Genomic DNA, 56,849 nt, shown 5'->3' on the forward strand with positions numbered 1-56,849 from the left:
CCGTCCCATCCTTGCCATATCGTTCGCTCCTATCAGTGCAACTGTTGATCATGTTGCATTGACGGGTTGAACTCACCCCTTCCTGTCGTGCGATCTGCATCGCGATGCGAACGACCCGACACTGTTCACCCTGTACGAGCGCTGGGCCGAGCCCGACGTGGCCACGTTCCTCGCGCGCCAGGACAGGCCCTACCGTCGCGACTACGAGGCCCGCTTGCCCGAGTTGCTGCAGGGTCCGCGGGAACCGCAGGTGCTGGTGCCGCTGGCTCGCTGGCCATCGACCGCCCGGAGTGAAAGCGCGTAGCCGGTGGGACAGGACATCGCATCGGCGCGGATGCGATGCGTGTAAGCCGCGGGGCGGAACCAGGCTCACCGTCCCATGGTCCCTCGGTCACCGTGATGGTGAAGACGTGCCCACGCCGTGACGGACCGTAGCGTGCGCCGTGCGCGAGAATGCCTGGGCATCATCGACCGGCATGCGCGTGGCGCACGCTACAGGTGGTAGTCGGTGAAGGCGAAGCGCCCGTCGCGCAGTTCGGTATCGCCCTGGGCCAGGAGGAGCGGCGCGTCGAACATCGGACCGGCCGAGACGCAGGTGTGGAATTCGCCGTTCTCCCCGCAGGGATCGGTGCCGGTCGGCAGCGCGTCAAGCAATGCACGGTCGAAGGCATGGCCGGCGAAGCGTGCATCCAGTTGCTGCGTGTCCACGCAGCACAGGTCGGCGCGCATACCGCCGTCGATCATCTGCCTCGCCAGCGCGCCGGTATCCGCCCCGAACAGCGGCGTCAGCACGTCCCAGCCGATCTTGCCCAGGCTCTGCACGCGGTACGCGCGGACGTCGTCCAGGAACAGGTCGCCGAACGCCATCGTGCGCAGGCCGGGCCAGCGTTGCGCAGCGTCCGCCAGCGCAGCGGCCATCGCGCGTGCGTAGTCTTCGTTCGTGCACCGTGCGGGAATCATCGCTTCGATCAGCGGCAGGCCGCTCGCCCGCGCCTGTGCGTGCAGGACGGTGCGACGGATCCCTTGCATGGAGACGCGCTGGTCATGGTCCGTCAGCGTGGTCAGCAGCCCGACGACGTCCACGTCATCGCGCTGGCGCAGGACGTGCAGGGTCCAGGCTGCATCCTTGCCGCCACTCCAGGCGAGCAGTATCGGGAGGCGTTCGGCCATCAGGCCGCGGATACGTCGCGCAACTCCCAGGCGCTTCCCGCCAGCAGGCGCAGGCGGTGCTTCAGCACCTGTCCGGGAATGGACGACGTGGCGACCAGCAGGATGCTCAGGTCGTCCTGCTGGCCACGGACGGTCGCGCCGTCGTCGACCACGCCCAGGCCGGGATCGACTTCATCGGGTTCTTCCTGGCGCGCGCGCCAGCGCTCGAACAGGCTGCTGGTACGCAGCGCGTGCTGCAGTTGCGCGGCGAATTCGTCCGCACCGTGCGCATCGAAACTGAAAGCCGGATCGCCGCCGCGTGCGCGGCCGGGATCGGGCAGGCTGATGTAGTAACGAACGGCCATGGCACCCCCGGTAGAAACCTGGGGCATAGCGTTATCCACGGCGCGTTAGCCGGCCGTTACGCGACCTTGAACGGCGCCGGCGGCGCGGCGAAGGCGGCGACGACGGCGCCCTTGCCCACGTTGACCATGCCGGTGAGGCTCATGACGCTTTCGAACACCTCGACCTTGTTGTTCTCGCAGATGTCGCGCAGGCGCTGGTAGCCCGGCAGCGCGCGCAGTTCGGACAGCTCGCCGCCGTAGCTCAGGCATACGGTGGGCGTCATCAGGCCGGCCATGACGCGGTTGCCGGTGAACTTGAACATCTGTTCGACCGCATTCTCGAAGCCCTTGATCTTGGCGACCGGCTCGGTGTTGCCGGCATGGCCGTACAGCACCGGCTTGATGTCCAGCGCGCTGCCCAGCGCCGCGCTGAGCAGGCCCACGCTGCGGTCGCCCTTGGTGCGCGCGCGGTTGCGCAGGTAGTACAGGTCGCGCGGGATCATGTAACCGTGCGTGTGGTTGGCCAGTTCCTCCAGGCGCACGCGGATCTGCTGCACGCTGGCGCCGGCGTCGCGCATGCGCACGGCTTCGACGGCGGTGATGCCCTGGGCGGCGAACAGGTTCTGGGTGTCGATCACGCGCAGCGCGAACGGCGAATTGTGGCCCGCGGCCTGCCGCACCGGCTTGTAGTCGTTGAGGATGGCGAAACTGGCCTGCATCGCGTTCTCGTGGATCGGCGACCGTGTCTTGGTGATCGTCATGCAGAAGACGTGGTCGTAGTCGATCACCAGCCGGCCCAGGAACAGGTCGCGGATCTGGTTGACGGTGAACGGCGTGGTCTCCGCTTCGTGGCCGCGCTCGGCCACGTGCGCGTGCAGGAAGCTCAGCGTGGCCTGCTCGTCGCGATGGTCGGCGAGCACGGCTTCGCCGATGCGCACCGTGATCGGCAGGATCACGATGTTGTGTTGTTCCAGATACTCCAGCGGCAGGTCGCACGCTGAATCGACGACTATCCCAATGCGCATTAGCCCCTCCCGGCATCGTCGCATTTGTACTTATCTCCGGAAAACTAGCGGAGAACGGCGGGCAAGTCGCCGGATAAACGCATGAAGTGTGCGGTGCGTCACCCTTTTTTGTGAGGTGAGGGGCGCGGGAAAACGGGTGCCGCGTCAGGTTCATGGCGAGGCCCTCGACGCACAAAGAGTGTGAGCAAAGTCACATAAACACGCGAGATGGGCTTGTCCCGGGTCAGGCCCCGCCCGACACTCGGCACGTAGGGAAGGGGCAACATGACTCAGCAGGGGTGGTTACTGCTGCTGCTCGCCCTGCTGCCGGTGGGCGCGCACGGGGAGAACATCGCGCGCATCGATCGCCTCCAGCCATCCACGCTGGAGCAGCAGGCCGGACAGCGCGCCGGATTGTTTTCGGAACGTCGCTTCGACAGCGGCGATGCGTCCGTGCGCGTGATCGGCAACGGACACTGGCGCGTGTATCCGCGCGACGGCATCGCCGAGCCGCTGCTGGTGATCTACCACCCCTACAACGCGCGCGTGACGGTGCGCGCACCGGGCGACGCGACGCCCCGCACGCAGGACCTCTTCCAGCCCGGGCTCGATCCGGAGTACAGCCGGCGCGCGCTGGTGTTCCCGCTGGCGCGTGAAGGCCCGGTCGAGGTGACGGTGGAAGGCGCGCGTTATCCGATGCAGGTGGCGGTCGAGGCCCGCTCCGACTACGCCGCCGCCGATCTCTGGCACGTGCGCCTGCTGCTGCCGGCGGTCGGCATGACCCTGGGCGTCGCGCTGGCGGTGCTGCTGTTCTGGCTGGTGCTGCGCGAGCGCGTCTACCTGCTCTATGCCGGCGCCATGCTGCTGCAATTGCTGTACGTGTTGTGTTCGTATGGCGAAGCCTATGCCTGGCCGGGCCTGTCGCTGCTGCGCCATTTCGGTGCGCAGGGCATCTGGACCATCGGTACGCTCGCTACCATCCTGATGGTGTACCTGTGGCAGGACTACGCCAACCTGCGGCGCGCGGCACCGCGGCTGGCCTGGCTGATGCGGCTGGTCGGCGTGTACGGCTGCACGCTGACGTTGGTGCTGCTCGCCTCGCCGTGGCCGGCCGACGACCGCTGGTTCCCGAACGTGGCCAATGCCCTGTTCCTGCTGACCAACCTGGTCACGCTCGCCACGCTGCTGGTGGCATGGTGGCGGGGCGAGCGCCATGCGAGCATCGTGCTGCTGTCTTGGTTGCCGTTGCTCGCGTTCACCATGGTGCGGGCCCTGCGCTTCAGCGCCGGCGAGCGCGCGGGGCCGTGGCTGGAATACGGCATTCCCTGGTGGCTGGCATTCACCGCGGTGGCGCTGGGCCTGGGCCTGGCGCACCGCATGCTGACCGTCCGCCGTGAGCGCGACAGCGCCAAGGCGCACGCCGAGCGCGACGGCCTGACCGGCGTGCTCAACCGGGGCGCCATCGAGCACCGTCTCGACTGGGCGCTGATCGCGCGGCAGCGCGAACAGATCCCCGTATCGCTGCTCTTCATCGACCTGGACCATTTCAAGCAGGTCAACGACCGCCACGGCCATGCGCTGGGCGACGCGTGCCTGCGTGCCGTGGCGCGTGCGGTCAGCGAACAGTTCCAGTACGGCGACCAGCTCGGTCGACTCGGCGGCGAGGAGTTCGTGCTGGTGCTGTCGGGCGCAGGCCTGCAGGCCGCGACGCGCATCGGCGAACAGGTCGCGACGCGCATCCGCCACGACTGCGCCACGGTGGAAGGCGTCGACGTCGCGCTGACGGCGAGCCTGGGCGTCGCGCAGGCCCGCGATGGCGATACCGTGGCATCGCTTATCGCCCGTGCCGATCACGCCATGTATGTCGCGAAGCGGGCCGGCGGCGACCAGGTGATGGACGAACGCGCCGTGGGCCTGCCCGCACACGGCACGCGGGCACCCGAAGGCGCCCGCGTGGAGTGATCTCGCCCGCGGCGCGCTACTTCGCGTAGGCGCGCGGCAGCGGACCCGGTTGCTGCAGGTAACGGTCGCGCAGGTCGGTCTGGCGCGACCGCATCGGCATCGCGCGTCCGCCCAGCCATACCTGGGTCGCCGTGCTCGACACATCCAGCGGATCGCCGCTCCACAGCACCAGGTCCGCCAGCCTGCCGGGTGCGATGCTGCCCAGGCGGTCGCCCACCCCGAAGCTTTCCGCCGGTACGCGCGTCAGGCCCGCCAGGCCCTCTTCCCACGGCAGGCCATTGGCCACCGCGTTGCCGGCGAGCTGGCGGTTCTTGCGCGCGTTATGGGATTCGCCCACCTGGGAGAACCCCACCTCGACGCCCGCTGCCCACAGTCGCGCTGCATTCTCCAGCGATGCACCGATCTGGTCGAAGTCCGCCGGCAGGTCGGCCAGTGCATCCACGAATACCGGCACCTTCGCCTGCGCCAGCGGCTGCGCCAGCTTCCACGCTTCGGCACCGCCCGCGATGGCCAGGCGCACGTTCTCGCGCTGCGCCCAACGCAACAGCTGGCGGATATCCGCCGCGCGGTTCACCTGCACCACGATGCGGCCGTTGCCGGCGAGGTAACGCGCCAGCGTCGCGCGGCCGGCGGGCGTGAGCAGCGCGTGCGGCGAATCCACCGGCACGCGGCCGCGCGCCTCGGCCACCATCTGGTCGAGCAGCATCCACTGCGCCGCGCGCGACTTGCCGCTCAGGTCGGCGGCGCCGCCTCCGCCCAGCCGGATGAACAATGCTCGCGGGCCGACCGGGTCCGCGCTGCCATCCAGCCGCATCACGCCGCCCTGGCCTGCGATGAACGAGCCACCGGTCGATGCGCCCAGCAGGGTGAAGCCGATGCCTTCCACGCGCGCCACCGGAATCACCACCGATGCCGAGTTGTACGCCAGCGTGACGTCGAACTCGGGACGCATCGGCTGGTCTTCCAGCGTCACCGCCGAATCCGCAGTCGCCGATTCTCCCGACACTTCCTCCACACCGATCTCGGTGATGCCGCCGAACAACGCCGGCGTCAGCGGCCGGCCATTCGCCTCCACCACCGTCGCGGCGGCCGGCGTCGCCAGCCCGCTGCCGACTGCCTGTACCACGCCGTTGCGGACCAGCACGTCCGCGTTCTTCAGCGTGCCCTGCGCACCGGCGGTATGCACGGTGGCGTTGCGGATGAGGACATCCTGGGCGAGAGCTGCGACGGACGTGGACGCCAGCGCTATCGCGACGACAAGCGATTTCACCGTCATCCCGGCGAAGGCCGGGACCCAGTGTCTCTTTCTGCAAGTGTCGCGGAGCCCATCGAACGTCGCTGGGTCCCAGCCTGCGCCGGGATGACGGGAGGAGAGATCGTGGATGCGCTTCATGGCAGCACCTCCTGGCCCAGCATGAAGTCGGACACCGGTTGCCGGCTGCGGTCGTTGCGGTCGTAGATGCGGGCGCCGTCGATGTAGACCTGCTCGGCTTTCGCGTACACGCTGAAGGGATTCTGGTTCCACACCACCACGTCGGCCATCTTGCCGGTCTCCAGCGTGCCGGTGCGCTCGGCGATGCCCAGCGACTTCGCCGCGTTGCTGGTGACCCAGCGGATCGCACGCTCTGGCGCGATATCGCCCATGCCGGCACGGCGCGCGTTCGCCATCACCTTCGCCGCCTCCTGGTTGAGGCGCTGGATGCCTTCGTCCGAATCCGAATGCACGATCGCGCAACCGTTCGCCGGGCGATCGACGAGTGCGATGTTCTCCTGGATGCCGTCGAAGGCCTCCATCTTGAAGCCCCACCAGTCGGCCCACAGCGCGCCGCAGACGTTCTCCTGCGCCAGCCGGTCGGCGATCTTGTACGCCTCCACGCCATGATGGAAGGCGGCGACCTTGAAGCCGAATTCCTTCGCCAAGTCGAGCATCGTGGTCATCTCATCGGCGCGGTAGCAGTGGATGTGCACCAGGATCTCGCCGTTGATCGCGCCGGCCAGCGTGTCCAGCTTCAGGTCGCGCTTGCCGCCGGCGTCGCCACCGCTGTCGGTGCCGTCGCCGCCGCTGGCGCGCTCCCACCAGCGTTTCTTCTTGGGCTGCTGCGGCTTGGGCGCATTCTTCTTCAGGTACTCGCTGGCATCGATGAACGCGGCGCGATAGCCGGCCACGTTGCCCATGCGCGTGGACGGGCCGGCCTTGCCGCCGTAGACGCGCTTGGGGTTCTCGCCGCAGGCCATCTTCAGGCCCCACGGGGCACCCGGGAATTTCATGCCCTGGTAGCTGGTGGACGGCACGTTCTTCAGCGTCACCCCGCGGCCCCCGACCAGGTTGGCCGAGCCGGGCAGGATCTGCAGCGAGGTGATGCCGCCGGCCAGGGCGGTGTGGAACCCCGGGTCCTGTGCCCAGATCGAATGCTCGGCCCACACGTTCGCGGTCACCGGCGCGGTCGCCTCGTTGCCGTCGCTGTGCGCCTTCACCCCCGGACTGGGGTACACGCCCAGGTGCGAGTGCACATCGATCAGTCCCGGGGTCACCCACTTGCCGGTCGCGTCAACGCGCGTGGCGCCTTCGGGCACGGAGAGGCCGCGGCCCACCGCCGCCACCTTGCCGTCGGCCAGCAGCACGTCGGCGCCGTCCAGGCGCTCGCCGGTGCCGGTCAGCACGGTGGCGTTGGCCAACAGCACCGGCCCGGACGCGAGGGCACGGTAGGTGCTGGGGTAAGGGTCCTGCGTGAAGCGGGACGCGGGCGTGGCGGCGTGCGCGCCGGCGCCCAGCGCAGCCAGGACCAGCCCGGCCAACAAGGTCATTCGCATCGTGTATCCCCCGGATGAGACCCGAAACCTAACCGGCCGCGCCGCGCCTTGCCAAGTGCGTGTGTCGGAGTCGTGCCAGAATCGCGCCACAACAACAAGAAAAAGAGGTTTCCATGAAGGACAAGAGCGAGATCGTCGACAACTGGTTGCCGCGCTACACCGGCGTGCCGCTGGACCAGTTCGGCGAGCATGTGCTGCTGACCAATTTCGGCGGCTACCTCAACGTGTTCTCGCAGTTGACCGGTGCGCCCATCGTCGGCCTGGACCGTCCGATGGCCAGCGCCACCGCCGACGGCATCACCATGATCAACTTCGGCATGGGCAGCCCCAACGCCGCGACGATGATGGACCTGTTGTCGGCCATCATGCCCAAGGCGGTGCTGTTCCTCGGCAAGTGCGGCGGCCTGAAGCGCAAGAACCAGCTGGGCGACCTGGTGCTGCCCATCGCGGCCATCCGCGGCGAAGGCACCAGCAACGACTACCTGCTGCCGGAAGTGCCGGCGCTACCCGCGTTCGCCCTGCAGCGCGCAGTGTCGACGATGATCCGCGACCTGGGCCACGACTACTGGACCGGCACCGTCTACACCACCAACCGCCGTGTGTGGGAACACGACACGGCGTTCAAGGAGCGCCTGCGCGCGATGCGCTGCATGGCCATCGACATGGAGACCGCCACCGTCTTCGCCGCCGGCTTCGCCAACCGCATTCCCGTGGGCGCATTGCTGCTCGTCAGCGACCAGCCGATGATCCCGGAAGGCGTGAAGACCGAGGCAAGCGACGCCAAGGTCAGCTCGTCGTTCGTGGAGAACCACATCACCGTGGGGATCGAGGCGCTGAAGCTGATCCGGCGGAATGGGAAGTCGGTTCGGCATCTGCGGTTTGATGAGTGAGTTAGTTCGATGAGAGAGATTGAAGATCTGCTTGGTCCCGCGCTTGATTGCGATCTTCACCACTACACCGGTATCGCAGGTCTTCATGGGATAGCTACTTCGCGATCTATTTGGGCTAGCAGTGCGTACTACTTGAATGACTCTTCAGAGATCATGGAGGCTGTTCGTTTCACTTCGCATGTCGCTTGCCAGATGGCTCAAAGTGCGGATGAAGGGGCTGCCGTTGTTCTTGATCATCTTCAGGAATGGTTGAAGACTCTTCAGCGACCTCAGGGCATTTATGTTCTTTCTTTATCTTCTAAGGAGAATGACCTCAGTCAATGGCGTGCCTACACGCCATATACGAAGGGTGTTTGTCTTTCATTCTCTAGCGATCAGATTTTGAGTCTTGCGAGAAGCAATGGATGCAAAGTTGTGAAGTGCATCTACAGTGAGAAAGAAAAAACGAGATTGGCGAAGCTGATCGTAGAAAAGACGCTGCAGACTTGGCGTAGCACTTGTGAGGATGACATCCCAAAAGCTCATCCTTCTCAAAAGTACCACCCTCTGTTTGAGTCAATGAAGTCGAACTATCTAGCACTGTTTGTGCTGTTCAAGGATCAAAGGTTCTCTTCTGAGGGCGAGTGGAGAATCGTTTCTCCATATATTGCGTCGTATGTTGAAGAAAGGGTCGACTACAGAGTTGGTGCGTCAATCATGATTCCATTCATCAAGATCGGTCTGCCAAGCGATGGTCCACTATTTGATAGGGTGTGGATTGGTCCAACTGAGCACAACAACTTATCGATGCACGCCATATCCGCATTCCTAAGTAAGTACCGCCTGGTTAGAAGTGGGTGTATTAGCAGCGGAATTCCTTACAGAGAATGGCGATAGCCGGGAGTTTGGCTTGGGAATCTCTCTTGGAATCGTTCGGAGTGGGTGGGGATGATCAGAGAAAGTCATAGGACGTCGCGGACCTCTCCTTTGTTCTTTTCACAGGACAGATCGCATGAACCTTGAAACGATCGAGATGAAGGCCTTCGTTCCCGCACGGAATCTGGCCGAGTCCATCGCCTTCTACCAGGCGCTGGGTTTCGAGGTGACCATGGAGTCGGACGACCTGGCCTTCGTCCGCCATGGCAAGACCGCCTTCCTGCTATCGCAGTTCTACCTGCGCGAGCACGCGGAGAATTTCGTCATGCACCTGCTGGTCGAGAACGCGGACGACTGGCACCGGAATATCGAGGCGTCAGGTGTCGTCGAACGGTTCTCCGTCCGTCTGAGCTCACCGGATGACCGGCCATGGGGCCTCAGGGACTTCACCCTGATCGATCCGACCGGTGTGCTGTGGCGCATCGGGCATGTCATTTCCGGATGAGGTTCGACACTTGATACGAACACGAGGCAGCGCATGAACAAATCCAACGGCGTCATTGCTCCCGAGACCGCCTGGACCTATCGGCGTCGAGGGTAATCGGATGGGTAGGCCTCTTGATCGACTGGTCGGTATGAGGTTTCTTGCAGTTCATCGAAGCGCCGACATCTTGAGCCTGAATTTCACCGACTGCACGATCGCGGTCTACTCGGACCATGCGGCCTCTCGAGCGCTCACCAGCCTGATTGGGTTGTCCGTAGAATCCATCGAATGCTCCGACGACGTGAGACTGGATATCCGTTTCGGGAGTGGTGATGTGTTCTCTGTTTCGTTGCTTCCCGAGCACTATGTCGGGCCAGAGGCTTTCAGCGCTGAATTTTCCGATGGTACGTACGTCGTGGTGTAGCATCGGTCAGCGACGCGACCAAAGCTGGAAAGGGCCATGAACGAATCCAACGACATCATCACCTTCTGGAAGAACGCCGGCCGCGAAAAGTGGTTCGCCAACGACGACGCCTTCGATGCCGAGTTCGACCAGCGCTTTCGCGGATTGCACTTCCGCGCGGCGCGACGCGAGTTGGAAGGCTGGATGGGTGATGCCGAGGGCGCGCTGGCGTTGATCCTGTTGCTGGACCAGTTTCCGCGCAACCGCTTCCGCGAGAGCGCGCACTCCTACGCGACCGATGGTTTGGCGCGGCACTACGCCGATCGCGCCATCGAGGCCGGTTTTGATGCGCAGGTCGATCCGGCGCTGAAGATCTTCTTCTACATGCCCTACGAGCATTCCGAGGCGCTGGAGGACCAGCAACGTTCGCTGGATCTGTTCCATGCGGTCGGCAATGAGGAGTACATGAAGTACGCCCAGCTGCATTACGACCTCATCGCACGTTTCGGGCGCTTCCCGCATCGCAATGAGGCGATGGGGCGCTCCTCCACGCAGGAAGAGCGCGACTACCTGGCCAGTGGCGGCTTCCACGGTTAGCGGGCTGGACATGCATCTGTGGGAGCGACGTCAGTCGCGATGGGAAAGCACAGGTATTCGGTCGCGACTGACGTCGCTCCCACGGCTTTCGAAACAGAAAAGGCGGGCCGAGGCCCGCCTTTTCATGATTGCCGCGAGCGCGGATCAGTACTTGCTGATCGTGCCGTCCACATCGTCGGCCCAGGCGTTGATGCCGCCGGTGATGTTGTAGACGTTCGAGAAGCCGAGCGCGCGGAACTCTTCCGCCGCCTGCTGGCTGCGGCCGCCGCTGCGGCACAGGAAGGCGAGGGCCGTGTCCTTCGGCAGCGCTTCCAGCTCGGCACGGCCGTTGTCGTCGAAGGTCTTGGACGGCAGCTTCACCGAGGCGATGGCGCGTTCATCGGCCGGACGCACGTCGACCAGCAGTACTTCGCTGGCGCGGACCTTCGCATCGGCATCCATCGGCGACAGCGCCTGCACCGGCTTCGGCGCGTTCGGGTTGTCGATGGCCAGGCCCTTGCCGCGGATGTCGTCCACCCAGTCGATGGTGATGCCGTCGGCGCGGCGCGCGCTGGCAAGGTCGAACTGCACGCGCACGCCGTTGGATTCGCTGGCGATGGCATTGGCGTCGAATTGGGCCAGCTGGAAATTCGGCTGGAACTGCGCGTTGATCGACAGCGCCAGCGCGGCGCCCGGGCCGGCGTCGGCCACGGCGTTCTGCAGCATCTCGGCGGCGGCCGGGGTGATGGTGATCGCCGGCGGCGTACGGTCCGGGGCCTGCAGGCCGAGCAGCGAGGCCAGTTCGCCGGAGTTGGTCATCTGCTCGATGATGTCGCTGCCGCCGACCAGTTCGCCGTCGATGTAGAGCTGCGGGATGGTCGGCCAGTCGCCGTAGGCCTTGATGCCTTCGCGGATCTCCTGGTCGGCCAGCACGTTGACGTGGGCGTAGTCCACGCCCAGCGCCGACAGCGCGCCCACCGCCTTGGCCGAGAAGCCGCACTGCGGCATGGTCGGCTGGCCCTTCATGAAGAGGACCACGCGGTTGGACTGCAGGAGGGATTCGATGCGCGAGCGCAGGGCGGGGTCGAGGGACATGTCGGATACCGGAAGGCAGGAGGACGTGGAAGCGGGGATTTTACGCCCCGTGGCATCATGGGGCATGAGCACGACAGGAACACTGCATCGTCCGCCGCGCCGTCCCGGACTGATATTGGGCCTGCTGGCGCTGTCGCAAGTGGGCGTGGCCTGGCTGTGGTGGCGCGACGGCTGGACGATCGGCCTGCCTGCGATGATGGCCACCCATCTGTCGGTGGTGTGGTCCACGCTGTACCCGCGTGCCACGCTCTTCTGTCCCGCGCTGTCACGCCTGCCCACCGCCGAGCGCGTGGTCTGGCTGACCATAGACGACGGTCCCTCCGCCGACACCCCTGCCATGCTCGACCTGCTGGACCGTCACCGCGCGCAGGCGACCTTCTTCCTCGTCGGCGAGCGCGCCGCGGCGCACCCTGCAGTGGTCCAGGCCATCCGCGATCGCGGGCACGGCATCGGCAACCACAGTGCCACGCATCCGGATACGCGCTTCTGGCGGCTGGGGCCGGGCGCGCTGGAAGACGAGATCGGCCGCAACCAGTCCATCCTGACCGCGATCACCGGCCACACGCCGCGCTGGTACCGCAGCGTGGTGGGCATGACCAACCCCTTCGTCGGCCTGCCGCTGAAGCGGCATGGCCTGGCGCGTGTGGCATGGAGTGCACGCGGCTTCGATGGTGTGAACTGCCGACCCGACCAGGTGCTGGCGCGGATCACCCGCGACATCCATCCGGGCGCCATCGTGCTGCTGCACGAAGGCGCGGCGCACGGCCACAACGTGGCCATCCTGGCGCAGCTGCTGGCATGGTTGGATGCGCAGGGCTATCGCACCGTGTTGCCGGAACCGAATCCGGTACCCATGACGGACATCGCGGCCGCGTAGCGTGCGCGCTACGCACGACCCGCGATGACGGGTTCACGCGCGGCGGTCATGGCACGGTGGAAGTCTATGCGTTAGCGATGGATCCCCGCGCCGTGCGCATGGCGCACGCTGCGTGGGCGATCGCGCAGCCTGCGGTCCCTAGACCCTTCTCCCTCCGGGAGAAGGTGGCGCGCAGCGCCGGATGAGGGTCTGCGTGCCGCCGACCCATCACCACTCCGCCAACCCTCACCCCAACCCCTCTCCCGGTGGGAGAGGGGGCTCAAACGCGACGCGAATGTAGCGTGCGCCGCGCGCACGAAGCAGGGATCTTTCAGAGCTACGCGTGGAGCAATCACCACGCGTCGTGCGCATGGCGCACGCTACACGAGCGAATGATGTGCGATCGGAAACGCGAGCCGCGTCCATTCGGTATACATCGCGGCGGAGGGATGCAGGCCGTCATCGGCGAGCATCGCCGGCTCCGCGCCGCGTGCACGGCTGATGGGTGTGATGTCGACGAAGGCGACGCCGCGCTGCGCGCAGACCTCGCGCGCGGCGAGGTTGTAGGCATCCAGTTCGCGCGCGATCTGCGCGACATCGCGGCCGGATTGCGTGGCGAACGGGGTGACGCCCCAGTCGGGGATGGACAGTACCAGCACCCGTTCCGGACGATTGCGGGCGAAGCCGATCGCGCGCCACAGTAGGGCGGCGAATTGGGTGCGGTATTCCTCCATGCCGCGGCCCCGGTACTGGTTGTTCACTCCGATCAGCAGGCTGACCAAGTCGTGTTCGCCGAGCGGCTCGGCGGCGGTGATCGCGGCATCGAGCTCGTCGGTGGTCCAGCCCGTGGTGGCGATGATGCGCGGGTCGCCGACCAGCACGCCTTCCTGCCGCAGCAGGCGCGCCAGCTGCATCGGCCAGCGGCCTGCCTCATCCACGGCTTCGCCGATCGTGTAGGAATCGCCGAGCGCGAGGTAACGCAGCTCGGTGGTGAGGGCGGTGGTGTGGGGAGTGGCGATGGTCGTCATGGAACCTGCCTGTGGGAGCGATGTGAGTCGCGATGGACGACGAGTAGATTCGTTCGCGACTCACGTCGCTCCCACAACAGCCTCACAACGGCACTGGGGCTTACGCCGCCGCCGGCCGCGACTTGCCCTTGATCGGCACCACTTTGGTGGCGGCCTCGGCGCGGCGCGACAGGGCGCGGTCGATGCGGGCGAAGACTTCGCGCATCGTGGCCGCTTCCGGCAGCAGGGTGACGCGGAAGTGGTGGCGGTAGGGCACGTTGAAGCTGGAGCCCGGCACGACCAGTACGCCTTCGGTTTCCATCAGTTCCAGCGCGAACGCATGGTCGTCGAAACCCTTGGCGGCATCGCCGACCACCGCCGGGAACGCGTACAGCGCACCGGCCGGGTTCACCAGCTCCAGGTGCGGGCTGGCGTCGCAGGCATCGATGACCGCGCGACGGGTTTCGTACAGGCGGCCGCCGGGCGCGCATAGCGCACTGATGGTGTCGGGACCGTTGACCGCAGCGTCGATGGCGTACTGGCCGGGCACGTTCGCGCACAGGCGCAGCGCGCTGAGCAGGTCCATCGCATGCAGGAAGTCGCGCACCACGTCGCGGTGGCCGGAGACCACGCCCCAGCCCACGCGCCAGCCGCAGGCGCGGTGCACCTTGCTCAGGCCGCTGAAGGTGATGCACGGCACGTCGCCCGCCATCGGTGCGACCGGCATGAAGGTCGCGCCGTCGTACAGCACCTGGTCGTAGATCTCGTCGACCATCAGCAGCAGGCGGTGTTTCGCGGCGATCGCCACGATGCGCTCCAGCAGTTCGCGCGAGTAGGTGGCGCCGGTGGGATTGTTCGGATTGATCAGCACGATGGCGCGGGTGCGCGAGCTGATCAGTTGTTCGATCTCGTTCGGATCGGGCTGGAAGTCGTTCTCCGGATCGCAGCGGTAATACACCGGGCGTCCATCGTTGAGGATGGTGGCGGCCGACCACAGCGGATAGTCGGGCGAAGGCACCAGCACTTCGTCGCCGGGATTCAGCAGCGCGCGCAGCGACAGGTCGATCAGTTCCGACACGCCGTTGCCGACGAACACGCGGTCCGGGTGCGCGTCCGGCGTGCCGCGCTTGGCGTAGGCCGCGGCGATCGCCTCGCGCGCCGAGGGCAGGCCCTGCTGGTGCGTGTAGGGGTCGGTGCGACCCATGTCGTCGGCGATCGCGCGCTGCAGGTGCTCGGGCGCACGAAAACCGAAGGCGCCCGGGTTGCCGATGTTGAGCTTGATCAGCTTCTGCCCCTGGGCCTCGAGCTCGCGGGCTCGCCGTGCCAGTTCGCCCCGGATTTCGTAGCGGACTTCGGACAGGCGTTCGCGCGTGGCGAGCGGTTTGACGGGCGGGGTGGACATGGCGGCGACCGCAGCGGGGCTGGACGTGGAAGGAGAGCCAGCTTAACGGATATTTAGCCCGACGGACCCCGCAGGCGCCACCCCGCGTCTAGAATGCGCGCCATGCCCGAAACCCCCGTCCCGCCTGTGTCCGACGTCACCCTTCTGCGGTCCATTGGCTGGCCGTATGCAGGGGAACCGGAGGACGCCGCATGGCACGAGGCGATGCAGGCGCATCCGCAGGCCACCCCGGCGCGGGTCATCGAGCAGCACCGCTCCGGCTACGTGGTCGCCATGGCGCCTGGCGACGGCGTGAAGGCCGAGTCGCTGCCGGAGTGGCAGCGCCCGCGGTTTCCCGCCCACCAGCGCCCCGCTGTTGGCGACTGGGTGTTGCTGGAAGACGCCACGTCGAAGCGGCCGCGCATCGTCGCGCTGCTGCCGCGGCATACCGGCATCAAGCGCGGCGCGGCCGGCGAACACTACCACCAGCAGGTGATCGCGGCGAACATCGATACGGTGTTCATCGTCTGCGGCCTGGATGCCGACTTCAATCCACGCCGCATCGAGCGCTACCTGCTGCTGGTCGGCGGCGGCGGTGCGCAGCCTGTCGTCGTACTGACCAAGGCCGACCGCACCGAGTACGCCGATGACGCGGTCGAGGTGCTGGCCGATCTCACCGCGCAGGGCGTGCCGGTGTTCACCGTCAACGCCAAGGATCCGGACAGCGTGGGGCAGCTGGCGCCGTGGCTGGCGCCGGGCCACACGGTGGTGCTGGTCGGCTCGTCCGGCGCGGGCAAGTCCACGATCACCAATACCCTGATCGGCGACGAGCGCATGAAGACCGGCGAAGTGCGCGAAAGCGATTCGCGTGGCCGCCACACCACCACTTACCGCGCGCTGATTCCGCTGCCGGCAGGCGCCTGCCTGATCGACACGCCCGGCATGCGCGAGCTCAAGCCCACCGGCGAGGAAGACCTGGCCGACGGCGGCTTCGCCGACATCGAGGCGCTGGCCGCGCAGTGCAGGTTCCGCGACTGTTCGCACGACCGCGAGCCGGGCTGCGCGGTGCGCGCGGCGATCGAGCGCGAAGAGCTGGACGAGGGCCGCTTCCTCAACTACCTCAAGCTGCGCGACGAAGTCGCCGCCGCGGCCGACAAGCTCGCTTCGCGGCTGGCCGACAAGGCCAACGCCAAGGTGCAGAACAAGGCGCTGAACAAGCGGCTCAGCGACAAGTACGGCAAGCGTTAGGTTTTCGCGTGACGCGAGCGGAACGTTCGATGTGGTGACGCGCCCTTGTCGTCATCCCGGCGGCATTCAACAGCCGAATGGCTGGTCAAGCCGGGACCCAGCGCCTTGCTGCGAATCTACCGTCATCCAAACACCAGAGTCACTGGATCCCGGCCTGCGCCGGGATGACGGCGGATGGATCTCGACGGTCGATCACCTTTAGATCGATCAGCTTCAGGAATCGATCAACTCCAGAGGTTTATGAACCCGGTGATGATCAGCGCATTGGTGAAGTCGATGAAGAACGCACCCACCAGCGGCGCCACCAGGAACGCGCGCGGCGCCATGCCGTAGCGTTCGACCAGCGTGCGCATCACCGCCATCGCATTGGCCGTGGTGCCGAGCATGAAACCGATGAAGCCGCCGCCCATCACGGCCGCGTCGTAGTCGCGGCCCATCACCCGGAACACCACGCCGCAGAACAGCGCGACCAGTGCCACCTGCAGGCCGAGGTTCACCAGCAGCGGCGCCGCCAGGCCGGCCAGCTCCCACAGCTTGAGGTTCATCAGCGCCACCGCAAGGAACAGCGCCAGGCAGACGTTGCCGATCAGGTCGGTCGTCGCCACCGGCAATCCGATCCAGCCGGTTCGATCGTCGATGTAGCGGATCAACGCACCGACCATCATCGCGCCGACGTAGGCGGGCAGCGTGAGCCCGGCGGCGGACAGGGCGGCGCTGACGCCGGCACCGGCCCACATGGCCACCAGGATCACCACGATGCTCTTCAGCGCCGCGGATTCGCGCGTGGCGAAGTCCGGCGTATCGCGCGCACCGGTGGGTTCGGCCGCGGATTCGTCGGGTTTGCCCAGGCGCACGCCGCCGTAGAGTTTGTGGCGCCGGATCAGTACCGTGGCCACCGGTCCGCCCAGCAAGCCGCCGCAGACGATTCCCGCCATCGCCGAGGCGACCGCGATCGATTCGGCGCCGGTGACACCGGCCTGTTCGAACAGCGGGGCGAACGCCAGACCGGTCGCCGGTCCGCCGGTCAACGTGGTGGAACCCGCCAGCACGCCGAACAGCGGATGCAGGCCGAAGCCCATCGCCACCGCCATGCCCAGCAGGTTCTGCACGATGGCGAAGCCACTGGCCAGCAACAGGAAGATCACCACCTGGCGGCCGCTGAGTTTCAGCAGCGCCACGCTGGCATTGACGCCAATGGTGGTGAAGAACGCGATCATCAGCGGCGCCTGCAGGCTGGTGTCCAGCGTGAACAGGGTGACCTCGTGGCTGCGGGCGGCCAGTACCACCAGCGCTACCGCCAGGCCGCCGATCACCGGCGCAGGCAGGTTGTACTTCGAGAACAGCGGGACGACGCGGCAGAGTGCGTAGCCGAGGAAGAGCGCCAGGCCAGCGAAGGCCAGCGTCTGTACTGCATCGAGTTCCAGCATGCTGCCCCCGCAACCGATGGAAGAAGGTCGAGCATAGTCCAGCCACGGGCGCTTGTGCCGGCCGCGGTGTGCGCTGGGCTAAAGTGTGAGCCAGGGAGGGATGCATGCACGCCGATATCGCCCATCACGCCGCGCTGGACGCACGCCTGGTCAGGGCCGTGCGGGGCATCAAGCTGCTCAGCCTGGCCAGCTGGCCCGCGGACGTGCAGGCGCCGTTCCTCGACAGCGTCGCGCGGGGGCAGCCACGGCGGCCGGTGATCGACTATCCCCGTCTCGACTTCGGCGATGCGCGCCGCGAACTGGCCGCGATCGCGGTGGCCGCCGACGCAGCGCATCCGCTCGGTCGCTACCTGCGCGACTCCGTGCACAGCTGGGACATCGCCGCGCAGTTGCTGGAAGCCTTGGGCACGCCGGCGGTGACCACGCACTCGATCGCACTGTTCGGCACGCCGGAAGCCTGCCTGCCCGGCGACGGACCGACCACGCGCGATGCGGCGGGCCATTTCATCGCCATCGCCAACGAGCTCGACCACGAGCTGCTGTCACCGGAGGAGCAGATCCCGGTCTCGGCCACGGCCCTGCAGTTGCAGCTGCAGGCCGACCTGGACGATTTCTTCGACGGCCGCGTCATCACCGTGGAGCTGGACCGCAACCTGATCGCGAAGGCTGCCGCGGGCGCCACCCGCATCCGCCTGCGCCACGGAGCCGCCTTCAGCGACTACGACCGCCGCCAGCTGCTGCAGCACGAAGCGCTGGTGCATTCGCTCACCGCCCTGAACGGCCGCGAGCAGGCCGTGTTGCCCAGCCTGGCCCTGGCATCGCCGCGCGTCACCGCCACGCAGGAAGGACTGGCGACCTTCGCCGAGCAGATCACCGGCAGCATCGACATCGAACGCATGAAGCGGATCAGCCTGCGCATCGAGGCGGTCGCGATGGCACTGGCGGGCGCGGACTTCGTCGAGGTATTCCGCTACTTCACCGATGCGGGGCAGAACCCCGCGGAAAGCTTTTCGTCCGCACAGCGCGTGTTCCGGGGCGTGCCGACCTCCGGCGGCGCGGCCTTCACCAAGGACACCGTCTACTTGCGTGGCCTGATCGGCCTGCACACGTTCTTCCGCCGCTCGCTGCAGCAGGACCGGCTGCGGGTCTGCCGCCGCCTGTTCGCCGGCAAGATGACGCTGGAGGACGTGACGCTGTTCGAGCCGATGTTCGATGACGGCGTGCTGGCGCCGCCGCGCTGGCTGCCGAGCTGGGTCAGCCGTGCCAACGGCCTGGCGGGCATGCTGGCGTTTTCGCTGTTCGCCAACCGGATCCGCCTGGACAAGCTGTCGACGGACGCCTAGCCGGAAAGTGGTACGCGCGGCCCGCGATGCCGGTGGCACACTGGCGGCATGAGCACGACGATCCTGGTCGCCGACGACCATCCGCTGTTCCGCGCGGCGGTGATCCACGCACTGCGCGAGGCGCTGCCCGGCGCCACCGTGGTCGAAGCCGCGAGTGCCACGGGCCTGGGACAGGCGCTGGACGCGCACCCCGAGGCGGACCTGGTGCTGCTGGACCTGACGATGCCCGGCGCGCACGGGTTCTCCGCCCTGTTGCATGTCCGTGGCGAACATCCGGAGGTGCCGGTGGTCGTCATCTCGTCGAACGAACACCCGCGGGTGATCCGTCGTGCGCAGCAGTTCGGTGCGGCCGGTTTCATTCCCAAGTCGTCGCCGGCCGACACGATCGGCTCGGCAGTCGCGGCGGTGCTCGATGGCGGGGCATGGTTCCCGCCGCTCACCGTCGAGCGGTCCGAGCAGGACGCCGCACTCGCGGCCCGCCTGGCGCAGCTGACGCCGCAGCAGTTCCGCGTGCTGCTGTGCCTGGCGGACGGTCTGCTCAACAAGCAGATCGCGCACGAACTCGGCCTGGCCGAGAACACCGTGAAAGTGCACGTCACCGCGATCCTGAAGAAGCTGGAATGCCACAGCCGCACACAGGCGGCGGTGCTGGTGAAGTCGCTGGAACCGGAGGGTCCGCCGATCGCCTGAGTTCAGCGCGCGCGGCGCACGTGCAACTGGGTCATCAGTGCGCGCAGCGCCGCCGGCTTCACGGGCTTGGCGAGGAAGCCCCAGCCACGTTGCAGCGCCAGCGAGCGCCAGGCGTCGTCGTGCTCGGCGGTGACCAGGATCACCGGCGGCGCGGCGCGCCAGCGTTCGCACAGGCGCGCGTACACCGTCGGCCCGTCCGTGTCGCCCAGTCGCACGTCGAGCAGCAGCAGGTCCGGTACGGCATGCGGTGCCGCGGCGGCCAGCGCGTCGTCGGGCCCTGCCGCCAGGCCGACGTCGCATTCCCAGCGATCCAGCAGCGCGCGCGTGGCTTCGCAGACGCGGGGATCGTCGTCGATGCACCAGACCAGGCGACCGCGCAGTGGCGAGGCATCGTCGCTGTCGGCCGCGACCGGGGGTGGGTCGACGGTCACGGCATCGTCGACGCCGCGTGGCAGCGCCACCCAGAACACGCTGCCGCGCCCCAACTGCGAGCGCAGGCCGATGCGGTGCCCCAGCAGGCGGCCGATGCGTTCGACGATGGCCAGGCCGAGCCCGGCGCCACGGTCGTTGGCGACGCCGTCGTTGAGCCGGCGGAACTCTTCGAAGATCTCGGCCTGGAGACTCTCGGGAATGCCCGGGCCCTGGTCGTGCACCTCGATGCGCACCAGCTCGCCGGCGCGGCGCACGCCAAGCAGCACGCGGCCGCGTGGCGTGTAGCGGATCGCGTTCGACAGGAAGTTCTGCAGGATGCGGCGCAGCAGGGCTTCGTCGCTGCGGACCACGGCGCGCGTGGCGACGCCGTCCAGCGCCAGCCCGCGGCCTTCGGCGACCATGCCGAATTCCCGCAGCAGCGTCTCCAGCAGGGGCGCCAGCGCGAAGTCGCGGACGCGGGTAGGCAGCGCACCGGATTCCAGGCGCGCGATGTCGAGCAGGCTGTTGAGGATCGCGTCCTGCGCGGCAAGCGCATTGTCGACATGGTCGGCGATGCGCCGCGCCTCGTCGTCGTGCAGGCGGCCGCGCAGGGCGGAGACGAACATGCGCGCGGCGTTCAACGGCTGCAGCAGGTCGTGCACCGCCGAGGCGACGAAGCGCGTCTTGTAGCGGTTGGCGTTCTCGGCGGCGCGAGTGGCGTCGGCGAGGGCGCGCGTGCGTTCTTCGACGCGGTGCTCCAGCGCATCCGCCAGCGAGCGCAACTCACGCGCGGCGTTCTTGTAGCTGGTGATGTCGGCGTAGCTGGTGACGAAGCCGCCGTCGGGCAACGGATTGCCGCGGATCTCCAGCACCACGCCGTCGTCCTTCTCGCTCTCGCGCATGTGCGGCTTGCCGCTGCGCAGGTGGTCCAGGCGGCGCTGGATCGCCTCTTCGATGGGCCCCGGTCCCAACAGGCCGCGGCGGGCGTTGTGGCGGAACACGTCCTCGATCGGGCGGCCGACGTGGATCAGGTCCGGCGGGAAGCGGAACAGGTCCATGTAGCGCGAGTTCCAGGCCACCAGCCGCAGGTCGGCGTCGATGATGACCACGCCCTGCGGCAGGTGCTCCAGGCTGCGGCTCAGGCCGGCATCGGCGGAACGTGCCGCTTCGACGATGCCATCCTGCGCCGTGCGCAGTTCCTGCGCGTGCTGCTGCAGCACGACCTCCAGTTCCTGCCGGCTGCGGCGCTGCAGCAGCGCGGTGCGGCGGCGCTGCTGCACGAACAGGGCCAGGAACGCCAGCGCCAGCCAGCCGCCACCGGCGGCAACGGCGGCGGCGCGTCCTGCCGCAGCGATGGCCGAGGCGTCGTGCAGCAGGTGCAGCTGCCAGCCTTCCTCGGGCAGGGCCTTCGATTGCCACAGCACGGCGCCCGTCCATGGCGGGTCGCGCATCTGCACGCGACGCGCGCCGTCCCCGGCCGCTGACAGGTCCTGCCAGCGAAGCGGCGTGAGCCTCTGCCGCGCGTATTGCCGCGTCGCGGCCAGCTCGCGCCGGTCGGCCTCGCTCAGGGGCCGAAGCGTGCGGTAGCGCCAGTCGTCCTGGCTGGCGAGGAAGACCACGCCGTGCGCGTCGCTGACGAGCACCACGTCGGGCGTCTGCAGCCACTCCTGTTCCAGCGCATCCAGGTCGATCTTGATGACGACCAGGCCGATGGTTCCGCCGTCGCCGTCCACGATCGCCTGCGACAGGAAATAGCCGGGCTCGCCCGTGGTCAGACCGATGCCGTAGAACTGGCCCTGGCCGTCGCGCAGCGCCTGCTTCACGTAGGGACGGAAGCTGTAGTCCTCGCCGACATTGCTGGTCGGTTCGCGCCAGTTGCTCGCCGCCAGCGCGATGCCGCGGCGGTCGATCAGCGTGAGCGTCGATGAGCGGGTGACACTGTTGGCGTCTTCCAGGCGCTGGTTGAGCGCATTGCGGCGCGCGTCGTCCACCGGCGACACCAGCGCGTCGCGCAGATCGGGGTCCTGGGCCAGCATCTGCGGCAGCGTGCGGTAGCGGTCGATGCGTTGCTGCAACGCTTGCGCGTGCAGGTCGAGCTGGCGTTCCAGCTGCGCCGTCTCGGCCCGCTGCGCGCGCGCGCCGGCCCCGTGGTAAGCCAGCGCCATGACCAGGGCGGCACCGCCCAGGATCGCCAGCACGACGAGCAGGATCCGGTGAAGGCGGCGGGTGCGCAACATGGCCGCAGTCTACGGGCGTGGCGCCGGCTGCGGACAGGCGCGGGAGCGGGCTAGTACCAATAGGTTATCGGTGCGGCGGCGGGTCAGGGGTACAACATGCCGGCCCCGGTTCCGTGGGCGACGCCATCCGTCCCGGAGTTCTCCCATGCATCTGGCCGATACCCCGTTCGTACCGCCGCCGAAGCAGCCGCTGTACAAGCAGCTGTACTTCCAGGTGATCGTGGCCATCGTGCTGGGCGCGACGCTGGGCCACTTCGAGCCCGCGCTGGCCGAATCGATGAAGCCGCTGGGCGATGCCTTCATCAAGCTGGTGAAGATGATCATCGCGCCGGTGATCTTCCTGACCATCGTCACCGGCATCGCCGGCATGACCCACCTGCGCACGGTGGGCCGGGTGTTCGCCAAGGCGATGGCGTACTTCCTGTTCTTCTCCACGCTGGCGCTGGTGATCGGCATGATCGTCGCGCACGTGGTGCAGCCGGGCGCCGGCATGAACATCAACCCGGCCGACCTGGACCAGTCGGCGGTCAACGACTACGTGCAGAAATCGCACGAGCTGTCGCTGGTCGGCTTCCTGATGGACATCATCCCGAAGACGCTGGTCAGCCCGCTGGTGGGCGACAACATCCTGCAGGTGCTGTTCGTGGCGGTGCTGTTCGGCCTGTCGCTGGCGCTGGTCGGCGAGAAGGGCCGCCCGGTACTGAACCTGCTGGAGGCGCTCACCGCCCCGGTATTCCGCCTGGTGCACATCCTGATGCGCGCCGCGCCGATCGGTGCGTTCGGCGCCATCGCCTTCACCATCGGCAAGTACGGCGTCGGCATGCTGGTGAACCTGGCGTGGCTGGTGGGCTCGTTCTACCTGACCTCGCTGCTGTTCGTGATCGTCATCCTCGGGCTGGTGTCGTGGTGGTGCGGGTTCTCGATCTTCCGCCTGATCCGCTACCTCAAGGCCGAACTGCTGCTGGTGCTCGGCACGTCGTCGTCCGAGTCCGCACTGCCGTCGCTGATGGAGAAGATGGAGCGCGCCGGTGCGTCGAAGTCCGTCGTCGGCCTGGTCGTGCCCACCGGATACTCGTTCAACCTGGACGGCACCAATATCTACATGACGCTGGCCGCGTTGTTCATCGCGCAGGCCACCAACACCGAGCTGAGCCTCGGCCACCAGATCATGCTGCTGCTGGTCGCGATGCTGAGTTCGAAGGGCGCCGCGGGCGTCACCGGTGCCGGCTTCATCACGCTGGCCGCCACGCTGGCGGTGGTGCCCGAAGTGCCGGTCGCCGGCATGGCGCTGATCCTGGGCATCGACCGCTTCATGAGCGAGTGCCGCTCGCTGACCAACTTCACCGGCAACGCGGTGGCCACGCTGGTGGTCGCGCGTTGGGAAAACGCGCTCGACCGCGATGCGCTAGCGCGCGCGCTGGGCGGGCCATCCGCACCGATCGCCGCCGCGCCCGATCCGGCCGCAGGCCCGGGCGATCCGACACGACTCACGGCCGACTGACGCCGGCCACACCACGTCTTCAGAGGAGGGACTGAACGATGCATGCCTTGAACCCACGCCGCGCTCCGCTGCGCAGCAGCCTGACGCTGGCCTTGCTGGCGGTGATCCACGCCGCGGCCGCGCAGGACGCCACCCCGCCCGCCGAACCGGCGGCGCAGTCCGCGCCCGCCGACGACGCGACCACGCTCGACAAGGTCGTGGTGGTCGGTTCGCACATCCAGGGCGCGGCCACCACCGATGCGCTGCCGGTGCTGGTGGTAGGCGCGGAGCAGATCGATGCTGCCGGTGCGATCTCCGGCGACGAGCTGATGCGCACCATCCCGCAGATGGGCGACGTGCTGTTCGACGCCTCGAACAACCCGCAGACCAGCAACGCGGCGCGCGGTGACGTCAATTCGGTGAACCTGCGTTCGCTCGGCGTCGGCAACACGCTGGTGCTGCTCAACGGGCGCCGCCTGGTGCAGCACCCGACCAGCCAGGGCACGTCCGATACCGGTACGGTGCCGGTGCAGAGCTTCAATTCGAACGCGATCCCCGTCTCCGGCCTGGACCGCATGGAGATCCTGCTGGATGGTGCGGCGGCCATCTACGGCGCCGACGCGGTAGCAGGCGTGGTCAACACCGTGCTGCAGACCGACTTCGATGGCGTCAGCGCGAGCACGCGCTATGGCGGCGCCGAGGGCACCGGCATGAACGAGTTCGAAGTGAATCTGTTCGCTGGCCGCAATTACGATCGCGGCAATGTCTCGCTGTTCCTCAACTATGTCGACCGCTCCGAACTGATGGCGGACGACCAGGACTTCACCGCGACCGACGACCTGCGTGCGCTGTTCGCGGACTATCCGGATTTCGCCGGCCTGTCCGCGCTCGATGGCCGGTCGTCGCACACGCCGTGGGCGCGCCTCACGGTGGGCCCGCGCGCGGTGATCCGGTCCAACGGTACGGCGGTGACGAACACCGCGGGCGCGTTCCGCATCCAGCCCTCCAGCTTCGGCTGCGGCGTCAGCCTCGGCAACGATCTTTGCCTTGCCAGCGGCAACCACAACTTCAACACCACCAACCGCGAAATGCGCTACGACACGCGGTACGGCACCAGCGTGCGGCCGTCGGTGGAGCGCATCAACCTGTTCCTCACCGGCCATTACGACGTCACCGACACCATCGAGGCGTTCGGCGAGGTCGGCTTCTACCATGCCGTCAGCGAAGCCACGCAGCCACCGGTGGTGAACCTCAACAGCCTGTGGATCCCGGCCACCAACTACTGGAATCCGTTCGGCGCGGCCACGCTGCCCGACGGTTCGCCCAACCCGAACCGCCTGCCGGGCCTGACCAACGTGCCCGCCGCCGGGCTGCCGGTGCAGATGAGCAACTACCGCTACGTCGACGCCGGCTTCCAGCGCGTGCGCGTGGAGAACTACCAGGCGCGTTTCCTCGCCGGCCTGCGTGGCGAGTGGAACGGCTGGAACTGGGAGACCGCGCTGCTGTACTCCGAAGCCGAGGCCGAGGATCGTTCGCCCAACATCAACATGACCCTGTTGCAGCAGCAGCTGGCACTGGCCACGCCGGATGCCTACAACCCGTTCAGTGGCGGCTGCGTGTCCACGCCGACCTACGGCGACTGTTCGCCGAGTTCGCAGGCGGCGATCGACGGCATCGTGTTCGACCTGGTACGCGAGTCGCGAACCACGCTGACGATGGCCGACTTCAAGATGAACCGCGGCGACCTGTTCTCGCTGCCCGCCGGCAGCGTCGGCGTGGCCTTCGGTGCGGAAGCACGCCGCGAGACGCAGCGCGACGACCGTGATGCCAACCTCGACGGCACCTACACGTTCACCGACATGGTCACCGGCGAGACCAACCTGAGCAACGTGGCGGCGGTCAGTCCGAATCCGGATACGCGCGGCTCGCGCAACGTCGGCTCGGCCTACGTCGAGTTCGCGGTCCCGCTGGTGTCGGAGGACATGGGCATCCCGCTGGTGCATCGCCTGGACATGCAGCTGGCCGGCCGTTACGAGCACTACTCCGACTTCGGCTCAGTCGCCAAGCCCAAGGTGGCTCTGGCGTGGGACCTGGTGGAGGGCGTGCGCCTGCGCGGTTCATACTCGGAAGGCTTCCGCGCGCCGAACCTGGAGCAGACCAACGCCACCCAGTACGCGCGTCTGGCCAGCGGCGTGGACCACATCCGCTGCGAAGCCGACCTGCGCGCCGGCCGCATCGCCTCCTTCAGTGCCTGCGGTCAGAACACCGCCGGTGCGTCCCTGCTGGTCGCCGGCAATCCGGACCTGGAGCCGGAAGAGAGCACCAACACCTCGTTCGGCGTGGTGTTCCAGCCGACCTTCATCCCGGAGCGCTTCGGCAGCTTCACCTTCACCGTCGACCGCTGGAAGATCAAGCAGGAGCAGATCGTCGGCCTGCTCGGCGCGCAGACCGCGCTGACGGTGGACTACCTGGCACGCGTCGGAGGAGGCAGCAACCCGCTCGTCGTGCGCGAAGCGCCAACGCAGGAGGACATCGACGCGTTCGCCGGCACCGGGATCGATCCGGTGGGCCGCGTCATCGCCATCAACGACCGCTTCATCAACCTGCAGCCGCAGACGGCGGGCGGCCTGGACTTCGGCGTGGACTGGTCGCTGCGGCGCACGCGCTTCGGTTCGTTCTCGGTCAACCTCAACGCCACCCGCCTGCTGGAATTCACGCGTGATCCGGGCGACATCGTCAATGCGCTGTACGCCGCGCGTGCGGCCGGCACCATCGATCCGCTGACGCCGCTGCCGGACCCGTCGCAGCTGATCGGCCAGAACGGCCGTCCAGAATGGCGCGCCAGCGGTTCGCTGACCTGGAACAAGGCGGCGTGGCGCGTGGGCTATTCGGCGCAGTACATGAGCTCGTTCGAGCAGCCGCAGCTGCTGGGCCTCTCGGGCGATCCGTGGGTGGTCGACCAGCGCCTGACGCACAACCTGTATGGCCAGTACCGCTTCGCCGATGGCACCGCCGTGCGCCTGGGCGTGCGCGACCTGACCGACGAGGGCCCGTCGCTGGCCGATGGGGGTTATCGCGGGTCGCTGCACAATCCGTGGGGTCGCTACTGGTACGTCAACATCAGCCGTTCGTTCTGAGGAGCCTGCAGCCGCGATGCGAAGCACGAGCCGCCGCTGGATCGCCGCCACGCTCGCCGCGTTGGCCGCCTTCGTGCCGCCTCTCGGCGCGGCGGCGGCCGACACCGACGTCGCATTCGCCCCCGTGGCGTGTCCGGCGTCGGTCGGCGCGCAGGTCGACTGTCTCGAAGGGCAGGACGTGCATGGGGCCTGGCTGCTGGTCGCCATGCCGCGCCGCTGGAACCGCACGCTCATCGTGCATGCGCACGGCGGGCCGCGGCTCGGCGAGCCCAAGGCCGGGGATTCGGCGGAGGACCTCGACCGTTTCGCGGTCATGGTGCGGGAAGGCCATGCCTGGATCGGCACCACGTATCGCCGCGGCGGTTACGGCGTGCGGATGGCGGCGGCCGACGTGGAGCACAGCCGGCGCGTGTTCTGGGCGCGCTGGGGCCGTCCGGAACGCACGCTGTTGCACGGGCAGTCGTGGGGCGGCAACGTCGCGGCGAAGGCGGCGGAGCTGTATGCGCTCGACATCGATGGCCGGCCGAACTTCGATGGGGTACTGACCACCAACGGCCTGCTGTTCGGGGGCACGCGGGCATACGGCTTCCGCGCCGACCTGCGTGCGGTCTACCAGTACTACTGCCGCAACCATCCGGCCGTCGGGGAAGCGCAGTATCCGGTGTGGCAAGGGCTGCCTGCCGGTGCGAAGATGACCCGCGACGACCTGCGCAAGCGCGTGGACGCCTGCACCGGTGTCGACCAGCCGGCGTCGAAGCGCACGCCCGCGCAGGCGGCGAACCTGCGCGACATCCTCGCCGTCACCGGCGTGGCCGAGCAGCAGCTGGTCGCGCACTTGGCGTGGGGCACGTTCCACTTCCAGGACGTGGTGCAGAAGCGGCTGGGTGGCCGGAACCCCTTCGACAATCGCACCACCGTCTATCGTGGTTCGCGCGATGACACCGCACTCAACGCCGGCGTCGAGCGCTTCGCCGCCGATCCCGCCGCCGTCGCCCGGTTGGCCTACGACGCCGACCTTTCCGGCCTGATCGTGCTGCCCACCGTCACCGTGCATGCGCGCCACGATCCGACCGTGTCGTACGACGCGGACGCGGCCTACAGGGCGACCGTCGCCGCGGCCGGCCGTGGCCACCTGCTGTTGCAGGCGCTGACCGATGAGCGCGACCACAGCCGCCTGCAGGACGCGACGTACGCGACCGCACTGCAGGTGCTCGAGCGCTGGCTCGACACCGGCACGCGACCGCCGGCCACGACCTTCGCCGAGACCTGCGCGCGCGCGTCGCGGACACGCGCAGCATGCCGTTTCATCGCGCCCTGAGTGCGTCCTGCATGACCACGGCGTGACGCAGCGCCGCAACGGCCCAAGTCCGGGCCCGGCGGGGAAGGGGTAGAATTGCCGCTCCCCCGCCTTCACCACAGGCACCGTTTCCGCAATGACGAACGACGATTTCAAGCAGGCCGCGCTGGAATACCACCGCCTGTCGCCGCCCGGCAAGATCAAGGTGGCACCGACCAAGCCGATGCTCACCCAGCGCGACCTGGCGCTGGCCTACTCGCCGGGCGTCGCGTTTGCCTGCGAGGCGATCGTCGAAGACCCGAACGCGGCCAGCGAGCTCACGGCGCGCGGCAACCTGGTGGCGGTGGTCACCAACGGCACCGCGGTGCTCGGCCTGGGCAACATCGGCGCGCTGGCCGGCAAGCCGGTGATGGAAGGCAAGGGCGTGCTGTTCCAGAAATTCGCCGGCATCGACGTGTTCGACATCGAGATCAACGAGCACGACCCCGACAAGCTGGTCGACATCATCGCTTCGCTGGAGCCGACCTTCGGCGGCATCAACCTGGAAGACATCAAGGCGCCGGAGTGCTTCATCGTCGAGCGCAAGCTGCGCGAGCGCATGAAGATCCCGGTCTTCCACGACGACCAGCACGGCACCGCGATCATCGTGGGCGCCGCGGTGGTCAATGCGCTGGAAGTGATCGGCAAGAAGATCGAGGACGTGAAGCTGGCCACCAGCGGCGCCGGCGCGGCCGGCATCGCCTGCCTGGACATGCTGGTGGCGCTGGGCCTGAAGCCGGAGAACATCCTGGCCTTCGACCGCGACGGCGTCATCTACACCGGCCGCCCGCACCTGGACCCGGACAAGGCACGGTATGCCCGCGATACCGACAAGCGTTCGCTGGCGGAGATCGTCGACGGCGCGGACATCTTCCTGGGCCTGTCGGCCGGCGGCATCCTGAAGCCGGAGATGGTCGCGACGATGGCGGACAAGCCCGTCATCCTGGCGCTGGCCAACCCGAACCCGGAAATCTCGCCGGCCGACGCCAAGGCCGTGCGCCCGGACGTCATCATCGGCACCGGCCGCAGCGACTATCCGAACCAGGTCAACAACGCGCTCTGCTTCCCGTACATCTTCCGCGGCGCGCTCGATGTCGGCGCCACCGTCATCAACGAGGACATGAAGGTCGCCTGCGTGCACGCCATCGCCAAGCTGGCGCGGCGCGAGGCCTCCGACCTGGGCAGCGCCTACGGCGACGACGTGCCGTGCTTCGGCCCCGAATACCTGATTCCGCGCCCGTTCGATCCGCGCCTGCTGGTGGAAGTGGCCGCGGCGGTCGCGCAGGCGGCGATGGACAGCGGGGTCGCGCTGCGTCCGATCACCGACATGTGGGCCTACCGCGAGAAGCTGGGCCAGTTCGTGTACCGCACCAGCCTGATGATGAAGCCGGTGTACGACCGCGCGCGCGCCGACAAGAAGCGCGTGGTCTATGCCGAAGGCGAGGAAGAGACCGTGCTGCGCGCGGTGCAGACGGTGATCGACGAAGGCCTGGCGTTCCCGATCCTGATCGGCCGCCCGGACGTGATTGATGCGCGCATCCAGCGCCTCAGCCTGCGCATGCGCGCCGGCGTCGACTTCGAGATCACAAACCAGGACGACGATCCGCGCTTCAACGACTACTGGCAGCACTACCACGCGCTGACCTCGCGCCGCGGCGTTACGCCGGCGGCGGCGAAGAACCTGATGCGTTCGCGGCCCACGCTGATCGCCGCCGTGATGGTGGCGCGCGGCGAAGCCGACGCGATGATCACCGGCCTGGTCGGCCGCTTCCACAAGAAGCTGGGTTACGTGCGCAGCGTGATCCCGCTGGACCCGGGCGTGCAGTCGACCTCGGCGATGACCGGCGTGATCAACAACCAGGGCGCGTACTTCTTCCTGGACACGCACGTGCAGGACGACCCGACCGCCGAGCAGATCGCCGAGGCCACGCTGCAGGCGGCGTACCGCCTGAAGCTGTTCGGCATCGAGCCGCGCATCGCGCTGCTGTCGCACTCGAACTTCGGCAGCCACGAGACGCCTGGCTCGATCAAGATGCGCCGCGTGCGCGAGCTGTTGTTGAAGCGTAAACCCGACCTCAACGTCGATGGCGAGATGCAGGGCGACACCGCATGGGACGAGGTGCTGCGCAGCCGCATGATGCCAGGCAGCACGCTCTCGGGCCGCGCGAACCTGTTCGTCATGCCCAACCTGGACGCGGCGAACATCGCCTACAACATGGTGCGCGTGGTCACTGACGGCGTGGCGATCGGCCCGATCCTGATGGGCATCTCCAGGCCGGTCCACATCCTGACCACCAGCGCCACCCCACGCCGCGTCATCAACATGACCGCCATCGCCGCGGTCGATGCGCAGATCCGCCTGCAACGTGAGGCCGAGCGCAACGGACCGGGTTGATGGGTCCGAGCCCTGGAGAGAAAAAGCCCCGCATGCGGGGCTTTTTCTTGGTCGGTGTCCAGGACTTCAGGTGTGGGAGCGACGTAAGTCACGATGGGCTACCGGTAAAGCCTCATCGCGACTTACGTCGCTCCCACAACCTTGCTTTGCGGCTAGTCCTCTTCCTCCCCATCCAGGATCCGCCGCTGCAACGCATCCAGGTAGGCATCGGCATCGGCGCTGGATTCGAAGATCTCGTCCATCGGCACCGCCTGCACGATCTCGATGACCTTGCGGATCTGTTCCTGCGGATGCACCACCAGCAGGCGGCCTTCGTGCGGGGCGAGCGCCTTGCGCGCCTTCAGGATGCTGCGCACGCCGGCGCTGCTGATGTAGTCCAGGTGCGCCAAGTCCAGTACCAGTGCCTGCGGGCGCGCCGCCAGCATCGGCGCCAGTGCGTCGTCGAGCTGGCCGTGGCTGGCGGTGTCCAGCCGGCCGCCCAGCACCACGTACTGGTTGCCGTTGACGGGCGGGTAGACCTCAATCTCCAAAGTCATCGGGCATCTCGGTGAAGCGGATCTGCCGGGTGGGGGAAGCCCGGGGAGGCAGGGAGGCAGCGCTGGATCGTAAAACAAATGCGGGCCGAGGGTGCGGCGGCTCAGTCGTCGTCCTCGGCGGCGTCCAGCACCTTGCGCTGCATCACGTCGAGATAGGCATCGGCCTCCGCCGTGGACGAGAAGATCTCGTTCAACGGCACGGCCTTGACCATGTCCAGCACCTTCTGGATCTGCGGCTGCGGATTGACCAGCAGCACCTTGCCGCCGTGCGGCGCCAGCGTCTTGCGCGCCTTGAAGATGGAACGGATGCCGGCGCTGCTGATGTACTCCAGCCCCGACAGGTCCAGCACCAGCGAGTGCAGCTGGCGGGTCAGCAACGGCGCCAGCGCTTCGTCGAGGTCTTCGTACGTGTGGGTGTCCAGCCGGCCACGCAGCAGCGCGCGCTGGCTGCCCTTGCCCGGGGGATGGAACTCGATTTCCAGGCTCATGCGGACGTCTCCTCGGTGGGAATGCGCAGCGCCAGGCGCAGCACGTTGTAGTTACCCATTCGCTGATAGGTGGCCATTTCGGCCACCTGCCGGACCAGGTGCAGGCCCAGCCCGCCGGTGGGCCGGTCGAGGATGTCCGCATCCAGGTCGGGGGCAGGCTGCTCCAGCGGATTGAACGGCGCGCCGCTCTCGCGGAATTCCAGGGTCAGCACATGGTCGCGGATCGCGATGTCCACGCACAGTTCGTGTTCTTCGGCGTCCACCCGTGCCAGGTCGCCGTGCTCGATGGCGTTGCTGGCCAGCTCCTCGACGATCAGCCTGACGTCGCCCTGGATGGCACGGCTGACGCCATTGTTGGCCAATACGGCTTCCAGCGAGGCGTTGAGGTCGTCCACGCGGGCGTGCTCACGCGGGATGAACAGTCGCATCTGCATGTGCGTTCTCCTGGGTTGGCGGAGCTTCGGGGGAAGCGGCAGCCCTGTCCAGCCGGCGCCGGATCGCGAGCACGGTGATGTCGTCGGATTGCGGTGCGGGATCGGTAAATGCGTGAACCCGCGCGATCAGCGCCTCGCACTGCTCGCGCGCGGTCGCGCCGGACCGCAGCGCACCCGGGATGCGTTCGGGGCCGAAGGCGACGTCGCGGCTGTCGAACGCCTCGGTGATGCCGTCGGTCCAGGCCAGCAGCGTGGCCCCGGCCGGCAATTGTCCGGACCACAGCGGGAACGCATCGCCCACCTCGAAACCCAGTGGCGGCCCCGGCTGCACCGGCAAGGCCTCGTGGCGGCCATCGGCATGCAGCAGCAACGGCGCATCGTGGCCGGCACTGGCCAGCACGCAGGCGCCGCTGCGCACGTCCACGCGCCCGCACAGCACCGTGGCGAACATGCACGCATCGTTGCCCTGCACCAGTCGCCGCGACGCTTCCGCCAGCACGCGCTCCGGCGACGGATGGGTACTGGCGGCCACCTCCAGCACGGTGACGGTGCGCGCCATGAAGAGCGCGGCGGGCACGCCCTTGTCCGACACGTCGCCGATGGCGAACCACAGGCCGTCGGGATCGGTCTGGATGAAGCAGTAGAAGTCGCCGCCCACGGCCTTGGCCGGTTCCAGCCGCGCATACGCTTCCAGATGCGCGTCCTCGCGATCGATGACGCGCCCTGGCGGCAGCATCGCCTGCTGGATCTCGCGTGCGATCGACAGCTCGCTCTCCAGCTTCTGCCGCGCGGCGGTCATGTCCTCGATCTCGTGCAGCTGCTGGCGGATGGAAACGCGCGCGTGTTCCAGCGTGCGCGCCATCTGGCCGACTTCGTCGCGACGCTGCACGAACGGCACCGGCATGTCGTAGTCGCCCTGGGCCAGGCGTGCCGCGGAGGAGGAGAGGTCTTCGACGGGCTGGCTGACGTGGCGCGCCAGCTTGCTCACCACCAGCATGCACACCAGCGCCAGCAGGGTGCCGATGGCAACCAGCAACCACAGCGCCTGCGTCAGGCGGGCAGTGACCAGGTCGTAGGACTGCGCCACCAGCAGGGTCCAGCCGCTGTCGCCCACCGGCTCCACCACGGTGTAGCGCCGCTCGCCGCTGACCGCATCCACGTGGAGATGCTGCAGCGGGCGCCGTACGCGGACGGCCTGGGCGATCTCGCCGAGATCCACGCGCCCGCTGCGCGCGATGTAGTCCTCCAGTGTTTCCTCGCGTTCGACGCCGACCTCGGGATTCAGCGCCAGCGTGCCGGCCGGTGCCACCAGCGAGACGCGCCAGCCCGGCAGGTGGGCCAGGGCATCGACCATGTCGGTCAGGCTGGTCAGCGGCAGGTCCAGGCTGACCATGCCGCGTGTGCGGGCGCCGCGCCCGGGTTCGCGCAGTGGCATGTTGTAGGTGACCATCCACACGTCGCCGGCGGTCTGGTTGAGGTACGGCTCCGACCACCAGCCCGCGGGTGCGGCCACGGTGCGCTGGTACCAGCCCTGTTCGCGGAAGGCATATCCGTCGGCGATGAAATCGCGGTCGCTGCCATTCGCGGCCACGTAGCGCGCGAACGGCGCGTCCTCCTTCGCGCGCGCTTCCAGGATCAGCAGGCCGCCCACGCAACCGGGCGTGGCCTTCACCATCGCGCGCAGGGTGGTGGTCAATTCGTCGGGCGAAAGCTGCGCGTTGCCCACCAGCTCCGACATGCCCTGCGTGGTGATAGTCACCACGTGCAATGCGCCGTCGATCCGCTGCGCGGCTTCCTGCGCCGTCGCCTGCGTGTCGCGGCGCGCGTCGTCCAGGATCATGCGGCGCGCGTACCACGCGGTCGCCACCACCAGCAGCACCAGCAGCACCACGTTGACCAGGCCGGCCCACAGGGCGATGCGCGTGCGCAGGCTGCTGCGCCAGTGCGCTGCACCGGCGACATCGCGTTCTGGCACGACACTGCTGGGCACTGCGTTGCGCATGCCGACCCTGTTCGTCGCGTTCCCCCCGGACGCCGATCATACGCCCGCACCGCGTGCTGCATCGCAATAACCCAAAGGTCTGATTTTGGTGTGGTGGTTGTCCCGGGACAGGCACGCAATGTCCTCTCCATACGCCTGCGTAGCCAGGCTTGGCGCGGGGTGCGTGCGTTACACTTCAAGGCTCTACAAGTAACGGCGACGCCACGCCCCACGCGCGGCGCAACAGGAGTGGGAATGAACTGGTTGAACGAGATGTTGCAGAGCGATCCGGACCCGCAGGAATCCCGCGAATGGATCGATTCCATGCAGGCGGTGATCGAGAAGAACGGCGCCCTGCGTGCTCACCAGTTGCTCGAAGGCATGGTCGAAGTCACCCGCCGCGCCGGTGCCTACCTGCCGTTCTCGCCGACCACCGAATACGTCAACACCATCGCGCCGCAGAACGAGGCCAAGAGCCCCGGTGACGCCGCGCTGGAATGGCGCATCCGTTCGATCATCCGCTGGAACGCGATGGCCACCGTCGTGCGCGCCAACCGCAAGCCCGGCGACCTCGGCGGCCACATCGCCAGCTTCGCCTCCGGCGCGACGCTGTACGACGTCGGCTTCAACCACTTCTGGCGCGCGCCCAGCGACAGCCATCCGGGCGACCTGCTGTTCATCCAGGGCCACAGCGCGCCGGGCATCTACGCGCGTTCGTTCCTGGAAGGTCGCATCAGCGAGCAGCAGCTCGACAACTTCCGCATGGAAGTCGACGGCCAGGGCATCTCGTCCTATCCGCATCCCTGGCTGATGCCGGACTACTGGCAGACCCCGACCGTGTCGATGGGCCTGGGCCCGCTGGCGGCGATCTACCAGGCGCAGTTCATGAAGTACCTGGAGCACCGCGGCCTGATCGAGAAGTCCGATCGCAAGGTGTGGTGCTTCATCGGCGACGGCGAGAGCGACGAGCCGGAAACCCTCGGCGCGATCGCGCTGGCCGGCCGCGAAGGCCTCGACAACCTGATCTTCGTCGTCAACTGCAACCTGCAGCGCCTCGATGGCCCGGTACGCGGCAACGGCAAGATCATCCAGGAACTCGAAGGCGTGTTCCGCGGCGGCGGCTGGAATGTCATCAAGCTGCTGTGGGGCAGCTACTGGGATCCGCTCCTCGCGCGCGACACCGACGGCGTGCTGAAGAAGCTGATGATGGAAACCGTCGACGGCGAATACCAGAACTGCAAGGCGTTCGGCGGCAAGTACACGCGCGACAACTTCTTCGGCAAGTACCCGGAGACGGCGGCCATGGTCGCCAACCTGTCCGACGACGACATCTGGCGCCTCAACCGCGGCGGCCACGATCCGCACAAGGTCTACGCGGCCTACCACGAGGCGGTGAACACCAAGGGCATGCCCACGGTGATCCTGGCCAAGACGGTGAAGGGCTACGGCATGGGCTCGGCGGGCGAATCGCTCAACCCGACCCACCAGACGAAGAAGCTGGACGACGAAGCCATCCGCACGTTCCGCGACCGCTTCAACATCCCGGTCAGCGACAAGCAGCTGGAAGAATCGGCGCAGGTGCCGTTCTACCACCCGGGCGAGGACTCGCCGGAAATCCAGTACCTGAAGTCGCGCCGCGCCGCTCTCGGCGGTTACCTGCCGCAGCGTCGCCGCAAGGCCAGCGAGTCGTTCGAAACGCCGAAGCTGGAAGCCTTCGATCGCCTGCTGAAGAGCACCGGCGACCGCGAGATCTCCACCACGATGGCGTTCGTGCAGGGCCTGAACATCGCGCTGCGCGACAAGCAGGTCGGTCCGCGCCTGGTGCCGATCGTCGCCGACGAGGCGCGCACGTTCGGGATGGAAGGCATGTTCCGCCAGATCGGCATCTACGCGCCGTTCGGCCAGAAGTACAAGCCGGTCGATGCCGACCAGCTGATGTACTACCGCGAAGACCAGTCCGGCCAGGTGCTGCAGCAGGGCATCAGCGAGCCGGGCGCGATGTCGTCGTGGATGGCGGCGGGCACCAGCTATTCGGTCAGCAACGTGCCGATGCTGCCGTTCTACATCTACTACTCGATGTTCGGCTTCCAACGCATCGGCGACATCGCGTGGCAGGCGGCGGACATGCGTACGCGCGGCTTCCTGCTGGGCGGCACCGCGGGCCGCACGACGCTCAACGGTGAAGGCCTGCAGCACGAAGACGGCTTCAGCCACGTCATCGCCGGCAGCATCCCGAACGTGCGCAGCTACGACCCGACCTTCGGTTTCGAAGTCGCGGTGGTCCTGCAGCACGGCATGCAGAAGATGCTGCAGGAGCAGGTGGACGAGTACTACTACGTCACCCTGATGAACGAGAACTACAGCCATCCGGAAATGCCGGCAGGCGCGGCCGAGGGCATCATCAAGGGCATGTACCTGCTCACCGATGCCGGCAAGCCGAAGAAGGGCGAGCTGCGCGTGCAGCTGATGGGCAGCGGCACCATCCTGCGCGAGGCGATCGCGGCGGCCGAGCTGCTGGACAAGGACTTCGGCGTCACCGCCGACATCTGGTCGTGCCCGAGCTTCAACGAGCTGCGTCGCGATGGTTTCGACGCCGAGCGCTGGAACCGCCTGAACCCGGAAGCGAAGACGCCGCGCAAGGCGTACGTGACGGAACTGCTGGAAGGCCGCCAGGGTCCGGTGATCGCCGCGACCGACTACGTGCGCGCCTACACCGACCAGATCCGCGCCTTCGTGCCGGCGGCGTACACGGTGCTGGGTACGGACGGCTTCGGCCGCAGCGACACCCGCGCCAACCTGCGCCGCCACTTCGAAGTGGACCGCTACTACATCGCCCACGCCGCCATCGCCGCCCTGGCGAAGGAAGGCAAGATGACCGGCAAGGACGTCGCCCGCGCGATCAAGCAGTACAAGATCGATGTGGAGAAGGCGAACCCGGTTACGGTCTGACCCCGGTCGCGGGTGACGGCATGGCGCTGACAGGGGATCACCTGCGCCGCTATGCCATCGCCCGCAGTCTGTTCAAACCGACCACCCTGCCGCGGGCGATCCAGCGGCTGGGTTTCGTGCAGGCGGACCCGATCCGGGCGCCGGCACGCGCGCAGGACCTGACCCTGCGCCATCGCGTCGCCGGCTATCGCGCCGGCGACCTGGAGCGGCGGTATCCACGCCTGCCGCTGGAAGAAGACTTCTTCGTCAACTACGGTTTCCTGCCGCGCGCGCATCACCAGCTGATGCATCCGCGCACGGCCCGCGAGGCGTGGACGCCCGCGCGCTGGAAGCAGGCGCGCGCGGTACTGGAGTTCGTCAGCGAGCGCGGCACGGCGCATCCGCGCGAGGTGGACGCGCACTTCGGGCATGGCAAGACGACCAACTGGTTCGGTGGTTCATCGAACGCCAGCACGCAGTTGCTGGACGGCATGCACTACCGCGGGCTGCTGCGGGTCGCGCGCCGCGAGGGTGGCACGCGGGTCTATGCGCCGCGCCTCGGTGACGCGGCGCCGGTCGCGGCGTCCGATGCAGAAGCGCGGCTGGATGCGCTGCTCGACATCATCGTCAACAAGTACGCGCCCTTGCCGGCGGCCAGCCTGGGGCAGTTGTTGGGCTATCTGCGCAGTGGCGTGCCGCAGTGGGCGAGCCTGCGTGCGGCAGCGCTGAAGCGTGCGCGCCAGCGCTTGGGCACGGCGCGGGTCGACGGGGTGGACTGGTACTGGCCGGCAGACGAGGATCCGCGCTCACGGCGCTGGAAGCCGGACGACCAGGTGCGCCTGCTGACGCCGTTCGATCCGGTGGTATGGGACCGGCGCCGCTTCGAAATGTTCTGGGGCTGGACGTACCGCTTCGAGGCGTACACGCCGGCACCGAAGCGGAAGCTGGGGTATTACGCGCTACCGGTGCTGTGGGGCGACCGGGTGATCGGGTGGGCGAATCTCAGCGTGGTTGAGGGGGAGCTAAGCTCGACGTTTGGGTATGTTGGTGGGCGTGGACCGAGCGGTGCCGCTTTTCGTAGGGCGCTTAAACTTGAGCTGGATCGCACGCGAGGTTTCCTAGGCTTGAGCCTTTAGTAATGCTGATTGCAAGACGATTGGCTAAGGGTTAGTGATCTGCTAGCGATATACAGGGGGCGGCAATGCTTGTTGCGAAGCGAGTAGGTCTTTCAGAAATACTTGATGGAAGAAGATCGCCGAGATCTGAAGCATTGACGATTCTCACCGGCGAGAATGGTGCAGGTAAAAGCCGAGCACTTAGATTTTTGGCGGAATTCTATGGAGGGAGAAGGCGAAAAGTTCTCGCAATCTCCAACTCTTCATTTGGACGCTTCAATCGCAAGGGTGACTACGTCCGTGCGATCAACTTCGGTCGGCCAGGGGCTAGTCCAGAGAAAATTCTGAAGAGTACGATATCTGCCGCTTATGAAAAGGATGAGCTACAGCTCAGATCTTTGTCGCGGATTCTGAGGTACTGTGGCTATTCGCCGGAAGTCGGTTTCAGAGTAAATCTTTCAGAACGAAAGCGGCCCAGCACGCTAAAGGACGAGATTGAGGCGGCGGCGGCTAAGAGAGGTAGAAACTCAGATGAGTTGATATCCATTATTTATCTTGTTACTTCCAATGAGATGGGTGGTGAGATCTTGTGGCTGGACTTTGATGGATTTTCTCTAGAGAGCTTTGTACGGAATAGCATTCCAAGAATTCTTTTCTGGGAGCGAGAGTTAAGAAGCCTCGGCTACATCAGTTCAATCAGGCTGTTCTTGCGATCCTCGACAAGTGAAATAGCGCTTTCACAAGCGAGCTCAGGTGAGCTCTCATTGATCACTTCAATGGCACTCATTGCGACGACGCATGAAGAAGAAACTGTGCTGCCTATTGATGAGCCGGAGAACAGCCTCCATCCGGCGTGGCAGAAAGAGTTCTTGAGCACGTTGCTGGCCGCCATAGGCTACAAGAGAACAACTTTGATCATTGCGACGCACTCTCCCCTGATTGTAATGGGAGGGGAGGATGTCCGCATGCAGGCGGAAGTTTTGGTGATGTCTGCAATGATTGAATCTGATGGCCAAGTAGATGTTGCTGAAAAAGGTCTGGAAGGGGTGATGGCTGAGGTGTTTCATACCTTCACTTCGAAGAATCACTATTTGAGTAGGTATCTAGTTTCATTGCTTGACTATTTGGAGGGCGGGCGGCTATCGAAGGCTGAGCTTGAGACGATCATTGTTAAATTGAAGGAGATGGGACTGGATGAAAAACAGCAAGCTGCTGTTCGTCTAGTGCAAGACATGGCCAACTCAATCGAGGCCGGCAATGCCTAACTACACTGATCTTGATTTCACAGAGCAAGAGCAGCAGACAATTGATGCTGCATGGGTCGAAGACAAGCTTGCTTGGTCGTCAGAGGCCATGATGCCGATTAGAGCCAAGATCAGAAATCTTCACAGAGTCATCCAGGGTGACATGTGCTGCTACTGCAGGAAGCACTTTCAGCAGGACCATTCGTTGGCGGTCGATGTCGAGCATGTACTACCACAGGCTACTTTTAGATCGATCGCAATCGCTCCGGTAAACATGAGTGTCGCTTGCAAGAGATGTAACTTGTCGATAAAGGGTGAAAAGTACGACTTCATATTTGGAGCGACTGTTCTCGATGTTCTCGAGCACTTAGAAGCTTCAGCCTCATACGAGATCGTCCATCCTAATTTAGATAGCTACGCTGACCATATCGAAGTGGCCGTTGTTAGAATTCCCGGGTTGGTGTTTCACCGTTACAGGGCGCTGGCTGATTCTCCTAAGGCCAACAAGACTATTGATTTCTTCAGGCTTAGAGATCTTGAGGTTGATGAGCTAGATGCCGCACAAGGAATCCCTGGTGCAGAAGGGGAGCACCGGTCGGCCAAAATAAGGGCTCTGCTAGAGATCTGATGGCACGCATGATGCGTGGAAATACTTGGGTTCTGTCGCGAGAATCTTCTTATTCTGGAAGCTAGAATGCTGTTGCCAGCGAGCGCCGCAGCCGCCATCGCATCCGGCATCCCTCACTGGAGTTCCTGCATGTCACGACCCCTTGCGCCCGCCGGGCGCCTGTTTGCTGTCGCCGCCTTTCTTGAAGGCTTCACCTGGGGCGGTCTACTGATCGGCATGGCGTTCAAGTACAGCGCCATCGGGAACGACCTCGGCGTGAAGATCTTCGGGCCGCTGCATGGCGGTGCGTTCCTGTTCTATGTCGTGGTCACCGCGCTGTCCGCGTTGCGGTTGCGCTGGCCGTGGTGGGCGGCGTTGCTGGCGTTGGTCGCCGCGGTGCCGCCGCTGGTGACCGTGCCACTGGAGATGTGGTTCCGGCGGATCGGCTTGCTGGGTCCGCGCGGCTGACGTGTGGGCATGGCGGGCCGGGGCCCGCCCTACGTGCGGCGCGTCCTTCGCATAGACTGCGGCGCTCGCCCTCTCGCTGCCGCTTATGAGCCCCCAGTCCCGCCTGACCGAGTTGCGCCTGCTGCTGGGCATTGAGCGCAACACCACTCGCCATGGCGAGAAGTGGATATCGGGCATCGGCGCGTTGCTGGGCATCCTGGCGGTGTACGGACTGACCCGCTGGACCTTCCCGAGCGACGCCGCGTCCGCGGGCGGCGGCGCGCTGATGGTCACTTCGATGGGTGCGTCTGCCGTGCTGCTGTTCGCCGTGCCGCAGGGCGCGCTGTCGCAGCCGTGGGCCGTGGTGGGCGGGCACCTGCTGTCCGCCTTCATCGGCGTGAGCTGCCAGAAACTGTTCCCCGGCCACGCCTGGACCGCCGCCCTCGCCGTGGGCCTGGCGGTGCTGGGCATGTACTACCTGCGCTGCATCCATCCGCCTGGCGGTGCCACCGCCCTCGCCGCGGTGATCGGCGGCCCCGATGTGCATGCCCTGGGCTACAGCTACTTGCTGATGCCGATACTCATCAACGTCGTGGCCATCCTGGCCATGGCCATCGCCTTCAACGCGCTGTTCCCGTGGCGCCGCTACCCGGCCCATCTACACCGCCGTCGCCAGGCCTCGCGCATCACCCAGCCCGCGCAGCGCCAGTTCGAACTGACCCAGGAAGATTTCTCCGCGGCGATGGAGCAACTCAACTCCTACGTCGACATCACCACCGAGAACCTCACCGAACTGCTGGAACTCGCCAAGCAGCACGCCGAACGCAACATCACCCACCCCGACGCGATCCTGCGTGGTCGCTTCTACAGCAACGGCAAACTCGGCCGCCTCTGGAGCGTGCGGCATGTGTTGGAAGGCGAAGGTCCGGCGCTGCAGTACCACGTCGTCGCAGGTGAACAGACGGGCAGCACGGGGACGAGCAGCCCCGACGAGTTCCGGCAGTGGGCGCGCTTCGAAGTGGTGCTGCAGGACAATGGGCGGTGGGTGATAGCGGGATGACGCGGTTCCTCCCCCTCAGCCCGTCTCCGCCCCGCGCAACAACGCCATCGCCTGCGTCCGCGACTGCACGCCCAGCTTTTCGTAAATGCGGGTGAGCGTGTTGCGCACGGTCTTGTCGCTGATGAAGAGCGACGCGGCGATCTGCGCATTGGTCTTGCCGGAGACCAGCGCCGCGACGATCTCGCGTTCGCGCGCGGTCAGGACATTCAAGTGCTCCTCGCCACGTGGCGCGCCGCCCAGGAATGCGAGCGCCTCCTGGCGGAAGCGCTCCCATGCCGGTTCGTGTTCCAGCAGTACGTGGTTGCGCGAGTCCAGCTCGATGAAGCGTGCACCGGGAATGCCGGCGGCGAGCAACCGGCCCTCCTCCAGCGGCACCACGCAATCCTGTCGCGCATGCAACACCAGGGTCGGTGCGGTGACTTGGCTGAGCAAACTGGTGACGTTGAGGTGCGCACGCGCTTCCAGCAGCGCGCCGGCTGCCTCGGCCGTGGTGGTGATGCGCGCCAGTTCGTTGAACCAGCGCACCTGCGCCTCGGTGGCCTCGGGAATGAAGCGCGAGGTGAAGACCTGGCGGAACACCGGGTTCTGGTCCGTCCAGCCGACGCGCGCGATGTCGATGATGGCGCGATACAGCCGTGCCGCTTCATCGTCGTCGCGTTCGTAAGGGCCGCGCGCGTACGCGCCGTACAGCAGCAGCTTGGACACGCGTTGCGGATGCTTCACCGCATAGGCCACGCAGGCCGCCGCGCCCTGCGAGATGCCCATCAACGCGAACGGTTCGCGCAGGTCCGCGGCCTCCACCACCGCCTCCAGGTCGCCGAGCCAGTGGTCGAGCGTGAGGCCACGCGCATCGCCGCCACTCATCCCGCAGCCGCGTTCGTCATAGCGAAGCAGTCGGTAGTGTTCGCCGAAGAACCGCGACCAGTGGCGCCAGATCGGGCTTTCCAGGTCGTATTCCAGGTGACTCAGCCAGTTGGCCGCCTTGACCAGCACCGGCCCGTTGCCCAGCGACGCCCAGGCCAGGCGCGCGCCATCGCCGGTGGTCAGGTAGCGGATCGTCTGCTGCATGCAGCCATCCCGATGGGGAGCCGGTCCGCAGTGTAGCCGGGACATTGCTCCCCTGAGGTACGTGCGCGGGGCCACACGTCGGGACATTGCTCCCCTGCCGGCGAGGTGGTGCAGGGCGGACGATGGCGCATCCCCTTCCAGCGCCTTCCACGGTCCCCCGGCCGTGCCGCGCACCCCGTGAGGTCATGATGAAACGCACCCTGATCCTGCTCTACGGCGTGGTCTGCTACGCCGTGTTCTTCGCTACGTTCCTTTACGCCATCGGCTTCATCGGCAACCTGTGGGTGCCGAAGGGCATGGACGCCGCACCGACGGCGCCCTTCGCCACCGCGCTACTGATCGACCTGGGACTGCTGGCCCTGTTCGTCGTGCAGCACAGCGTGATGGCGCGACCCGCCTTCAAGCGCGCATGGACGCGGTTGATTCCCGAGTCCGCGGAACGTAGCACCTACACGCTGATGTCCAGCCTCGCGCTGATCCTGCTGTTCTGGCTGTGGAGTCCGCTGGGCGGCACGGTGTGGGAGGTGCAGGACCCGACGGCGCGCGCCGTCCTGTACGCCGTCTACGCGTTCGGCTGGGCGCTGCTGCTGTACACGACGTTCCTGCTCAACCACTTCGACCTGTTCGGCTTGCGCCAGGTGTGGCTGCAGTTCATCGGCCGGCCCTACACGCACCTGCCTTTCCGCACGCCCACCGTCTACCGCTGGGTGCGCCATCCGTTGTATGTCGCCTGGCTGCTGACGTTCTGGGCCACGCCGACGATGACCATGACGCACCTGCTCTTCGCGGTGATGACCACGGTCTACATCCTGCTCGCGATCCGCTGGGAAGAGCGCGACCTCGTCGCCGCGCTGCCGGAATACGAAGACTATCGCCGGCGCGTGCCGATGCTGGTGCCGAGAACGCGCCGCTCGAGTGGATCGCCGGTGCTCACCAGGTCGCAGTGAGTGCCTTGAATGGCCGGGCCACGCGCACGCCCTGGTCATCGAAATCCGTCACCACCTTGCCATCCACGGTGACCCGCGACGGCTTCGTGCGATTCGGCCAACTGACCTTCAACGCGGTGTCCTTGCGCAGGCCCGGGCCGAGCGTCACACGCAGGGTCTGGCCTTGTTGGCGGGCAGTCATGGCCAGCGTGCCGTAAGCCGTCGGCAGGCCGTCCACGCGCAGGCCGTCGCCGGCGACCCATGCCGGTGGCGTGCCGGGCAGCAGCGACAGCGCGTCGTCGCCTTCGTGCATCAGCATGCCGAAGATCGAGCGCGCGTATTCCGAGCCGATCCACGTGTGCGGCATGTCGCCAAGGTAGATCGCGTGGCGCGCATCCGAGTACACCACTTCCGCCAGCACCTGCCACGGTGCCGGACGACGATGGCCCAGGAAGCGCATCAGCAGTTCGTTCGCTTCTTGCGGCCGGTTGAGGTGCACGTACGTCAGCACGTTGCGGATCTCGTACGGCGTGTACGCGTACAGCGCACCGGGCACGTCGCGCTTGCGCACGTCGTCCAGATAACGGTCGAACGTGGTCTTCAGCGCGTCGGCCGGCATTACGTCCTGCTGGCCGGCCGGGTCCAGGCCGATCGACAGGCTGGTCGGATCGCTGCCACCCATGTCGGCGTCGGCGGGGATGGTGTCGATGCCCTTCCATTTCATCGTCGCGCGAATCGAGGCGGCCATCGATGCGCGCAGCGCCGCATACTGTTCGCGCGCCCAGGCGGCAGTCTTCGCATCGCCCCACTGTTCTGCCAGCCAGGCGCCGTCGTGCCAGCCCTTCAGCGCCCAGTAGTCGTCCCAGTAACTGTGGGTGGGCACGGGATAGCCCTCGTGGCTGATCGACGGCGCGAGGATGCCGTGGAAACGCTCCGGCGACGGCTGGTCGGCGAGATAGCCGGGCACCATCGTGCGTTCGCGCAGTTCCTGCATGAACTTCATCGCGCGCGTCACCTTGTCCTGGTAGTCGCGCACGCTGCGCGCACCGCCATCGAGGCGCGCGAGTTCGGCCACCAGCCAGATGAACTGTCCTTGGCTGTCGTACTCGATGTCGGAGCCGAACCCCGTGTTGACCGAGCCGTCGTCGTTGAGGATCGGCGACACCAGGCCGTTCTCGTGCACCGCGTGTCCCGCGTACCACTGCAGGTAGTCGCGCGCCGTCTTCGGCATGCCCATGCGCACCAGCGTGGCGGCGGTGGCGGCGCCGTCGCGGATGAAGGAGCGGTTGTAGTTGCGCGGCCCCGGTTGCATGGCGTGGCCGCTCTGGTTGATCAGCATGTACGCCGCCTGCGCGCGCAGCATGTCGACCAACGACGCGTCCGGCAGCGACAGGCCGATGCGGCCCAGGCGCTTCTGCCACTGCGCGGCGACCTGGTCGGCGAGCGTGTCGAAGGCGCCTTCGACCGTGAGTCCCGTCATGTCGATCGCCGGCGCGACCGGTAGCGGCTTGGCGGGATCGATGCGCGCATCACCGAGGGCGAACGCGATGACGATGTCCTGCGTCGCGCCCGGCGCCAGTGCCACGTCGTAGCCGAGCTGACCGGCCGCCAGGCCCGTGTCGTCGTGCGCCTGCTGCGCATCGGGCAACGCGTTGGCCATCAGCAAGCCGGTGATCTCGCCTTCGCCATGCGCACCGAAGGCCGACGCGGACGCGCGCGTCACCGGCGTCAGCGACTGGAATAGCGTGCGCCCGTTCACAGCCACCTGCGCCGCATCGCCGCTGCCGACGGTGATGTCGCGGATCGGCGAGGGTCCGCCGTTTTGCCACGGCGGGCTGACCTGCATCGGCCGCATCAGCAGGTTGAAGCTGCCGGCGACCGGCGTGGTGCCGGTGTTGCGCAGGCGATAGCGCACCAGCGTGACCGGCGCGCCGCGCTGCTCGAGCGCGATCGCCGCCGTCGTCAGTTCCAGGCCGGGCTGTGGCGACCACTGCACGGTCGGCATCGGCATCCAGCCGTCGCGCAACGCATGGGTGATGGATGTATCGGCGTTCGCTGCGCTCGCACGACCGCTGGCGTCGCGCCACACCGGCTGCACCAACGGCGCACCCTTGAAGGCTTCGACATGGCCGAATTCGTCGAGCACCGACTTCTGCCGGCCGGCGGGGATGCCGACCGCCGTCCAGTACACCTGCTGCTGGTGCAGCGACGACGGGAACAGCGCACGGTGCTCGCGCGAGGCCGCGAGTTCGTAGCGCTTCATCGCCGTCATCACCCGCTTCGGCCCGATCAGGCGCAGGCGCTGCAGCGTGGGCGCCTGCGTGCCCTGGCCGCGCACGCTCAAGCGCAAGGCGGACAGCGTGCGGGCCTGGCTGTCGGCGAGGAAGGCGGTGCTGCCGTAGGCATTGGGATCTTCCGCCAGCACGATCCAGCGGTCCGAGCCTGCCTCGCGGCCTTCCAGCTTCGCCGCGCGCGGCGTGTCCTTCCACGCCACTTCCAGGCCGGCCACGGACAGCGGCCTGGGCAGGTCGATCTGAAGCTGCCGCATGCCGTCGGCCGCGGGCTTCGCGGTCATCGCATGCGCCTCGCCGGCATCGGACCACAGCGCGGCGGGGTCGCCGCTCACGCCGGTGATGCGCGGCGTCTCGTCGCCCGCATACGGCTGGAATTCGAATACCGACACGCCCCAGTCCGCCGAGCGGTCCGGCGCGGTCAGGCGCAGGTAGCGCGCCGGCACGGCGGGGAATACGTCGTATTCGATGCCGCCCACGCCATCGCGCGTCTCGAACGCGGTGCGCCAATGTTCGCCGTCGTCGGACGCCTGGATCGAGTACGCGCGCGCGCCGCCCCATTCCCAATGCAGTTCCACCGCGCCGACGGAGACGCGCTTGCCGAAATCCACCTGGTACCAGTGGCCGGGCGAGAACGCGCCGCCCCACTTGGTCGCCGGGTCGCCATCGATGCCCTTGGCCGGCGCCATCTCTACCGTGGTGCTGGCCGAGCTCGTCGCCTTCCACTCAGTGCGCGGGGGCAGGGCGTCGGCCGAACGGGCGGCGGGGCTCACACCCAACCCGATCGCCAGGGAGCAGGCAGTGGTGGTGGCGCACAGCAGGCGGCGCGTCGGCGTGGGGATCATCAGGCGGTTCCAGGCAACGCGGGCCACCCCGCGAGCGCCGGACACTAGCCATGAAAACGGTTACATGCGAGCTGCGCTGCACCATCCCGACCTGCCGCACGTCCCTTGCGGTGCCGTGCGCCGATCGCGTCGGCAGCCGCGGTCACGGGGGCCGGGCGTGATCGCTCAGGGTGTCCTGCGCAGGCCGTGTTCGGCTTGCTCGCAGACCACCAGCGCGCCGTCGTCGGTGACGGTGCCGGTGGCCCGCACGCGGTCGCCGGCCTTCAGCCCCTGTACGTCCTCCGGCGGCGGCGCCTTGCAGAGGTTCCAGCGGGCGGGCAGATGCACGTCGACCTGCCCGTTGGGGGCGGCGATCTTCACCACGGCGCTGCCATCGTAGGTCCAGGGCGTGGTGTCGACGCTGACGACCGTGCCATCGACCGTGGCCTGCTGGCCCGCGGCCAGCGTCGGGCTGGCGGCCGGAGGCGGGGTGGCGCAGGCGGCCAGCATCAGGGCGGCGGCGAGGGGCGCCAGGCGTACGGCAGGGAGGCGGGACGGGATCATCATTGCGTATCCGGGGTGGGGGGTGGGGTGGCGTCCGCGGGGCACCTTGGCACGCCGGACCCGACGACGCAGTGAATGCAGCATTCCGCCTTCTCGGTCGCTTCGACGCCTGGCGCGTCCTGCACCGGGGGCAGGGCGCCGGGAAGTCTCGCCAGCTGCTCCGGTGACTTCAGTCGCAGGATCGCCGCCCAGTCCTGGCGGTTCATGTTGCAGGCCGCTTCGTTGTCGGGCGCGCACAGCGTGCCGTCGCCGATGCGGAGCGGCAGCCCGCCCCAGAACTCGCCGCTGCGGTTGAGCGGCAGCATCCGCATCGTCACGCTCTGCTGCACGTTGCCGCCGATGGCGTACGCGGTGCTGTCGTTGTTCGGGTTCACCGCCACCACGATGTCGCAATGCATGTCCAGCGAACTGCCGCTGCGCAGCAACGGCACCAGCCCTTCGTGGCCGAACAGGCGGCCGGACTGGCGCACGTAGCAGATCAGGTCGCCGACCACCGGCTTGGCCTTCGCCACGTCGATGACGTCGAAGGCGTTGGTCGACGGGTTCTGGAACGCCGCCTGCACATAGGTGAAGTGGCGGCTGGAACCGCGGAAGCCGGGCACCCGGGCCTCACGCATCACCCACGAGATGAAGGCGGCCGACCATGGCGTGTCCACCACGAAGCCGCGGCAGGCCTCGGCCTGAGGGCCCGTCGACGAGGCGTACAGGCACTCGGTCGCGCCGCGACGGTGACCGATGGCGGCGAGCAGCCCGCTGTCGCGCCAGTAGCGCGCGACGCGCTGCCAGGCGCGGTCGTCGCCGAGCGACAACAGCGACGACTCCGCCTCGGTCATCGGTGCGTTCGCCAGCTTGCCCTCGCGGTCGATGAAGGGGCGGTACCACATCAGGTGCTCGCGGCAGGCGACTGCGGCGATGCGGGTGGCGACATCCGTCGGCGTCTGTTGCGACAACTGCGGACAGGCATCGGCCGCGTACGCGGCACCGGAGGTCAGCAGCAACAGGGGCAGCAACAGCCATGCACGCATCGGATGATCCTGGGGGTGGGTGATCTCTACCTACGCATGATGCCGCATCGGCAGGACACGACATCATCACGCGGCATGAAGGTATGGGAAGGGTCGGCGAGGGAGGCGGTGGAGCAAGCGCCCTGCGAGGCGTCTTGACCTCAATCGCGCTTGAGGTCCTACCGTGATGGCCCGCCCAACCAGGGAGTCTTCCGTGGCCGACACGCTCGCCGACATCGCGCTGTACCTGCAACGTCTGGGTCACGACCGACCGCCGCCGCCCACTCTGGACACCTTGCGCGCGCTGCAGCTGCGGCATACCGCCACGTTTCCGTTCGAAACCCTGTCCACCCTGCTGCGCGCGCCCGTGCCGATCGATTTGCCAGCCATCCAGCACAAGCTGCTGCATGCGGGGCGCGGCGGCTACTGCTACGAACTCAATCGCGTTTTCCTGGCGCTGCTCCGGCAGCTGCACTTCGATGCGCGCGGCCTGACGGCGCGCGTGGTGATGGGAGGACCGGAGGACGAACCCACCGCGCGCACGCACCTGCTGGTACTGGCCACTGTGGAGGGGCAGCGTTACATCGTCGATGTCGGCTTCGGCGGCATGGTGCCCACCGCACCACTGCGACTGGATACCGAAGACGTGCAGGCCACGCCGCACGAGCCTTACCGCATCACCCGGCGCGATGGCGTTTATACGCTGTGCTCGAGGGTGGCGGGCGAGTGGCGGGCGCTGTACGTGTTCGACCTGCAGCCGCAGGCCGACATCGATCACATCGTCGGCAACTGGTACGTCAGCACGCATCCGGACTCGCCGTTCGTGGGCCAGTTGCGCGCCGCCCTCACCGGGCCGGGCTGGCGCCGGACGCTCAACGACGGCAGCGTCGCGCTGCATCGCCCCGGTCATGCCAGCGAGCGGCGCAGCCTGCCCAATGCCGAGGCGGTGATCACGGTGTTGCAGGAGGCATTCGGCATCCGCGTACCGGACGTTCCCGGCCTGCACGCGGCCATCGAAGCGCGACTGCGCGCTGCGCCCCACAGCACGTCATGAGTCGGCTGGCGGCCGGGCCATGCCGGACGATAAGCTCGCCGCTCCGCCCCCTGTCCCGGACTGCGCGTGCGCTTCCTCCTGCAAGTACTGTTGTTGTCCGCATGGGCGTTGAGTGCGCATGCCATCGAGCCGGATCGCCGCATCGCCATCACCATCGATGACCTGCCGTGGCAGCGCATGGACAAGATGCCGCCGGACGCGCTCGCAGGACGCCACGCGCAGCTCATGGCGCAACTGGAGCAGGCCGGCGTGCCGGTGGTCGGCTTCGTCAACGAGGGCAAGCTGGAAGTCGATGGACAGGTGCGGCCCGAGCGCGTGGCGATGCTGCGCGACTGGCGGGATGCGGGCTTCGGGCTGGGCAACCACACCCATGGCCATCTCGATCTGCATGCGGTCGGTCTGCCAGCGTTCCAGCAGGACATCCTGCGCGGCGAACGCGTGCTGCGCCCGCTGTTGGCGGAACGCGGCCAGGCCCCGCGCTGGTTCCGGCACCCGTACCTGCGCGCCGGCCGCACGCCGGAGGAACGTGCGGCGCTGTCCGCGTTCCTGGGCGGACACGGTTACCGCATCGCACCGGTGACGGTCGACAACGGCGAATGGGTATGGGCGTTCGCCTACGCCAACGTGCTCGACGGCCAGCCCGACACGCCCGTGCGCGCGGCGACGCTGGAGCGGCTGCGGCGCGGCTATGTGCCCTACATGCTCAACAAGGTCGACTACTACGAACGGCAGTCGCAGGCGTTGCTCGGCTACGCGCTGCCGCAGGTCTGGCTGCTGCACGCCAACGAGCTCAACGCCGTCGCCTACGCGGATCTCGTGGCCGGCGTGCAGCGACGCGGCTACCGCGTGGTGACGCTGGACGAGGCGATGCGCGACCCTGCCTACGCGCGCGGCGAGGACGGCTACAACGGCCGCTACGGCCCCAGCTGGCTGCACCGCTGGGCGATGGCGGAGAAGAGGCCGAAGGAGTTCTACGCAGGCGAGCCGGTGGTGCCGGGCTGGGTGCTGGCGCTGGCGGGCGTGGATTCGGAATGAGGGCGGCGCGGCACAGGCCGCGTCAGTCCCCGCGCCGCAGGGTCGCCAGCTTCAGGAAGGCATCGTGCTGGTAGCGGCTCATCCGGAGTTGCTGGCCGGTATCCATCGTGACCACGTGGTAGCCGTTGAACCATGGATGGATGTCCCTGACCCGCCGGATGTTGATGATGGCCGAGCGGTGCACGCGGGCGAAGCGGCGCGGGTCGAGGCGTGCCGCCAGCGCGGCCATGGTCTCGCGGACTTCGTGCACGCGGTCGGCCAGGTGCAGGCGCACGGTGTTGCCACTGGCCTTTATCCAGACGACGTCGTCCACGTCGACCAGGACGACGCGCTCGTCCTCGCGCACCGGGATCCGTTCCAGGTAGGCATCGCGCTGTTGCAGCGATGCCAGCGCCTGCATGATCCGGGCGGTGGTGTCGGCATCGGCGCCCTGTCCGATCGCCAGGCGCTGCTTCGCACGGCGCAGGGTTTCGGCGAAGCGTTCGCGGCTGAACGGCTTGACGAGGTAGTCGACGGCATTCGCCTCGAACGCGCGCACCGCGAACTGTTCGTAGGCGGTGACGAAGATGGTCGCCGGCATGCGCGCCGGACCGAGGGTGGCCACCACGTCCAGGCCGGTGATCGCCGGCATCTGGATGTCGAGGAACACGAGATCGGGCGAGCGCTCGCGGATGGCCGCCACCGCCGACACGCCGTCGCCGCATTCGCCCACCACCTCGATGTCCGCGTCGTCGCGCAGCAGGCGCGCCACGGCGTGGCGGGCGATCGGTTCGTCGTCCACCACCAGCGCGGTCAGGCGCATGCGGGCACGTGCTCCGGCAGGGCGTCCTCGTCGAGGTCGCGGTAGGGAAGGCGCAACCGGCACGCGACGCCGCGCGGCACGATCAGGTCCAGCCGCAGGCTCGCGTGGTCCCCATACAGCTCGCGCATGCGCAGTCGCGTGTTGGACAGGCCGATGCCGTGGCCGCCCGCCTGGCCGCCCTCGTCCAGCGTGCTGTTGTAGTTGCGCACGTCGATGCAGAGCATGTCGCCCTCGCGGCGGCAGTCGATCTCCACGCAGTCCTCGCCCACGTGCTGGCCGATGCCGTAGCGGATCGCGTTCTCCACGATCGGCTGCAGCACCAGGCTCGGCACCGCGGCATCCATCACATCGGGTGCGACATGGATGCGCGTGGTCAGGCGGTCCTTGAAGCGCCGCCGCTGGATGCCGAGGTACAGCTCGAGCAGTTCCAGTTCGCGGCGCAGCGGGATCTCCTGGCCGTCGTAGTCCTCCAGGAACGCGCGCAGCAGTTCGCTCAGGCGCAGCAGCATGTCCTCGGCCGACAGCTTGTCCTCGTCGAGCAGGGTGACGATGGCGTGCAGCGTGTTGAACAGGAAGTGCGGCTGCAGCTGGGTCTTCAGTACCTGCAGGCGCGACTGGGCCAGTTCGGTGGCCAGCCGGCTGGCCTCCAGTTCGCGTCGCGCCTTCTCGGCGTGGAACTGGATGGCCTGCTGGATGGCGAACAGCGTCCAGTAGGTCAGCACGCCGATGGCGAAGTGCTGCTCCAGGAAGTAGCCGAGCTGCTCGAAGAAGCCGCTGGGTTCGAACAGCGTCGAGACCAGGGCGCCGAGCACCATCGCGAGGAACGTCGTGCACAGGCTCGCCACGAGCTGCTGCGCCAACCCGCGGAAGCGCAACGTGCCGCGTACCGGATAGCGCTCGGCCAGGCGGAACACGAGCGGCGCGAGGGCCGCCCAGCTGTACCACTGGATCAACGACCACCGGATGAGGTCCGACAACGGCCAGCTGGGGCGCTGCAGGCCGTTGTTGAGCGTGTTCTGCAAGGTGAACAGCAGTGCGATCGCGGTCCACAGCCCCAGGTAGCGGAACAGGCCGATCTCGGTGCTGCCCAGACGGATCTTCATGGGGGCCTCCTGTGCGAACGCATCCTAGGCGGCCGCGCCGGCGACGGAAAGCCGCGATCGCTGCCCACGACGATTCGTCACGGCCGCACGACGATTCGTCCCGGATCCGTTGCCGCCTTCCCGCAGCGGGCGCGAGATGCGCTCGCCCCGCACGCGACCCGCGCTGCCGGTGGCGCCCTCATCACCGGAGATTCCGCCATGCCTCGCGCGTCCATCGTCGTGCTGCTCGCCGCCGCCATCCCGTTCGCCGCCGCCCATGCCGGTGAGCGCACCCACTACCTCTACCTCGTCAACCGTGCCCACGATGCCATCGTTTCGGTCTCCGCGGCGCGGGCCGGCGCGGACCAGCCGCGCGAACTGCTCGTCGGCGGGCGGCTGGCCGGTGGCGGCGATGCGGCCACCCTCCAGATCCGCAGCGACGACTGCGTGCACGACCTGCAGGTGGCGTTCGCGAATGGACGCCGCGCGGTGTATCCGGCCTTCGATCTGTGTCGCCAGCGGGGACTGCGGGTGATGCCGCTCCCGGCGCGGGATGCGCAGTCACGGCTCGCCGCAGCGCGCGGAGACGAGGCGCGGCCGGCGGCGAGCGCGGACTGAGTCGCGCGATCAGGCAGAGAAATCCAGCACCACGCGCCCCTCGATCGTACCGGCGTGCATGCGCGCGAACACGTCGTTGATGTTCTCCAGGCGGTCGGTCGCCACGGTCGCGGCGACCTTGCCCATCGCGGCGAAATCGAGCGCCTCCTGCAGGTCCAGTCGGGTGCCGACGATGGAGCCGCGCACGGTGATGCCGTTGAGCACCATGCCGAAGATGTCGAGCGGGAACTGGCCCGGCGGCAGGCCGTTGAGCGACACCGTGCCGCCCCGGCGCACCATGCCGATCGCCTGCTCGAAGGCCTTGGGCGATACCGCCGTCACCAGCGCACCGTGCGCGCCGCCGATTTCCTTCTTCAGATACGCGGCCGGGTCGTCGGTGGCGGCGTTGACGGTGACCGTCGCGCCCAGGCGGCGCGCCAGGTCCAGCTTGGCGTCGTCCACGTCGACGGCCGCCACGTTCAGGCCCATCGCCTTCGCATACTGCACGGCCAGGTGGCCCAGCCCGCCGATGCCGGAGATCACCACCCAGTCGCCGGGTCGGGTATCGGTGACCTTCAAGCCCTTGTAGACGGTCACGCCGGCGCACAGGATGGGCGCGATCTCCACGAAACCTATGCCCGCCGGCAGGTGGCCGACGTAGCCCGCGTCGGCCAGCGCGTACTCGGCGAAACCGCCGTTGACCGAATAGCCGGTGTTCCGCTGGGTTTCGCACAGCGTCTCCCACCCGCCGAGGCAGTGCGCGCAGTAGCCGCATGCGGAGTACAGCCACGGAATGCCGACGCGGTCGCCTTCCTTCACGTGGGTCACGCCATTGCCCACCGCGACGACGTGGCCGACGCCCTCGTGCCCGGGAATGAACGGCGGATTGGGCTTCACCGGCCAGTCGCCTTCGGCGGCGTGCAGGTCGGTGTGGCAGACGCCGCAGGCCTCGATCTTGACCAGCAGTTCGCCGGCGGCGGGGCGCGACACCGCGACATCCTCGATGACCAGCGGGGCGCCGAACTGCCTGACGACGGCGGCTTTCATGGTGCGGTCCATGGCGTGCTCCTGGCGTGGCGTGAGGAGTCGCCAACGTACGCCGCCCCTGCGACGGCTGCGTTGATTCCGATCAACCTGCGCCGCGCAGGCGCGACCGCCGGTCGGACGCTCCGTGCGCTGGCCGGCGGCGCCTGCCCACGCTACCGTTCGCGATCAGTCGACAGGCGGAGTGCACGACACCATGGGGACACAGGCAGCGCGCGACGATGTCGAGGCTTTCCTGGCCACCCTCGCGCATGCGCAGGACGCCGCCATCCGCCTGCTGCGCACGACGATCCTGGCGACGGATCCGCGCATCGGCGAAAGCATCAAGTGGAACGCACCGAGCTTCCACGTGGAGGGCCGCCATTTCGCGACGATGCAGCTGCGCCGGCCGGACCGCATGATGCTGGTGCTGCACCTGGGCGCGGGCAAGCAGGCGATGCCCGCGGGCGCGATCGCCGATCCGCGGCAGCTGCTCGCATGGCTGGGCGCCGACCGCGCGACCTGGACTTTCGCCGGCGTGGACGACGTGGAAGCCCAGCGCACCGCGTTGCAGGCGCTGGTGCGCCAATGGATGGCGCACGCCTGACACCGCGTCCGGTCAGAGGCCGCCGATGGCGAAGATCGGCTGGCGTTCGATGCGGCCGACGGCGTCCACGGCGCGACGGACCTCGTCGCGCGCCATCAGTGCACGCCAGCGCGCCTGCACGGGCACGAAGGCAGGCAGCGGGGCCGGCTCCCGCCATTCCTGCACGGCCGCGAGCAGGTCGCCACGCGTTGCCGGATCGGCCAGGGCCGCGATGAGGGCGTCGGCTGCGTCGTCCATGCGACCGGCTTCGACCAGGGCCCAGATCCAGAGCTCCAGGGCGTCGTCGCGGTGGTCGCGCAGGTAGTCGAGCGCGCGCCGTGCAGAGGCGGCATCCTGCTGCTGGACAGCGGCGCAGTGTTCGATGGAGACCTGCACCATGCGGCCGTAACCGCTCATGTCGCCGACCCGGCCGATGGCAGCGAGCGCTTCCTCAGGGCGCCCGCGCTGGCACAGGAACTGGCCCAGGTTGAGCACCTGGCTGACGTTGGCGCCGCCCGATTCGTCCATCAGCGTGCCGCGGAACAGGTCGGCCTGCGCGTCGTACAGCTTGCCCAGCCTCCGCTGCGCGACCGCGCGGTGGTTGACGATCCACGCGGCGACCTCGGGATCGTCGAACGCCGGCGCATCCGCCGATGCCGCCGACAGCGCGGCGAGCGTCTCGTTCGCCAGCGTGACCACCTCCGCGTGCTGGCCCGTCGCCAGCAGCGCGTAGCCGAGTTCCATGCGGGTCTCGAGGCTTCGAGGGCGCCTGTCGGCCAGCACGCGCAGGGATGCCACGCGCCGGCGTGCGGCTTCCGCGATGTCGAGTGCTCCGCTGTCGCGGTCGACGATGCCATCGAAGCGCCGGTCCACGCGGAATTTCACCAGCGCCTCGGGCGAGGTGGTCAAGCTGACCGCACGACGGACGCCGGCGTGGTCGCCGCGGGCCTGGTAGAGCAGGGCGAGCTGGTACCACAGGTCGCCGACCCCCAGCCCCGCACCGTCCCAGCCGGCCTGCATCAAGGCCTCCATCACCTGCAGCCGGGTCGCCGATGCGGGCGGCGCCTGCCGGGCCACGCGCAGCACGAACGCGGTGTCGAGGTGGTCGACCATGCGCGGCCAGCGCATCGCCAGATCGCGAACGTGGCGCGCGGCCGCGTCATGCGCACCCTCGCGTTCGTCCAGCTGCGCGAGCAGGTAGATGTCGTCGGGATCGTCGGATCCGGCCTCGACGGCTCGCGTGGCCCAGCGGCGTGCACGCACATGGTCGCCCAGGCGTGTCGCCATCCACGCCGCGCGCGACCACGTCATGCGCTGGTCGGCGAGCGGCAGCGTCGCGAACTCGCGGTGCGCCATCGCCTGCGCGAGTGTGCGGTCCGCCTCGGCGGCGTCGCCCTGCTCGCCAAGCGCCAGGGCGTCCCGCCATTGCCGCTCGTAGGACGGCGATACGCCCTGCTTGCGTTTGTCGCGCAGCGCAGGACCAGCCTTGCCAAGCGAGGGCGCGGCAGGGGGTTCCTGGTGGTACATGTCGTGCGCGGCGCCCGGCGTCGTGCTCTGTGCCCACGCGCCCTGGCTCGCGACCGTCAGGCAGGCCGCCACGATCCCTGCTTTCATCCTGCCTCTCGCGTATCTCCCTGCCGCATTAGAACCCAAGCCGCGGCCCGCACGCATCCGCCGCGAGCGTGGACCGAGGCGTCGCGCAAGCATCGGTCCTGGATGTGGAAGCGTGACCGACGACGCATGCGCCACGACCATCGACCCGGGGCAGGCGGACGGAACGTCGTCGACAATGCGGCCGACTGCCCTGCCGAGAGGAACGCCCATGCGCGCCATCGCGTTCGCATCCCTGTTGTTCGCCGCCACGCTTGCATCGCCGACGACGGCCGCCGCCCAGCCGGCGTGCCCCGACCGGTCCGCCTATGCGCCCGCGCGCGAGATCATCGGGGACCTGGGGCGCATCGTCGCTCCCACCGGCGTGCAGGAGGACTACGCGGTGGACATCGGCGGCGTCCGGCAATGGGTGAACGTACGCGGCCAGGACCGCGGCAATCCGATGATCCTGTTCGTGCATGGCGGCCCGGCATCGCCGGTCATTCCCACGTTGTGGCAGTTCCAGCGTCCCCTGGAGGAGTACTTCACGGTCGTCAACTACGACCAGCGCGGCGCAGGCAGGACGCTGACCCTGAATCCCCAGGACGCCGTCGCGGACACGCTGCACGTGCAGCGCTACGTGGACGACGCGATCGCGCTGGCCGAGCACCTGCGCGGCCGCTACCACAAGCGCAAGCTGGTGCTGATGGCGCACAGCTGGGGCACGGTGGTGGCCATGCACGCGGCGCTGCAGCGTCCCGATCTGTTCCATGCCTACGTCGGCATCGGCCAGGTGATCAACGTTCGGACCAACGAGCAGGTCAGCTTCGACTACGGCCTGCGCATGGCGCGCGAGCGCGGCAATGCCGACGCGGTGCGCGAGATGGAATCGATCGCGCCGTATCCCGGCGACCAGCCGATCACCCGCGAGCGCATCGTGATCGCGCGCAAGTGGCCGCAGTTCTACGGCGGCCTGAGCGCCTATCGCGACGATTCGGCCTATTACTTCCAGGGCCCGCGCCTGTCGCCGGACTACGACGAT

49 protein-coding genes (1 of these 49 running past the window's edge) are annotated in these 56,849 nt (G+C 67.6%); 27 read left to right on the forward strand and 22 right to left on the reverse strand.

The features are described 5' to 3' along the window. The first annotated feature begins 157 nt into the window (after positions 1 to 157). A complete protein-coding gene (locus Q0907_RS09485; RefSeq protein ID WP_299343893.1) occupies positions 158 to 304 on the forward strand; it encodes a hypothetical protein in 147 nt (48 codons plus the stop codon). 188 nt (positions 305 to 492) lie between these two features. Here Q0907_RS09485 and Q0907_RS09490 read toward each other — a convergent pair whose 3' ends face one another. From Q0907_RS09490 to Q0907_RS09500, 3 genes are read right to left on the reverse strand one after another with little or no spacing between them, the layout of a single operon-like run. After that, positions 493 to 1,170: an ATP-binding protein gene (locus tag Q0907_RS09490; protein WP_299343896.1), complete on the reverse strand. Its 678-nt coding sequence runs from the start codon at positions 1,168 to 1,170 to the stop codon at positions 493 to 495. After that, complete coding sequence (locus tag Q0907_RS09495) at positions 1,170 to 1,514, reverse strand: hypothetical protein (protein ID WP_296281399.1); 345 nt, start codon at positions 1,512 to 1,514, stop codon at positions 1,170 to 1,172. Before Q0907_RS09495 ends, Q0907_RS09490 begins: the two co-directional genes overlap by 1 nt. Before the next feature lie 56 nt (positions 1,515 to 1,570). Further along, complete coding sequence (locus tag Q0907_RS09500; RefSeq protein ID WP_296281400.1) at positions 1,571 to 2,518, reverse strand: DegV family protein; 948 nt, start codon at positions 2,516 to 2,518, stop codon at positions 1,571 to 1,573. A 264-nt stretch (positions 2,519 to 2,782) separates the two neighbouring features. Here Q0907_RS09500 and Q0907_RS09505 point away from each other — a divergent pair, with 264 nt between their 5' ends. After that, positions 2,783 to 4,459 carry a diguanylate cyclase gene (locus tag Q0907_RS09505; protein WP_299343900.1) on the forward strand — a complete coding sequence of 559 codons (1,677 nt, stop codon included), beginning with the start codon at positions 2,783 to 2,785 and terminating at the stop codon, positions 4,457 to 4,459. A 16-nt stretch (positions 4,460 to 4,475) separates the two neighbouring features. On the opposite strand, the gene Q0907_RS09510 is transcribed toward Q0907_RS09505, so the two are convergent. Further along, positions 4,476 to 5,735, reverse strand: coding sequence for an amidohydrolase family protein (locus Q0907_RS09510; protein WP_299343902.1), 1,260 nt, complete (start codon positions 5,733 to 5,735; stop codon positions 4,476 to 4,478). Between the two features lie 113 nt (positions 5,736 to 5,848). Continuing rightward, positions 5,849 to 7,270 carry an amidohydrolase gene (locus tag Q0907_RS09515; RefSeq protein WP_299343905.1) on the reverse strand — a complete coding sequence of 474 codons (1,422 nt, stop codon included), beginning with the start codon at positions 7,268 to 7,270 and terminating at the stop codon, positions 5,849 to 5,851. A gap of 113 nt (positions 7,271 to 7,383) precedes the next feature. Here Q0907_RS09515 and Q0907_RS09520 point away from each other — a divergent pair, with 113 nt between their 5' ends. From Q0907_RS09520 to Q0907_RS09540, 5 genes are all read left to right on the forward strand, one after another. Continuing rightward, the gene (locus Q0907_RS09520; protein WP_296281404.1) at positions 7,384 to 8,160 is read left to right on the forward strand and encodes an AMP nucleosidase; all 777 of its coding nucleotides are present in this window, start codon (positions 7,384 to 7,386) and stop codon (positions 8,158 to 8,160) included. 9 nt (positions 8,161 to 8,169) lie between these two features. After that, complete coding sequence (locus Q0907_RS09525; RefSeq protein WP_299343908.1) at positions 8,170 to 9,036, forward strand: DUF2971 domain-containing protein; 867 nt, start codon at positions 8,170 to 8,172, stop codon at positions 9,034 to 9,036. A 115-nt stretch (positions 9,037 to 9,151) separates the two neighbouring features. Further along, positions 9,152 to 9,520, forward strand: a complete 369-nt coding sequence (locus Q0907_RS09530) for a VOC family protein (RefSeq protein WP_299343910.1) — start codon at positions 9,152 to 9,154, stop codon at positions 9,518 to 9,520. A gap of 166 nt (positions 9,521 to 9,686) precedes the next feature. Next, on the forward strand, positions 9,687 to 9,923 hold the full coding sequence (locus tag Q0907_RS09535) for a hypothetical protein (protein WP_299343912.1): 237 nt from the start codon (positions 9,687 to 9,689) through the stop codon (positions 9,921 to 9,923). Between the two features lie 36 nt (positions 9,924 to 9,959). After that, positions 9,960 to 10,499 (forward strand): DUF924 family protein, encoded by a 540-nt coding sequence (locus Q0907_RS09540; RefSeq protein WP_299343915.1) that lies wholly within the window; start codon positions 9,960 to 9,962, stop codon positions 10,497 to 10,499. Positions 10,500 to 10,643: 144 nt separating this feature from the next. Here the strand turns inward: Q0907_RS09540 and grxD are convergent, their stop codons facing one another. After that, entirely contained in the window at positions 10,644 to 11,573 is a 930-nt protein-coding gene (gene grxD / locus Q0907_RS09545; protein WP_299343918.1) for a Grx4 family monothiol glutaredoxin, read from the reverse strand. Between the two features lie 64 nt (positions 11,574 to 11,637). On the opposite strand from grxD, the gene Q0907_RS09550 reads away from it, so the two are divergent. Beyond that, positions 11,638 to 12,450, forward strand: coding sequence for a polysaccharide deacetylase family protein (locus tag Q0907_RS09550; RefSeq protein WP_299343920.1), 813 nt, complete (start codon positions 11,638 to 11,640; stop codon positions 12,448 to 12,450). 359 nt (positions 12,451 to 12,809) lie between these two features. Here Q0907_RS09550 and Q0907_RS09555 read toward each other — a convergent pair whose 3' ends face one another. Beyond that, positions 12,810 to 13,457: an SGNH/GDSL hydrolase family protein gene (locus tag Q0907_RS09555; protein ID WP_299343923.1), complete on the reverse strand. Its 648-nt coding sequence runs from the start codon at positions 13,455 to 13,457 to the stop codon at positions 12,810 to 12,812. Between the two features lie 100 nt (positions 13,458 to 13,557). Next, a complete protein-coding gene (locus tag Q0907_RS09560) occupies positions 13,558 to 14,838 on the reverse strand; it encodes a pyridoxal phosphate-dependent aminotransferase (RefSeq protein ID WP_299343926.1) in 1,281 nt (426 codons plus the stop codon). A gap of 93 nt (positions 14,839 to 14,931) precedes the next feature. Here Q0907_RS09560 and rsgA point away from each other — a divergent pair, with 93 nt between their 5' ends. Beyond that, the gene (rsgA, locus tag Q0907_RS09565) at positions 14,932 to 16,065 is read left to right on the forward strand and encodes a ribosome small subunit-dependent GTPase A (RefSeq protein WP_299343928.1); all 1,134 of its coding nucleotides are present in this window, start codon (positions 14,932 to 14,934) and stop codon (positions 16,063 to 16,065) included. Between the two features lie 224 nt (positions 16,066 to 16,289). Here the strand turns inward: rsgA and gltS are convergent, their stop codons facing one another. Further along, a complete protein-coding gene (gene gltS, locus Q0907_RS09570) occupies positions 16,290 to 17,492 on the reverse strand; it encodes a sodium/glutamate symporter (protein ID WP_299343930.1) in 1,203 nt (400 codons plus the stop codon). A gap of 104 nt (positions 17,493 to 17,596) precedes the next feature. Between gltS and Q0907_RS09575 the strand changes: the two genes are divergently transcribed. Continuing rightward, a complete protein-coding gene (locus Q0907_RS09575; RefSeq protein WP_299343933.1) occupies positions 17,597 to 18,835 on the forward strand; it encodes a flavohemoglobin expression-modulating QEGLA motif protein in 1,239 nt (412 codons plus the stop codon). A 48-nt stretch (positions 18,836 to 18,883) separates the two neighbouring features. After that, complete coding sequence (locus Q0907_RS09580) at positions 18,884 to 19,525, forward strand: response regulator transcription factor (RefSeq protein WP_299343936.1); 642 nt, start codon at positions 18,884 to 18,886, stop codon at positions 19,523 to 19,525. Positions 19,526 to 19,527: 2 nt separating this feature from the next. On the opposite strand, the gene Q0907_RS09585 is transcribed toward Q0907_RS09580, so the two are convergent. Next, a complete protein-coding gene (locus Q0907_RS09585) occupies positions 19,528 to 22,173 on the reverse strand; it encodes a PAS-domain containing protein (RefSeq protein WP_296280972.1) in 2,646 nt (881 codons plus the stop codon). Positions 22,174 to 22,318: 145 nt separating this feature from the next. Between Q0907_RS09585 and Q0907_RS09590 the strand changes: the two genes are divergently transcribed. From Q0907_RS09590 to Q0907_RS09605, 4 genes are all read left to right on the forward strand, one after another. Continuing rightward, on the forward strand, positions 22,319 to 23,674 hold the full coding sequence (locus Q0907_RS09590) for a dicarboxylate/amino acid:cation symporter (RefSeq protein WP_299343939.1): 1,356 nt from the start codon (positions 22,319 to 22,321) through the stop codon (positions 23,672 to 23,674). 47 nt (positions 23,675 to 23,721) lie between these two features. Beyond that, the gene (locus Q0907_RS09595) at positions 23,722 to 26,790 is read left to right on the forward strand and encodes a TonB-dependent receptor (RefSeq protein WP_299343941.1); all 3,069 of its coding nucleotides are present in this window, start codon (positions 23,722 to 23,724) and stop codon (positions 26,788 to 26,790) included. A 16-nt stretch (positions 26,791 to 26,806) separates the two neighbouring features. Next, complete coding sequence (locus Q0907_RS09600) at positions 26,807 to 28,108, forward strand: hypothetical protein (protein WP_299343944.1); 1,302 nt, start codon at positions 26,807 to 26,809, stop codon at positions 28,106 to 28,108. Between the two features lie 115 nt (positions 28,109 to 28,223). Then, on the forward strand, positions 28,224 to 30,521 hold the full coding sequence (locus Q0907_RS09605) for an NADP-dependent malic enzyme (RefSeq protein ID WP_299343947.1): 2,298 nt from the start codon (positions 28,224 to 28,226) through the stop codon (positions 30,519 to 30,521). A gap of 152 nt (positions 30,522 to 30,673) precedes the next feature. Here Q0907_RS09605 and Q0907_RS09610 read toward each other — a convergent pair whose 3' ends face one another. From Q0907_RS09610 to Q0907_RS09625, 4 genes are all read right to left on the reverse strand, one after another. Beyond that, on the reverse strand, positions 30,674 to 31,057 hold the full coding sequence (locus Q0907_RS09610) for an STAS domain-containing protein (protein ID WP_296280979.1): 384 nt from the start codon (positions 31,055 to 31,057) through the stop codon (positions 30,674 to 30,676). Between the two features lie 101 nt (positions 31,058 to 31,158). Beyond that, positions 31,159 to 31,545, reverse strand: coding sequence for an STAS domain-containing protein (locus tag Q0907_RS09615; RefSeq protein ID WP_296280981.1), 387 nt, complete (start codon positions 31,543 to 31,545; stop codon positions 31,159 to 31,161). Next, positions 31,542 to 31,979, reverse strand: a complete 438-nt coding sequence (locus Q0907_RS09620) for an ATP-binding protein (protein ID WP_296280983.1) — start codon at positions 31,977 to 31,979, stop codon at positions 31,542 to 31,544. Before Q0907_RS09620 ends, Q0907_RS09615 begins: the two co-directional genes overlap by 4 nt. After that, entirely contained in the window at positions 31,951 to 33,981 is a 2,031-nt protein-coding gene (locus Q0907_RS09625) for a SpoIIE family protein phosphatase (RefSeq protein ID WP_299343950.1), read from the reverse strand. The genes Q0907_RS09620 and Q0907_RS09625 overlap by 29 nt, the downstream gene beginning before the upstream one ends. A gap of 234 nt (positions 33,982 to 34,215) precedes the next feature. Here Q0907_RS09625 and aceE point away from each other — a divergent pair, with 234 nt between their 5' ends. From aceE to Q0907_RS09655, 6 genes are all read left to right on the forward strand, one after another. Continuing rightward, positions 34,216 to 36,909: a pyruvate dehydrogenase (acetyl-transferring), homodimeric type gene (gene aceE, locus Q0907_RS09630; RefSeq protein ID WP_299343953.1), complete on the forward strand. Its 2,694-nt coding sequence runs from the start codon at positions 34,216 to 34,218 to the stop codon at positions 36,907 to 36,909. A gap of 20 nt (positions 36,910 to 36,929) precedes the next feature. Then, a complete protein-coding gene (locus tag Q0907_RS09635) occupies positions 36,930 to 38,024 on the forward strand; it encodes a crosslink repair DNA glycosylase YcaQ family protein (RefSeq protein WP_299343955.1) in 1,095 nt (364 codons plus the stop codon). 65 nt (positions 38,025 to 38,089) lie between these two features. Beyond that, positions 38,090 to 39,268 (forward strand): ATP-binding protein, encoded by a 1,179-nt coding sequence (locus Q0907_RS09640; protein WP_299343957.1) that lies wholly within the window; start codon positions 38,090 to 38,092, stop codon positions 39,266 to 39,268. Further along, complete coding sequence (locus Q0907_RS09645) at positions 39,261 to 39,875, forward strand: hypothetical protein (protein ID WP_299343959.1); 615 nt, start codon at positions 39,261 to 39,263, stop codon at positions 39,873 to 39,875. Before Q0907_RS09640 ends, Q0907_RS09645 begins: the two co-directional genes overlap by 8 nt. Before the next feature lie 129 nt (positions 39,876 to 40,004). Further along, on the forward strand, positions 40,005 to 40,322 hold the full coding sequence (locus Q0907_RS09650) for a DUF3817 domain-containing protein (RefSeq protein WP_299343961.1): 318 nt from the start codon (positions 40,005 to 40,007) through the stop codon (positions 40,320 to 40,322). Between the two features lie 85 nt (positions 40,323 to 40,407). Next, entirely contained in the window at positions 40,408 to 41,361 is a 954-nt protein-coding gene (locus tag Q0907_RS09655) for an HPP family protein (RefSeq protein WP_299343964.1), read from the forward strand. Between the two features lie 15 nt (positions 41,362 to 41,376). Here Q0907_RS09655 and Q0907_RS09660 read toward each other — a convergent pair whose 3' ends face one another. Beyond that, positions 41,377 to 42,429, reverse strand: coding sequence for an alpha/beta fold hydrolase (locus Q0907_RS09660; RefSeq protein WP_299343967.1), 1,053 nt, complete (start codon positions 42,427 to 42,429; stop codon positions 41,377 to 41,379). Between the two features lie 188 nt (positions 42,430 to 42,617). Between Q0907_RS09660 and mddA the strand changes: the two genes are divergently transcribed. Further along, the gene (gene mddA / locus Q0907_RS09665; RefSeq protein ID WP_299343970.1) at positions 42,618 to 43,376 is read left to right on the forward strand and encodes a methanethiol S-methyltransferase; all 759 of its coding nucleotides are present in this window, start codon (positions 42,618 to 42,620) and stop codon (positions 43,374 to 43,376) included. On the opposite strand, the gene Q0907_RS09670 is transcribed toward mddA, so the two are convergent. From Q0907_RS09670 to Q0907_RS09680, 3 genes are all read right to left on the reverse strand, one after another. Continuing rightward, positions 43,360 to 46,491, reverse strand: a complete 3,132-nt coding sequence (locus tag Q0907_RS09670) for a discoidin domain-containing protein (RefSeq protein ID WP_299343972.1) — start codon at positions 46,489 to 46,491, stop codon at positions 43,360 to 43,362. The two genes, mddA and Q0907_RS09670, sit on opposite strands and share 17 nt — an antisense overlap. A gap of 165 nt (positions 46,492 to 46,656) precedes the next feature. Next, on the reverse strand, positions 46,657 to 47,034 hold the full coding sequence (locus tag Q0907_RS09675) for a hypothetical protein (RefSeq protein WP_296281007.1): 378 nt from the start codon (positions 47,032 to 47,034) through the stop codon (positions 46,657 to 46,659). Further along, a complete protein-coding gene (locus Q0907_RS09680; RefSeq protein WP_299343974.1) occupies positions 47,034 to 48,059 on the reverse strand; it encodes a DUF2272 domain-containing protein in 1,026 nt (341 codons plus the stop codon). The genes Q0907_RS09675 and Q0907_RS09680 overlap by 1 nt, the downstream gene beginning before the upstream one ends. A gap of 193 nt (positions 48,060 to 48,252) precedes the next feature. On the opposite strand from Q0907_RS09680, the gene Q0907_RS09685 reads away from it, so the two are divergent. Both Q0907_RS09685 and Q0907_RS09690 read left to right on the forward strand, forming a co-directional pair. Further along, positions 48,253 to 49,092 carry an arylamine N-acetyltransferase gene (locus Q0907_RS09685; protein WP_299343977.1) on the forward strand — a complete coding sequence of 280 codons (840 nt, stop codon included), beginning with the start codon at positions 48,253 to 48,255 and terminating at the stop codon, positions 49,090 to 49,092. A 66-nt stretch (positions 49,093 to 49,158) separates the two neighbouring features. Beyond that, positions 49,159 to 50,127: a polysaccharide deacetylase family protein gene (locus tag Q0907_RS09690; RefSeq protein ID WP_299343980.1), complete on the forward strand. Its 969-nt coding sequence runs from the start codon at positions 49,159 to 49,161 to the stop codon at positions 50,125 to 50,127. 22 nt (positions 50,128 to 50,149) lie between these two features. Here Q0907_RS09690 and Q0907_RS09695 read toward each other — a convergent pair whose 3' ends face one another. Together Q0907_RS09695 and Q0907_RS09700 are read right to left on the reverse strand one after the other, a co-directional pair. Further along, entirely contained in the window at positions 50,150 to 50,929 is a 780-nt protein-coding gene (locus Q0907_RS09695) for a response regulator transcription factor (protein ID WP_299343983.1), read from the reverse strand. Then, positions 50,920 to 52,032 carry a histidine kinase gene (locus Q0907_RS09700; protein ID WP_296281016.1) on the reverse strand — a complete coding sequence of 371 codons (1,113 nt, stop codon included), beginning with the start codon at positions 52,030 to 52,032 and terminating at the stop codon, positions 50,920 to 50,922. Before Q0907_RS09700 ends, Q0907_RS09695 begins: the two co-directional genes overlap by 10 nt. A gap of 198 nt (positions 52,033 to 52,230) precedes the next feature. Between Q0907_RS09700 and Q0907_RS09705 the strand changes: the two genes are divergently transcribed. Further along, positions 52,231 to 52,629: a hypothetical protein gene (locus tag Q0907_RS09705; RefSeq protein WP_299343986.1), complete on the forward strand. Its 399-nt coding sequence runs from the start codon at positions 52,231 to 52,233 to the stop codon at positions 52,627 to 52,629. A 9-nt stretch (positions 52,630 to 52,638) separates the two neighbouring features. Here Q0907_RS09705 and adhP read toward each other — a convergent pair whose 3' ends face one another. Further along, positions 52,639 to 53,667 (reverse strand): alcohol dehydrogenase AdhP, encoded by a 1,029-nt coding sequence (gene adhP / locus Q0907_RS09710; RefSeq protein WP_299343989.1) that lies wholly within the window; start codon positions 53,665 to 53,667, stop codon positions 52,639 to 52,641. 181 nt (positions 53,668 to 53,848) lie between these two features. Here adhP and Q0907_RS09715 point away from each other — a divergent pair, with 181 nt between their 5' ends. Further along, a complete protein-coding gene (locus Q0907_RS09715) occupies positions 53,849 to 54,238 on the forward strand; it encodes a DUF1801 domain-containing protein (protein WP_299343992.1) in 390 nt (129 codons plus the stop codon). A gap of 12 nt (positions 54,239 to 54,250) precedes the next feature. Here Q0907_RS09715 and Q0907_RS09720 read toward each other — a convergent pair whose 3' ends face one another. Beyond that, positions 54,251 to 55,831, reverse strand: coding sequence for a hypothetical protein (locus Q0907_RS09720; RefSeq protein ID WP_299343995.1), 1,581 nt, complete (start codon positions 55,829 to 55,831; stop codon positions 54,251 to 54,253). Positions 55,832 to 56,039: 208 nt separating this feature from the next. On the opposite strand from Q0907_RS09720, the gene Q0907_RS09725 reads away from it, so the two are divergent. Further along, positions 56,040 to 56,849 carry the 5' portion of an alpha/beta hydrolase gene (locus tag Q0907_RS09725; protein ID WP_296281027.1) on the forward strand. The gene runs 321 nt beyond the window's last position, so 810 of the gene's 1,131 nt are visible here — the first part of the coding sequence; it begins with the start codon at positions 56,040 to 56,042; the stop codon falls past the right edge of the window.

This window comes from uncultured Pseudoxanthomonas sp. (genome assembly GCF_947498795.1).
In the GTDB taxonomy this organism is placed as follows: Bacteria; Pseudomonadota; Gammaproteobacteria; order Xanthomonadales; family Xanthomonadaceae; genus Pseudoxanthomonas_A.

Coding starts and splice junctions, on each gene's coding strand:
- Q0907_RS09490 (WP_299343896.1), bottom strand. CDS start 1,170: ATGGCCGAACGCCTCCCGATACTGCTCGCCTGGAGTGGCGGCAAGGAT.
- Q0907_RS09495 (WP_296281399.1), bottom strand. CDS start 1,514: ATGGCCGTTCGTTACTACATCAGCCTGCCCGATCCCGGCCGCGCACGC.
- Q0907_RS09500 (WP_296281400.1), bottom strand. CDS start 2,518: ATGCGCATTGGGATAGTCGTCGATTCAGCGTGCGACCTGCCGCTGGAG.
- Q0907_RS09505 (WP_299343900.1), top strand. CDS start 2,783: ATGACTCAGCAGGGGTGGTTACTGCTGCTGCTCGCCCTGCTGCCGGTG.
- Q0907_RS09510 (WP_299343902.1), bottom strand. CDS start 5,735: ATGACGGTGAAATCGCTTGTCGTCGCGATAGCGCTGGCGTCCACGTCC.
- Q0907_RS09515 (WP_299343905.1), bottom strand. CDS start 7,270: ATGCGAATGACCTTGTTGGCCGGGCTGGTCCTGGCTGCGCTGGGCGCC.
- Q0907_RS09520 (WP_296281404.1), top strand. CDS start 7,384: ATGAAGGACAAGAGCGAGATCGTCGACAACTGGTTGCCGCGCTACACC.
- Q0907_RS09525 (WP_299343908.1), top strand. CDS start 8,170: ATGAGAGAGATTGAAGATCTGCTTGGTCCCGCGCTTGATTGCGATCTT.
- Q0907_RS09530 (WP_299343910.1), top strand. CDS start 9,152: ATGAACCTTGAAACGATCGAGATGAAGGCCTTCGTTCCCGCACGGAAT.
- Q0907_RS09540 (WP_299343915.1), top strand. CDS start 9,960: ATGAACGAATCCAACGACATCATCACCTTCTGGAAGAACGCCGGCCGC.
- grxD (WP_299343918.1), bottom strand. CDS start 11,573: ATGTCCCTCGACCCCGCCCTGCGCTCGCGCATCGAATCCCTCCTGCAG.
- Q0907_RS09550 (WP_299343920.1), top strand. CDS start 11,638: ATGAGCACGACAGGAACACTGCATCGTCCGCCGCGCCGTCCCGGACTG.
- Q0907_RS09555 (WP_299343923.1), bottom strand. CDS start 13,457: ATGACGACCATCGCCACTCCCCACACCACCGCCCTCACCACCGAGCTG.
- Q0907_RS09560 (WP_299343926.1), bottom strand. CDS start 14,838: ATGTCCACCCCGCCCGTCAAACCGCTCGCCACGCGCGAACGCCTGTCC.
- rsgA (WP_299343928.1), top strand. CDS start 14,932: ATGCGCGCCATGCCCGAAACCCCCGTCCCGCCTGTGTCCGACGTCACC.
- gltS (WP_299343930.1), bottom strand. CDS start 17,492: ATGCTGGAACTCGATGCAGTACAGACGCTGGCCTTCGCTGGCCTGGCG.
- Q0907_RS09575 (WP_299343933.1), top strand. CDS start 17,597: ATGCACGCCGATATCGCCCATCACGCCGCGCTGGACGCACGCCTGGTC.
- Q0907_RS09580 (WP_299343936.1), top strand. CDS start 18,884: ATGAGCACGACGATCCTGGTCGCCGACGACCATCCGCTGTTCCGCGCG.
- Q0907_RS09585 (WP_296280972.1), bottom strand. CDS start 22,173: ATGTTGCGCACCCGCCGCCTTCACCGGATCCTGCTCGTCGTGCTGGCG.
- Q0907_RS09590 (WP_299343939.1), top strand. CDS start 22,319: ATGCATCTGGCCGATACCCCGTTCGTACCGCCGCCGAAGCAGCCGCTG.
- Q0907_RS09600 (WP_299343944.1), top strand. CDS start 26,807: ATGCGAAGCACGAGCCGCCGCTGGATCGCCGCCACGCTCGCCGCGTTG.
- Q0907_RS09605 (WP_299343947.1), top strand. CDS start 28,224: ATGACGAACGACGATTTCAAGCAGGCCGCGCTGGAATACCACCGCCTG.
- Q0907_RS09610 (WP_296280979.1), bottom strand. CDS start 31,057: ATGACTTTGGAGATTGAGGTCTACCCGCCCGTCAACGGCAACCAGTAC.
- Q0907_RS09615 (WP_296280981.1), bottom strand. CDS start 31,545: ATGAGCCTGGAAATCGAGTTCCATCCCCCGGGCAAGGGCAGCCAGCGC.
- Q0907_RS09620 (WP_296280983.1), bottom strand. CDS start 31,979: ATGCAGATGCGACTGTTCATCCCGCGTGAGCACGCCCGCGTGGACGAC.
- Q0907_RS09625 (WP_299343950.1), bottom strand. CDS start 33,981: ATGCGCAACGCAGTGCCCAGCAGTGTCGTGCCAGAACGCGATGTCGCC.
- aceE (WP_299343953.1), top strand. CDS start 34,216: ATGAACTGGTTGAACGAGATGTTGCAGAGCGATCCGGACCCGCAGGAA.
- Q0907_RS09635 (WP_299343955.1), top strand. CDS start 36,930: ATGGCGCTGACAGGGGATCACCTGCGCCGCTATGCCATCGCCCGCAGT.
- Q0907_RS09640 (WP_299343957.1), top strand. CDS start 38,090: ATGCTTGTTGCGAAGCGAGTAGGTCTTTCAGAAATACTTGATGGAAGA.
- Q0907_RS09645 (WP_299343959.1), top strand. CDS start 39,261: ATGCCTAACTACACTGATCTTGATTTCACAGAGCAAGAGCAGCAGACA.
- Q0907_RS09650 (WP_299343961.1), top strand. CDS start 40,005: ATGTCACGACCCCTTGCGCCCGCCGGGCGCCTGTTTGCTGTCGCCGCC.
- Q0907_RS09655 (WP_299343964.1), top strand. CDS start 40,408: ATGAGCCCCCAGTCCCGCCTGACCGAGTTGCGCCTGCTGCTGGGCATT.
- Q0907_RS09660 (WP_299343967.1), bottom strand. CDS start 42,429: ATGCAGCAGACGATCCGCTACCTGACCACCGGCGATGGCGCGCGCCTG.
- mddA (WP_299343970.1), top strand. CDS start 42,618: ATGAAACGCACCCTGATCCTGCTCTACGGCGTGGTCTGCTACGCCGTG.
- Q0907_RS09670 (WP_299343972.1), bottom strand. CDS start 46,491: ATGATCCCCACGCCGACGCGCCGCCTGCTGTGCGCCACCACCACTGCC.
- Q0907_RS09675 (WP_296281007.1), bottom strand. CDS start 47,034: ATGATCCCGTCCCGCCTCCCTGCCGTACGCCTGGCGCCCCTCGCCGCC.
- Q0907_RS09680 (WP_299343974.1), bottom strand. CDS start 48,059: ATGCGTGCATGGCTGTTGCTGCCCCTGTTGCTGCTGACCTCCGGTGCC.
- Q0907_RS09695 (WP_299343983.1), bottom strand. CDS start 50,929: ATGCGCCTGACCGCGCTGGTGGTGGACGACGAACCGATCGCCCGCCAC.
- Q0907_RS09700 (WP_296281016.1), bottom strand. CDS start 52,032: ATGAAGATCCGTCTGGGCAGCACCGAGATCGGCCTGTTCCGCTACCTG.
- Q0907_RS09705 (WP_299343986.1), top strand. CDS start 52,231: ATGCCTCGCGCGTCCATCGTCGTGCTGCTCGCCGCCGCCATCCCGTTC.
- adhP (WP_299343989.1), bottom strand. CDS start 53,667: ATGGACCGCACCATGAAAGCCGCCGTCGTCAGGCAGTTCGGCGCCCCG.
- Q0907_RS09715 (WP_299343992.1), top strand. CDS start 53,849: ATGGGGACACAGGCAGCGCGCGACGATGTCGAGGCTTTCCTGGCCACC.
- Q0907_RS09720 (WP_299343995.1), bottom strand. CDS start 55,831: ATGAAAGCAGGGATCGTGGCGGCCTGCCTGACGGTCGCGAGCCAGGGC.